At 66.1% G+C, this 56663-nt stretch carries 53 protein-coding genes (1 of these 53 cut by a window edge); 27 read left to right on the top strand and 26 right to left on the bottom strand.

Annotated elements, in window-relative coordinates:
* Positions 1-87: 87 nt before the first annotated feature.
* Complete coding sequence (metK, locus tag M9921_07865) at positions 88-1218, top strand: methionine adenosyltransferase (protein MCO5296758.1); 1131 nt, start codon at positions 88-90, stop codon at positions 1216-1218.
* Between the two features lie 156 nt (positions 1219-1374).
* Here the strand turns inward: metK and M9921_07860 are convergent, their stop codons facing one another.
* The 4 genes from M9921_07860 to cdaA all read right to left on the bottom strand — a co-directional run bounded on the left by M9921_07860 (position 1375) and on the right by cdaA (position 5150).
* Positions 1375-2457: a hypothetical protein gene (locus M9921_07860; protein ID MCO5296757.1), complete on the bottom strand. Its 1083-nt coding sequence runs from the start codon at positions 2455-2457 to the stop codon at positions 1375-1377.
* Between the two features lie 94 nt (positions 2458-2551).
* On the bottom strand, positions 2552-3322 hold the full coding sequence (locus M9921_07855; protein ID MCO5296756.1) for a GNAT family N-acetyltransferase: 771 nt from the start codon (positions 3320-3322) through the stop codon (positions 2552-2554).
* Positions 3319-4314 carry a CdaR family protein gene (locus tag M9921_07850; GenBank protein MCO5296755.1) on the bottom strand — a complete coding sequence of 332 codons (996 nt, stop codon included), beginning with the start codon at positions 4312-4314 and terminating at the stop codon, positions 3319-3321. The genes M9921_07855 and M9921_07850 overlap by 4 nt, the downstream gene beginning before the upstream one ends.
* Positions 4311-5150, bottom strand: a complete 840-nt coding sequence (gene cdaA / locus M9921_07845) for a diadenylate cyclase CdaA (protein MCO5296754.1) — start codon at positions 5148-5150, stop codon at positions 4311-4313. Before cdaA ends, M9921_07850 begins: the two co-directional genes overlap by 4 nt.
* Positions 5151-5230: 80 nt before the next feature.
* Between cdaA and pheA the strand changes: the two genes are divergently transcribed.
* The 9 genes from pheA (at position 5231) to arsA (ending at position 13783) form a co-directional block, all read left to right on the top strand.
* Positions 5231-6328 (top strand): prephenate dehydratase, encoded by a 1098-nt coding sequence (pheA, locus tag M9921_07840; protein MCO5296753.1) that lies wholly within the window; start codon positions 5231-5233, stop codon positions 6326-6328.
* 123 nt (positions 6329-6451) lie between these two features.
* The gene (locus tag M9921_07835) at positions 6452-6910 is read left to right on the top strand and encodes a DoxX family protein (GenBank protein MCO5296752.1); all 459 of its coding nucleotides are present in this window, start codon (positions 6452-6454) and stop codon (positions 6908-6910) included.
* A gap of 7 nt (positions 6911-6917) precedes the next feature.
* Positions 6918-8744, top strand: coding sequence for a M3 family oligoendopeptidase (locus M9921_07830; protein ID MCO5296751.1), 1827 nt, complete (start codon positions 6918-6920; stop codon positions 8742-8744).
* Positions 8745-8769: 25 nt separating this feature from the next.
* On the top strand, positions 8770-10179 hold the full coding sequence (gene pyk, locus M9921_07825; protein ID MCO5296750.1) for a pyruvate kinase: 1410 nt from the start codon (positions 8770-8772) through the stop codon (positions 10177-10179).
* Complete coding sequence (locus tag M9921_07820; protein ID MCO5296749.1) at positions 10176-10439, top strand: hypothetical protein; 264 nt, start codon at positions 10176-10178, stop codon at positions 10437-10439. Before pyk ends, M9921_07820 begins: the two co-directional genes overlap by 4 nt.
* Positions 10440-11144: a hypothetical protein gene (locus tag M9921_07815; GenBank protein MCO5296748.1), complete on the top strand. Its 705-nt coding sequence runs from the start codon at positions 10440-10442 to the stop codon at positions 11142-11144.
* A gap of 53 nt (positions 11145-11197) precedes the next feature.
* On the top strand, positions 11198-11569 hold the full coding sequence (locus M9921_07810) for a helix-turn-helix domain-containing protein (GenBank protein MCO5296747.1): 372 nt from the start codon (positions 11198-11200) through the stop codon (positions 11567-11569).
* The gene (arsD, locus tag M9921_07805) at positions 11566-12036 is read left to right on the top strand and encodes an arsenite efflux transporter metallochaperone ArsD (protein MCO5296746.1); all 471 of its coding nucleotides are present in this window, start codon (positions 11566-11568) and stop codon (positions 12034-12036) included. The genes M9921_07810 and arsD overlap by 4 nt, the downstream gene beginning before the upstream one ends.
* A 1-nt stretch (position 12037) precedes the next feature.
* Positions 12038-13783, top strand: coding sequence for an arsenical pump-driving ATPase (gene arsA, locus M9921_07800; protein ID MCO5296745.1), 1746 nt, complete (start codon positions 12038-12040; stop codon positions 13781-13783).
* On the opposite strand, the gene M9921_07795 is transcribed toward arsA, so the two are convergent.
* Entirely contained in the window at positions 13743-15257 is a 1515-nt protein-coding gene (locus tag M9921_07795; GenBank protein MCO5296744.1) for a YifB family Mg chelatase-like AAA ATPase, read from the bottom strand. The genes arsA and M9921_07795 overlap by 41 nt on opposite strands.
* 158 nt (positions 15258-15415) lie before the next feature.
* On the opposite strand from M9921_07795, the gene M9921_07790 reads away from it, so the two are divergent.
* The 5 genes from M9921_07790 (at position 15416) to M9921_07770 (ending at position 20926) form a co-directional block, all read left to right on the top strand.
* Positions 15416-17014, top strand: a complete 1599-nt coding sequence (locus M9921_07790) for a DUF4127 family protein (protein ID MCO5296743.1) — start codon at positions 15416-15418, stop codon at positions 17012-17014.
* Positions 17015-17121: 107 nt separating this feature from the next.
* Positions 17122-17583, top strand: a complete 462-nt coding sequence (locus M9921_07785) for a hypothetical protein (GenBank protein MCO5296742.1) — start codon at positions 17122-17124, stop codon at positions 17581-17583.
* An 822-nt stretch (positions 17584-18405) separates the two neighbouring features.
* Positions 18406-19011 carry a Holliday junction branch migration protein RuvA gene (gene ruvA, locus M9921_07780; GenBank protein ID MCO5296741.1) on the top strand — a complete coding sequence of 202 codons (606 nt, stop codon included), beginning with the start codon at positions 18406-18408 and terminating at the stop codon, positions 19009-19011.
* Entirely contained in the window at positions 19008-20042 is a 1035-nt protein-coding gene (ruvB, locus tag M9921_07775) for a Holliday junction branch migration DNA helicase RuvB (GenBank protein ID MCO5296740.1), read from the top strand. Before ruvA ends, ruvB begins: the two co-directional genes overlap by 4 nt.
* 44 nt (positions 20043-20086) lie before the next feature.
* Positions 20087-20926 carry a hypothetical protein gene (locus M9921_07770; GenBank protein MCO5296739.1) on the top strand — a complete coding sequence of 280 codons (840 nt, stop codon included), beginning with the start codon at positions 20087-20089 and terminating at the stop codon, positions 20924-20926.
* Positions 20927-20929: 3 nt separating this feature from the next.
* Here the strand turns inward: M9921_07770 and M9921_07765 are convergent, their stop codons facing one another.
* The 3 genes from M9921_07765 to hutH all read right to left on the bottom strand — a co-directional run bounded on the left by M9921_07765 (position 20930) and on the right by hutH (position 24232).
* Entirely contained in the window at positions 20930-21943 is a 1014-nt protein-coding gene (locus M9921_07765; protein MCO5296738.1) for a polyprenyl synthetase family protein, read from the bottom strand.
* A complete protein-coding gene (locus M9921_07760; protein ID MCO5296737.1) occupies positions 21940-22665 on the bottom strand; it encodes a ubiquinone/menaquinone biosynthesis methyltransferase in 726 nt (241 codons plus the stop codon). Before M9921_07760 ends, M9921_07765 begins: the two co-directional genes overlap by 4 nt.
* A 64-nt stretch (positions 22666-22729) precedes the next feature.
* Positions 22730-24232, bottom strand: coding sequence for a histidine ammonia-lyase (hutH, locus tag M9921_07755; GenBank protein ID MCO5296736.1), 1503 nt, complete (start codon positions 24230-24232; stop codon positions 22730-22732).
* A 90-nt stretch (positions 24233-24322) separates the two neighbouring features.
* Between hutH and M9921_07750 the strand changes: the two genes are divergently transcribed.
* Positions 24323-25618 carry a hypothetical protein gene (locus M9921_07750; protein MCO5296735.1) on the top strand — a complete coding sequence of 432 codons (1296 nt, stop codon included), beginning with the start codon at positions 24323-24325 and terminating at the stop codon, positions 25616-25618.
* 48 nt (positions 25619-25666) lie between these two features.
* Here M9921_07750 and M9921_07745 read toward each other — a convergent pair whose 3' ends face one another.
* Entirely contained in the window at positions 25667-26368 is a 702-nt protein-coding gene (locus M9921_07745) for a hypothetical protein (GenBank protein MCO5296734.1), read from the bottom strand.
* A gap of 119 nt (positions 26369-26487) precedes the next feature.
* On the opposite strand from M9921_07745, the gene M9921_07740 reads away from it, so the two are divergent.
* Positions 26488-26733 (top strand): carboxymuconolactone decarboxylase family protein, encoded by a 246-nt coding sequence (locus tag M9921_07740; GenBank protein MCO5296733.1) that lies wholly within the window; start codon positions 26488-26490, stop codon positions 26731-26733.
* A gap of 63 nt (positions 26734-26796) precedes the next feature.
* The gene (locus M9921_07735) at positions 26797-27039 is read left to right on the top strand and encodes a hypothetical protein (GenBank protein MCO5296732.1); all 243 of its coding nucleotides are present in this window, start codon (positions 26797-26799) and stop codon (positions 27037-27039) included.
* On the opposite strand, the gene M9921_07730 is transcribed toward M9921_07735, so the two are convergent.
* Positions 27036-27491: a gamma-glutamylcyclotransferase gene (locus M9921_07730; GenBank protein MCO5296731.1), complete on the bottom strand. Its 456-nt coding sequence runs from the start codon at positions 27489-27491 to the stop codon at positions 27036-27038. The genes M9921_07735 and M9921_07730 overlap by 4 nt on opposite strands.
* Positions 27492-27512: 21 nt before the next feature.
* Positions 27513-28328 (bottom strand): methyltransferase domain-containing protein, encoded by an 816-nt coding sequence (locus tag M9921_07725; protein ID MCO5296730.1) that lies wholly within the window; start codon positions 28326-28328, stop codon positions 27513-27515.
* Between the two features lie 68 nt (positions 28329-28396).
* Between M9921_07725 and M9921_07720 the strand changes: the two genes are divergently transcribed.
* From M9921_07720 to M9921_07700, 5 genes are all read left to right on the top strand, one after another.
* Entirely contained in the window at positions 28397-29509 is a 1113-nt protein-coding gene (locus M9921_07720) for a hypothetical protein (protein MCO5296729.1), read from the top strand.
* 23 nt (positions 29510-29532) lie between these two features.
* Positions 29533-31797: a PSD1 and planctomycete cytochrome C domain-containing protein gene (locus M9921_07715; GenBank protein ID MCO5296728.1), complete on the top strand. Its 2265-nt coding sequence runs from the start codon at positions 29533-29535 to the stop codon at positions 31795-31797.
* Between the two features lie 116 nt (positions 31798-31913).
* The gene (locus tag M9921_07710) at positions 31914-32360 is read left to right on the top strand and encodes a hypothetical protein (GenBank protein ID MCO5296727.1); all 447 of its coding nucleotides are present in this window, start codon (positions 31914-31916) and stop codon (positions 32358-32360) included.
* A 4-nt stretch (positions 32361-32364) separates the two neighbouring features.
* Positions 32365-33267: a hypothetical protein gene (locus tag M9921_07705; GenBank protein MCO5296726.1), complete on the top strand. Its 903-nt coding sequence runs from the start codon at positions 32365-32367 to the stop codon at positions 33265-33267.
* A gap of 17 nt (positions 33268-33284) precedes the next feature.
* Entirely contained in the window at positions 33285-34721 is a 1437-nt protein-coding gene (locus M9921_07700; GenBank protein ID MCO5296725.1) for a DUF1501 domain-containing protein, read from the top strand.
* Here M9921_07700 and M9921_07695 read toward each other — a convergent pair.
* Positions 34718-38185: a hypothetical protein gene (locus M9921_07695; GenBank protein MCO5296724.1), complete on the bottom strand. Its 3468-nt coding sequence runs from the start codon at positions 38183-38185 to the stop codon at positions 34718-34720. The genes M9921_07700 and M9921_07695 overlap by 4 nt on opposite strands.
* 88 nt (positions 38186-38273) lie before the next feature.
* Here M9921_07695 and M9921_07690 point away from each other — a divergent pair, with 88 nt between their 5' ends.
* Positions 38274-39098, top strand: coding sequence for a hypothetical protein (locus M9921_07690; protein ID MCO5296723.1), 825 nt, complete (start codon positions 38274-38276; stop codon positions 39096-39098).
* Here M9921_07690 and hutI read toward each other — a convergent pair.
* The 6 genes from hutI to M9921_07660 are packed head-to-tail and all read right to left on the bottom strand — an operon-like array spanning position 39095 to position 45934.
* Complete coding sequence (hutI, locus tag M9921_07685) at positions 39095-40351, bottom strand: imidazolonepropionase (protein MCO5296722.1); 1257 nt, start codon at positions 40349-40351, stop codon at positions 39095-39097. The genes M9921_07690 and hutI overlap by 4 nt on opposite strands.
* A 1-nt stretch (position 40352) precedes the next feature.
* The gene (hutU, locus tag M9921_07680) at positions 40353-42008 is read right to left on the bottom strand and encodes a urocanate hydratase (GenBank protein MCO5296721.1); all 1656 of its coding nucleotides are present in this window, start codon (positions 42006-42008) and stop codon (positions 40353-40355) included.
* 9 nt (positions 42009-42017) lie between these two features.
* Positions 42018-43100, bottom strand: coding sequence for a M42 family metallopeptidase (locus M9921_07675; GenBank protein MCO5296720.1), 1083 nt, complete (start codon positions 43098-43100; stop codon positions 42018-42020).
* 25 nt (positions 43101-43125) lie between these two features.
* Positions 43126-43995: a phosphate ABC transporter permease PstA gene (gene pstA / locus M9921_07670; protein MCO5296719.1), complete on the bottom strand. Its 870-nt coding sequence runs from the start codon at positions 43993-43995 to the stop codon at positions 43126-43128.
* Complete coding sequence (gene pstC / locus M9921_07665) at positions 43995-44930, bottom strand: phosphate ABC transporter permease subunit PstC (protein MCO5296718.1); 936 nt, start codon at positions 44928-44930, stop codon at positions 43995-43997. The genes pstA and pstC overlap by 1 nt, the downstream gene beginning before the upstream one ends.
* Before the next feature lie 2 nt (positions 44931-44932).
* Positions 44933-45934: a PstS family phosphate ABC transporter substrate-binding protein gene (locus M9921_07660; GenBank protein MCO5296717.1), complete on the bottom strand. Its 1002-nt coding sequence runs from the start codon at positions 45932-45934 to the stop codon at positions 44933-44935.
* An 81-nt stretch (positions 45935-46015) separates the two neighbouring features.
* Here M9921_07660 and M9921_07655 point away from each other — a divergent pair, with 81 nt between their 5' ends.
* On the top strand, positions 46016-47038 hold the full coding sequence (locus tag M9921_07655) for a hypothetical protein (protein ID MCO5296716.1): 1023 nt from the start codon (positions 46016-46018) through the stop codon (positions 47036-47038).
* On the opposite strand, the gene acpS is transcribed toward M9921_07655, so the two are convergent.
* From acpS to M9921_07640, 3 genes are read right to left on the bottom strand one after another with little or no spacing between them, the layout of a single operon-like run.
* Positions 47035-47367: a holo-ACP synthase gene (gene acpS, locus M9921_07650; GenBank protein MCO5296715.1), complete on the bottom strand. Its 333-nt coding sequence runs from the start codon at positions 47365-47367 to the stop codon at positions 47035-47037. The two genes, M9921_07655 and acpS, sit on opposite strands and share 4 nt — an antisense overlap.
* Positions 47364-49349 carry a heterodisulfide reductase-related iron-sulfur binding cluster gene (locus M9921_07645; GenBank protein MCO5296714.1) on the bottom strand — a complete coding sequence of 662 codons (1986 nt, stop codon included), beginning with the start codon at positions 49347-49349 and terminating at the stop codon, positions 47364-47366. Before M9921_07645 ends, acpS begins: the two co-directional genes overlap by 4 nt.
* Before the next feature lie 47 nt (positions 49350-49396).
* Entirely contained in the window at positions 49397-50131 is a 735-nt protein-coding gene (locus tag M9921_07640; protein ID MCO5296713.1) for a polysaccharide deacetylase family protein, read from the bottom strand.
* A gap of 132 nt (positions 50132-50263) precedes the next feature.
* On the opposite strand from M9921_07640, the gene mscL reads away from it, so the two are divergent.
* Positions 50264-50668 carry a large conductance mechanosensitive channel protein MscL gene (gene mscL, locus M9921_07635; GenBank protein ID MCO5296712.1) on the top strand — a complete coding sequence of 135 codons (405 nt, stop codon included), beginning with the start codon at positions 50264-50266 and terminating at the stop codon, positions 50666-50668.
* 166 nt (positions 50669-50834) lie between these two features.
* Positions 50835-52028, top strand: a complete 1194-nt coding sequence (locus tag M9921_07630; protein MCO5296711.1) for a dipeptidase — start codon at positions 50835-50837, stop codon at positions 52026-52028.
* A 49-nt stretch (positions 52029-52077) separates the two neighbouring features.
* Here the strand turns inward: M9921_07630 and M9921_07625 are convergent, their stop codons facing one another.
* The 5 genes from M9921_07625 to M9921_07605 all read right to left on the bottom strand — a co-directional run.
* A complete protein-coding gene (locus M9921_07625; GenBank protein ID MCO5296710.1) occupies positions 52078-54711 on the bottom strand; it encodes a M14 family metallopeptidase in 2634 nt (877 codons plus the stop codon).
* A gap of 189 nt (positions 54712-54900) precedes the next feature.
* On the bottom strand, positions 54901-55671 hold the full coding sequence (locus tag M9921_07620) for a TatD family hydrolase (protein ID MCO5296709.1): 771 nt from the start codon (positions 55669-55671) through the stop codon (positions 54901-54903).
* Positions 55665-56150 (bottom strand): MogA/MoaB family molybdenum cofactor biosynthesis protein, encoded by a 486-nt coding sequence (locus M9921_07615; GenBank protein ID MCO5296708.1) that lies wholly within the window; start codon positions 56148-56150, stop codon positions 55665-55667. Before M9921_07615 ends, M9921_07620 begins: the two co-directional genes overlap by 7 nt.
* Positions 56126-56596 (bottom strand): cyclic pyranopterin monophosphate synthase MoaC, encoded by a 471-nt coding sequence (moaC, locus tag M9921_07610; GenBank protein MCO5296707.1) that lies wholly within the window; start codon positions 56594-56596, stop codon positions 56126-56128. Before moaC ends, M9921_07615 begins: the two co-directional genes overlap by 25 nt.
* Positions 56597-56641: 45 nt before the next feature.
* Positions 56642-56663, bottom strand: partial view of a lysophospholipid acyltransferase family protein gene (locus M9921_07605; protein MCO5296706.1) — the 3' portion only. The gene runs 656 nt beyond the window's last position; 22 of the gene's 678 nt are visible here — the last part of the coding sequence; its start codon lies off the right edge, out of view; its stop codon occupies positions 56642-56644.

Below are 56663 nucleotides of genomic sequence, written 5' to 3'. Positions count from 1 at the left end.
CGGCGAGCGGGCGTGGCACCTCTAGAGGTGTTCTCCGCCGCGCCCCCAAGGGAGGCCGCATTCAAGGTACCCTTGCCGACTGGAAGCATGAAAGACTTGAGCATTTTCACCTCGGAGAGCGTCAGCGAAGGGCACCCGGACAAGCTTGCGGACCAGATATCGGACGCGCTGCTGGACGATTGCCTTCGCCAGGACCCCAACGCGCGGGTCGCGATCGAGACGCTCCTCACGCGAGGACTTGCCGTCGTCGCGGGCGAGGTGACCGTGGACGGGTATGTGGACGTCGCGAGGATCGTCCGCAACACTGTGCGCGAAGTGGGCTACACGGACACCGAACTCGGGTTCGACGGGGACACGTGCGGGGTAATGGTCGCCATCCAAGAGCAGTCGCCGGACATCGCGGTCGGCGTCGACACGGGCGGCGCGGGCGACCAAGGCATGATGTTCGGCATGGCGACCAACGAGACGCCGGACATGATGCCGCTGCCCATCTCGATCGCCCACGCCCTGACCCGCCGCGCCGCGAGCGTCCGGCGCAAACACCCGTCGCTCGGGCTTCGTCCCGACGTGAAGAGCCAGGTCTCCGTCGCGTACGACGGCACGGCGCCCAAGCACATCGAAACCGTCGTCGTTTCGGCGCAGCACTCGCCCTCGCTCTCCCACGACGCGGTGTGCCACATCGTGCGGGAGCACATCATCGACCCGGTGCTGGGCGAGTACCGCGACTACGTGCAGGGCGAGATCACGTTCCACATCAACCCCACGGGAATCTTCACGATCGGCGGGCCTCAGGCGGACACGGGTTTGACCGGACGCAAGATCATCGTCGACACCTATGGCGGCATGTGTCCCCACGGGGGAGGCGCGTTCAGCGGCAAGGATCCGACGAAGGTCGACCGAAGCGCCGCGTACATGGCGCGCCACATCGCCAAGTGCGTGGTGGCCGCGGGATTGGCGGACCGCGTCCAGATCGGTTTGGCGTACGCCATCGGCGTCGTGCAGCCGGTTTCGCTGAACATCGACACGTTCGGCACCGAGAAGGTCTCGCACGAGACGATCGCGTGCAAGGTCAAGGACACGTTCGACATGTCCCCCAAGGGGATCATCGAACACCTCGACCTCAGGCGGCCGATCTACCAGCCCACGGCAAGGAACGGCCACTTCGGCAACCCATCGTTCCCGTGGGAGCGCACGACCGACGCCGAAGCCCTGAAGTAGCTGTTTGGGAAGGCGCGGGGCGCCGAACAAGTTCGGCGGAGTCAGGGCGTCGCGCAAGCGCGCGCACTCCCATGCTGGAGTCAGGGCGTCGCGCAAGCGCGCGCACTCCCATGCTGGAGTCAGGGCGTCGCGCAAGCGCGCGCACTCCCATACGAACTAGAAGCCCTTGCTCAGGAGGCCGCCGCCGACGTCGGCGGTGATGTCGAACCACTTGCGCGTCTGGTATTTGTCGCACAGCGACTGCACCAGGGCGTCGGTCTCCCGCGCCGGGCGGTCGATTCTCGAACTGCTTCGGCCCTGCAGCGACATGAGCGCCTGCAACGCCCGTTGGCGATCGTTGGCCGCCTGGTTCACGGCGTTGGTGATCTCCGAGATCATGATCGCGGTCTCGCGGATCACCTGGTCGTAATAGGAACGGATCGCGGCGCACTCTGCGGGCGGTTGCACCGAGTTGAACGTCCGCACCAGCGACTCCCACGTGCCGCGCATGGCGCCTGCGCGGTCGGTCACCCGGCGCGTCGGCGGGGGCGTGTTCTCGACCTGCGGCCCGTCTTCGTCGAACAGCCCTTGGAGGTTTGCGCCGCTCTGGAGGTCGGTCAGCATGCCCACCGCTTCCGCCACCTGCGAGGCGGCCATCTGCATCCGCTGGTTCTCGCATCGACGCACGTGCTCCAGGTAGTTGCGGATCGTCTCGGGCATGCCCGGCTGGTCTTGCGAGAGCATGGGAGGGCCGCCCGAACCCTGGGCTTGAAGCATCGGGGGCCCCGAAGCGCCTTGTGCCTCGAAGACCGGAGGCACCGATCCTCCGCCCTCGGTTTGGAGCAGATCGCTCGGGTCCGTGCCCGCCGCGAGACGGAGCGGCCCGTCTGGGAGCGCGGCGCCCGCGGCACTCAGCGCATCGCCACCCGATGCGCCCGTCTGCGTCATCGAGGGGGCAACGGGCCGGTTCGCGGGCGCCACTCCCAGCCCGGCGTTGCCCAGCGGTTGCAGCAGCCCCGCCGACTGAAGACCCGCGCCCGCGGCGAAGACCAGAGCGAGCGCGCCGACGATCCAGATCGCCGCCACGGCCCCTCCCCGGCGTCCCGTTCGCACACCGACCGGACCGCCCACGTAGGGGGCGGGCATCGCCATGGCCGCGGAAGGGCCCATCGCGGTGCGGGGACCGCCCGCCATGGTGCCGCACTGCACGCAAAACGGCGCGCCGGCGTTCAGGTTCGATCCACATCGGGTGCACTTCATTCGCAAGACTCCTGCTTCAATGGTCGGCAAGGAGTGTCTCGCGGCCGGCGGACAGGAGGAAAACCCGGTGCCAATACGGGCACCCACGAACGAATCAGAACTGATCGGTAAGGAACATCTGTGGGCGCACGGGCACGTTGCGGGCCATCAGAAACAATTCGTGCTTGCCCTCCCCCTCGATGCCCAAGCCCTCGGCCATCGAACGCAACCCGAACCACTCGACCCCGCCAGAAAACGGCCAGACGTCGGGAGGGTTCTCGAAGACGGCCTCGCGCAGCGTGTTGCCCTCCAGGCACAGATACCCGTCGGCAAGGGCCGTGCACATCCGAAGCGTCCAGCGCCAATACCGCCAGCGACGCGCGTCGCGACGAAGGCGTGCGGGGTCGCGCTCGGCCCACGCGGAGTAGCGCGCCTCCACTTCCTCGAAGGTGAGCACGTCGGGATCCACCGCTTCGGTTCCAAGCGGCACAGGCAATCGAACGACCTCGTCCACGGTGCGAAATCCGGCTCGCTCGTACAGTTCGGGTAGGCGGGCGAACAGGAGGGCCGCACCCTCTCCCTCGCGCTCGGACCGCGCGAACACGGCGTCGAGCAGTTGGCCGGCATAGCCCTTTCCCCTGCGATCGGGCCGCGTGGCGACGCCGGCGATGCCGAACGCTCGGCCCCATCCGAATTGAAGCGGCACCGTCGTGAGGATCGAGATCGGAACACCCGCCTCGAACAGCGCCCATTTGCGGTCCAAGTCGAAGAAGGGCTCGCCGAAGAAGATTCCCTCCGCGCGGGAGGCATCGAGCTCGAAGACCTCGCACAGGAGCTCGAGAAAGGGCCTTGCCTCGTCGGAAACGATCGGTCGGATCTCGATCATGGACGTCCGGAAGGCGGTGGGCTCCCCGTGGCTGGCGGCAAGATGGGGCGGACTTCGACCCGCACGCGCACGGTCGGCCGCGCGACCACGGCCCCGCGGGTATCGATGACCTGCGCCCCGTTCGGCACGACGAGCGGCACGGTGAGCGTCTTCGTCTCGCTCATCGCCGAAAGATCGATCGGTGCGGTTCGGAGGGCTTGCATGTCCACGAGCACCTCTCGATCGCCCTCCACCTGAACCTGGTTAGGCGTCACCGAGTAGCTCACGAAGTCGATGCCGAAGGGGAGCTGCCCCGACCAGTTGGGCTCGATCAAGACGTTGCGGTTCGGCGGCGCGGAGGCGACCACGGGCCTCAAGGTGACGCTGCTCGGCTCACTGGTCACCAAGGGAAGCGGCCCCTGGTCCTTGCCGAAAATCTCGACTTTCGATTCGTAGGTCTCCCCGGGACGCACGTTCGCGACATCCAGCGTGGCGCGCACCTCGCCGACCTCGTTGATCTGGGACTCGGGCCCGTCCAGCATCACCATCGACGGGTCGAGCAGCACGTCGCCGACCTGGAGGCCGTCCGGCGCCAGGCCCTGCTTGGCGACCTTCACCTCGAAGGACCTTCGGATTCGGCGATCGAGATAGACGAGAACCTGGCCGTCGTCCTTCGGCCTCCACGTCAGCATCGAACCGGGGGGAGGGGTGATGGTGACCCGGTAAGTGCCGGGTCCGGCCGTCGCATTGGAAAAGTCGACAAGGGCGCTCGCCCGGCTCAGCACCTGTTCGTCGATCTGGCGCAGCTCCTGGTCCTTCCCCTCCACCTCCACGTTGATCGTCGCCGACATCCGTGTGACGATCAGGCTGGGATCGAGGTTGGCCGCCTGCAGTTTGATGGGGAAAGTCTGCTGCACCACCAAAGCGTTCTGCGCGCGCACGTAAAGCCACAGTCCGGTCGCGAGCAGGAAGGAAACGAGGAGGATGGGCAGCCGTCGGGCAAGGTCCCTCATGGTGCCGTCCCCTTGGCTTTGCGGCGCGGCAGTGGGTTCTTGGTTTCGTTGGGCGTGCCCCGCAGATGCTCGTTGAGGAACTCGCGCAAATCCGTGTGGGTGGCCATCTTCCTCAACTGGCCGTCGTGGGCCACGCGGATGGTGCCCCGCTCCTCGCTCACGATCACGACGACGCAGTCGTGCGCTTCGGTGACCCCCACGCCCGCGCGGTGCCGCATGTGCAGCGTGTTGTCGAGCTTCTGGCTTTCGCTGAGGGGGAGTCGACACGCCGCCGCGAGGATCTTGTCGCCCCGGATCACGACGGCGCCGTCGTGGAGGGGATTGCCTTCGTAAAAGATGGACCCCAGCAGCGGAGCGGTGACCTTGGCATCGACCTGGACCCCGTTGTGGACGACCTCCTCGAGCTTGGCCGCGCGCTCGATCACGATCAGGGCGCCGGTGTGGGCCGAGGACATCTCGACGACGGCCGCCACGAGCTCCTCGACCGTTTGCGCCTCGACCCGGCCTTCCGAACCCGACAGCGCCTGCGGCCAGAAGCCGAGCTTGCCGAAGCCCTCGAGCGCCTGCCTCAGCTCGGGCAGGAGCAGAATCACCAGGGCGACCGGCGCAAGCAGGGTCGCTTTGTCGAGGAGCCAATTCAGGGCGACCAGTTGCAGCCTGTCGCTGATGAACAGCATCACCACGAACGTCACCACGCCGCCAAGGATGCGCCACGCGCGGGACCCGCGGATGAGAAGTGCGAGTCGGTAGAACAGATACGTGACCAGGAAGATGTCGACAAAGTCGAGCACCCTCATGTCGCGGAGCCCTGAGAAGTAACGGAAAAACTCTTCCACGTGGTTGGAGTCCTCGTTCATTTTAGCCGTGCCGCGGCAAACCGTGCACTTGGGATCCCTTGGCATGGGGATAATCGGCTGTGGACGACTCCCCGCGCTCGATGGATACGGTCCGCGTCGATATCGACGCGGTGGACGAGGAGTTGGTGCTGCTGTTGAACCGCCGCGTCGAGCTTGCCCAGGAGATCGGGCGGCTCAAGGGGCGCGACGGCAAGCCCTTCTTCACCCCGGAGCGGGAGCGCGCCATCTTCGAACGGCTGGCCAAGCTCAATCAGGGCCCGATGCAGACGCGACACCTCACGGGGATCTTCCGCGAGGTGATCAGCGCGGCCCGAGCCGCCGAGACCCCGCTCGTCGCCGCATGTTGGGGTCCCGAGGGCACGTTCTCGCACTTGGCGGCGCTGCAGACGTTCGGGAGGTCGGCGGACGTCCGGTTCGAGGAGTCGATCACCGACGTCTTCCTGGCGGTCGAACACGGGCAGGCGAACTACGGCGTGGTTCCGATCGAGAATTCGATCGCGGGCGTGGTGCCCGAGACCCTAGACGCCTTTCCGCTCACCAACGTCAAGATCTGCGCCGAGGTGTACCTCCCGATCCACCACCACCTCGCGTGCATCGCCGATTCGCTGGACGCGATCCGGCGCGTCTACGCCGGACCGCAGCCTTCGGCGCAGTGCCGGCGATGGCTCCAACAGCACGTCCCGACGGCGGAGATCGTCGACGCGGTCCCCACCTCGCGCGCCGCGCAGCACGCGCTCAAAGATCCGGAGGGGGCCGCAATCGTGAACCGCATGGGCGCCGAGGCCGCGGGCCTCCCCATTCTGGTGGAGCACATCGAAGACAACCCACACAACCGCACGCGCTTCCTCGTCGTCGGATTCAACGAGCCGGCACGGACCGGTGCGGATAAGACCAGTCTGATGTTCAATCTACGAAACCGTCCCGGCGAGTTGTATCGCGCGCTCGGCGCGCTGGTGGCCCAAGAGGTCAACCTGCTCATGATCGAATCGCGCCCGGCGCCGCGCGCATCGTTCGAGTACCTCTTCTTCTGCGATTGCGAGGGCCATCGGACCGACGGGCACCTCGAGCGTGCGATTGCCGCGTTGAAGGGCTTCGCCCTGGAGACGATCGTGCTGGGCAGCTACCCGACCGCCGACGCCCTGGCACCGCCGAGCTAGCGGGTATCCGCACGCCCGTCCAGCGGGCGTGGCACACGGGAGCTAGAATGCCCCGCACGCCCGTCTAGCGGGCGTGGCACCCGGGAGGCACTCGGGAGGGGGTGGCGGGCGTACCTTGTTGCAATGAACGCCGCCAAAACAACGGACGCCGGGCTTCTTCTCCTGCGGATCGGACTCGGTCTCGTGATGCTCTACTTCGGATCGCAGAAGCTGCTGGGTGCGTTTGGCGGGCGGGGGTTGGAGGCGACGATCCAAGGGATGGTCGAAAAGCAGGGGATTCCCCAACTGTTCGCCTACTTCGCCGTGGCCGGCGAGTTCTTCGGCGGGCTGGGGCTCCTCGTCGGCCTGCTTTCACGGGTGGCGGCCTTCGGGGTCGGGTGCACGATGGCGGTGGCTTCCTTCATCAACCTGCGCCATCCCGACACGCTTCCGGCCTTCGCCGCCGGCAACGGCTCGCAAGTCGCCAAGTTCGGATTTCCGTTCGTGCTTTGCTGCATGGCCGTGGCGCTCCTGTTGATCGGGCCGGGCCGATGGTCCCTCGACGCGAGGTTCCTGGGGCAGAAGGGGCGGCGCAAAGCATAATCGAGGCATGAGTTCGACCACCCCACTCCGTCCGCCGCAAGTCCGGTGGGACCTCTCGGCGCTGTTTTCCGGCATGGACGACCCGAAGATCGTCGCCACGTGGGACGCGTTGGATCGGCGCGCGGAGGCGTTTGAAGCGACGTATCGGGGGCGCATCGACAGCGCCGAGCTCGACGCAGCCACGCTCCTGGCGGCGCTCACGGAGGTCGAGTCCATCTCCGCCGAATCGTCGAAGCCTCTGAACTACGCCTCGCTGCTGCATGCGTGCGATGCCGCCAGCCCCGAGATCGGGGCCTTCATGCAGAAGCAGATGGAACGGGGTTCGGCGCTGAGCGTCCAGACGATGTTCTTCCATCTGGAACTCCAGGCAGCTCCCGAAGAGGCCATTACACGCGCCCTCGAAGACCCACGGCTGGCGAACTACGTTCACTTTACCAAGCTCGTGCGGGCCTTGTCGCCCCACTCGCTCAGCGAGGCGGAAGAGATCATCCTCGAGGAGACCGCCAACACCGGGTGCCGCGCCTGGGTTCGCCTGTTCGAAGAGGTGACCAGCACCCACCCCTATCCCTACCGCAACCCGACGAGCGGGGAGCAAACCACGCTCTCGCAAGAAGAGATCCTCGACAAGTTGCGCGACGCCGACCGCGCCATCCGACAGGCCGCGGCCGACGGTTTCACCGAGGGCCTCGAGGATCTCCAGCGCGTCCTCGTCTTCACCTACAACAACCTGATCCAAGACAAGAAGGTCGAGGACCGGCTGCGCGACCACCCCTATCCCGAACACTCGCGACACCTTGCCAACGAGCTCGACAAACCCACCGTGGACCTGGTGATGCGGTTGTGTAAGGATCACTATAATCTGGTGGCCCGCTACTACAAGGTCAAACGGCAGATCTTGGGGCTCGACCAGCTCACCCATATTGATCGCTACGCCCCGCTTTTCGAAGCCGAGGGGGAGGTTCCGTGGGACGAGGCCGTCCACCTCGTCTCCCAATCCTTCGGCGAGTTCCACCCCCAGCTCGGAGCCAGCGCGAAGGAGTTCGCGGACAAGCAGTGGATCGACGCGGAGCCCCGACCCGGCAAGCGCGGCGGGGCCTTCTGCTCTTACAACACACCGGACACGCACCCTGTGGTGTTCTTGAGCTACCTCAACAAACTCGACGATGTGATGACGCTGGCGCACGAGTTGGGCCACGGCGTCCACGCCTCGCTCAGCCGCGAGCAATCGTACGTGAACTTCCACGGAACGCTGCCGCTGGCCGAACTGGCTTCGACGTTCGGAGAGATGCTCGTCTTCGAGAAGTTGGTCGCGAAGGCGACGCCACAGGACCGGCTGGCGCTTTACGCCGACAAGATCGAGGGCGTGTTTGCGACGGTGTTCCGCCAAGCCGCGATGTTCCGGTTCGAGCAACAGTGCCACGAGACCGTCCGGGCCGAAGGAGAACTCCCGGGAGAGCGGTTCGCCGAGCTGTGGCAGACCGAAATTCAGGCGATGTTCGGCGACAGCCTCACGCTTGGAGAACAGCACCGAACCTGGTGGAGCTACGTCAGCCACTTCGTCGCCGTGCCGTTCTACGTTTACGCGTACTCGTTCGGCGAACTGTTGGTGCTGGCGCTCTACCAACGAGGCAAGGAGGAGGGAGAGGCGTTTGCCAACCGTTACGTGGACCTGCTGCGGCTCGGCGGCTCCCGATCGCCCCAGGAGCTGATGGCGACGGTGGGGGTGGACCTCACGTCCGAAACGTTCTGGCAGGGCGGATTTGCAGCCATCGAACGGCTTGTCGAACAGTTTGAAGCGCTTTGGGCGGAGGTTGGGACGTCCCAACAGGTGTGACCGAACTCCACCGATGTGTGGCCTTGTGAAGCGTTGCACCAAGATCGTGTGCACGCTGGGTCCCGCCGTGGACAGCCGGCGCAAGATTGCTGCGCTGATCCGGGCGGGCATGAACGTCGCGCGGATCAACTGCAGCCACGGCAATTGGGATCAGCGGCGCCGATGGGTGGGCTGGATTCGGGAGCTGAGCCCGGACATCGCCCCGATCGCGATCCTCGTCGACCTCCAGGGCCCCAAATTCCGTATCGGCGCCATCCGGGACGGCGAAATGGCCGTCAAGTCGGGGCAGAGCCTCACGGTTGGACTTGGGGACGCCGCGATCCCGATCGTCCAGCCTGAAATCTTGGACAAGATGGCCCCGGGGGATCGCCTCCTCCTGGGAGACGGCGAGGTCGAGCTTCGACTCCAAAGGGGTGGTCAGGGACGCTTCGACGCGCGCGTCGCCAGCGGAGGCACCATCAAGAGCCGCCGGGGAGTGACGCTGGTGGGCAAGGTCTTTTCCGTGCCTCCCCTCACGTCGAAGGACCTCGAGGACATCCGCGAAGGGTGCGGCTGCGGGGCGGACTTCATCGCGCTTTCGTACGTCCACAGCGGCGACGATATGCGGCTGCTCCGCAAGGAGGTGGACCGTTACGATCCCGAGATCCGCCTTTGCGCGAAGATCGAAACGCGCGCGGCCCTTCAACATCTCGATGCGATACTCGATGCCAGCGACCTCGTCATGGTGGCGCGTGGCGATCTCGGCTTGCAGATGGATCTCGAAGACGTGCCGCTCGCGCAGAAGCAGATCATCGAGCAGAGCACGCGCGCCGGACGGCCCGTCATCACCGCAACCCAGATGCTCGAGAGCATGGTGCACGCCGCGCGCCCGACGCGCGCCGAAGCGACCGACGTGGCCAACGCCGTGCTCGATGGAACGGACGCCTTGATGCTCAGCGGAGAAACCGCCACCGGCGAGTACCCGCTTGAAGCGGTTCGCGTCATGGCGCGCATCGCGAAGAAGACCGAAGGCACGTGCAAAACACGGATGTTCCACGCGGGCTGGTACGACCCCAAGGAGAAAGCCGCCAGCACGGACGCCATCGCCCGAGCCGTCCGCGAACTCGCCGTGACGCTCAAGCCCCGCGCGATCCTGACCACGACCACAAGTGGGCAGACCGCGAGGCTCGTCTCTCGCTTCCGACCGCCGGTCCCGATCCTGTGCGCGACGTGGAACGCCAAGACGCTGACTCAGATGGCAGTGGTGTGGGGCGTCGAAGCCCTCGGCGTGCCGCTTCCCCAGTCCACCGACGAGATCATCGAGAAGTCCATCGACGCATTCGTGCTTCGGCGGCGTCTAAAATACGGGGACTTGGTGGTGATCACCGCCGGCGTTCCCGCAGGCATCCCCGGCCACACCAACCTGATTCTCACCCAAGTCGTCCAAGAACCATGAAACGCCGCACGATCTGGAACCTCGCCCTCGTGACCGTGGCCGTCGCTGCCGGCCTCGCCCTCAGCGCCAAGCCTTGGGAAGCCTATTTCAAGCAGCGGGAATCGACCAACCGCCAGATCACCGAAATGCGGCGGGCCGAAGCCTCGCGCGCGGAGCTTTCTCGCAGGAAGGCGCAGGTGGAGAGTCCGGTGGGTCGCGAGCGGCTCGCGCGCGAACAGGGTTACCGCAAGCCTGGCGAGCAGCCCGCGGACGGAAGCTAGATGGTGCTCCTCGCCGCCCTCGCGCTCGCGCAAGCACCCCAAACACTCGCGCTGCGGATGCGGGTCGGAGACTCGTGGACCACCGAGTTTCATGAACAGCTCCGCAACCTGGGCGAGGAGTTCGACGAATCCGACGTGTGGGTCGAGCAGTACCGGGTGATTCGCGTCGAAGCGGTGGGAGCGACGGTGTCTTTCACGCGCACCTTCCAGTACACGCAGATCGGGCAGGACAAGATTCCGCCCGCCAAGGGCACGACGCCCGAAACCGGCGAGATGCTCCTCCTTCCCGGGGGCGGGTTCACCCGGCCGAAGACCGAGGACGCTTCGCCCCAGGCCACACGCCTTCGCCGGCTCGATTCTCTGGGCGTTCGATTCCCCACCGGGCCCGTCCCGATCGGGCAGGAGTGGAGCTACGATCTGCCCCGGCTGGGCGCGGTGCCCGACGCCCGGACGACTTGGCGCCTCGATTCGCTCCTCGACCTTGCCGAACGGAAGGTCGCCGTCGTCTCGTTCCGCGTGGTCGAGAACCCGACGTTCGACTTTCCCATGGAGTCCTCGGGGACGCGCGACGTGGACCTGGTGTCGGGCGTCGTGCTTCAGGAGTCGGGCACGACCCGGAACTACCCCGTTCCGGGTGGAGACTTCCGCGTCGATCGCATCGTCACGCGCAAGCTGTTAAAGGTCCACATGCCTCGCGATCATTGAGGCGAATCCCGAACATATCGACATTCATCGAGATGTAGAGGTATAGTGTCGGCGTGGATGAAATCGACATCGTCGCGATGTTCAAGGCCCTTGGGGACCCGACCCGCAAGGCCATCGTGGAGTTCCTGTGCGAACGGTGCTGTCCCGTCGCCGTCGAAGACACGGGTGCCGTGCACCCGATCCAAGGCGCCACGGTCGGCGAGGTGTGCTGCCACGTCACCGGGTCCGAGGGGTTCAGCTCCACCGTGTCGTTCCACCTCAAGGAGCTGCGGATCGCCGGCCTGATCGACGCCGAGAAGGACGGCAAGTACATGGTCTGCAGCATCCGACGAGAAGCGCTCGACGTCCTTGCCTCCTACCTTGCGTCCCTGCCTCGCCCGAGCGTTGCCGCGTGCGCCCCCGCCGCCAAGGAAACCAACCGATGAAACACCTCCAAGTCTTCGACCCTGCCATGTGTTGCTCTACGGGCGTCTGTGGCCCGAGCGTCGACTCCAAACTGGTCAAGCTCGCCGCCGACCTGGCCTTCCTCAAGTCGCAGGGAGTCCGCGTGGAGCGGTTCAACCTCGCCCGCCAACCCGAGGCGTTCACAGCCAACCCGCTGGTCGTCTCGGAAATGGGACCGGGAGCCGAACATCTCCCTCTCTTCGTGGTCGACGGGACTCTGCGAGCCAAGGGCGTCTACCCCACCCGCCAAGAACTCGCGGCGTGGTTCGAGCTCGACACGGGCACTAGCCGCCACCGTCACGTGGGAGTGCGCGCGCTTGCGCGCCGCCCTGAACCCGAGCGGCTTGCCTCGAGTTCCGAGGCGCCGGGCGAGCCCGGCGGAGCCCGCACCGAGCTGAAGATGGCCGCTGCGCCCTGCTGCGAATCGGGAGAAGAGGGGTGTTGCTGACATGTGGACCTCCGGCTTGGACACCCGCTACCTGTTCTTCACGGGAAAGGGCGGCGTTGGGAAGACGTCCCTCGCGTGCGCCGCAGCCCTCCACCTGGCGGCGCAAGGCCGCCGGACGCTGATCGTCAGCACCGACCCCGCGAGCAACCTCGACGAGGTCTTTCGGGCGCGCCTCGGCACGACCCCGACTCCGATTCCCGAGGTTCCCTCGTTGTCCGGAGCGAACCTCGATCCCGAAGCCGCGGCCGCGCAGTACCGCGAGAAGATGGTGGCCCCCTATCGCGGCAAGCTCCCGGACGCCGTGATCCGCTCGATGGAGGAGCAGTTCTCGGGGGCTTGCACGACCGAGATCGCGGCGTTCGACGAGTTCGTCCGCCTCATGGCGGACCCCGACGCCACTTCGGCGTTCGACCACGTCGTCTTCGACACCGCCCCCACGGGACACACCCTCCGCCTGCTCAGCCTCCCCAGCGCGTGGAGCGGCTATCTGAACACGACGACGGCCGAATCGAGCTGCCTCGGCCCGTTGGCCGGTCTCCAGGGCCAGCGTGCCTTGTACGAGTCCGCGCTGCGCGGGTTGGCGGATCCCGAATCCACCACGGTCGTCCTCGTGGCCAGGCCCGAGCGATCCAGCCTCAAGGAGGCCGCCCGCACCGCAACGGAGCTGCACGAACTGGGCATCGGGAGCCTGCGTCTGGTGGTCAACGCCGTCTTCAGGGCGGATCCCACCCAGGACGCGGTCGCGCAGTCGTTCGCCGAAGGTGTGGAGGAGAGTCTCGCCTCGATGCCGCCCGCACTGGCCAGCCTCCCCCGATCGCTCGTGCCCATGATGCCGGGAAACGTGGTCGGGCTCGACGCCCTTCGCGCCCTGCTCGAGCCCAACCCTTCGGCACCGACGACGCGCGAGATCCGACCGATGGAAGCGGGCGAGTCGTTCGACACGTTCGTCGATGGGCTTTCCCAAATGGGCCACGGCGTGGTGATGACCATGGGCAAAGGCGGGGTCGGGAAGACCACGGTCGCCATCCGCATCGCACGGGAGCTGGGTCGCAGGGGGCACTCGGTGCTCCTGACGACCACGGACCCCGCCGGGAACGTCCTCGACGCCGCGGGCGGTACGTTGGGCACGCTCGAGGTCACCCAGATTTCGGCGGCCGCCGAGGTGGCCAGGTACACCAAGGCTGCCCTGGCGAAGGCCGCGCTCACCCTCGACGAGGAGGGGTTGGCCCTTCTGCGGGAGGACCTTCGCTCGCCGTGCACCGAGGAGATCGCCGTGTTCCGCGCATTTGCCGAGACCGTGGCCGAGGGCGAGAACCGGTTCGTCGTGATCGACACGGCCCCGACGGGCCACACGATCCTCCTGATGGACGCGACCGAGGCGTACCATCGCGAGGTCGCGCGCACCCAAAGCGATGCTCCCGAATCGGTGAAGCGCCTCCTGCCGCGCCTGCGGGACCCGGCCTTTACCCGCGTGGTCTTGGTGGCCCTTCCCGAGCCGACACCGGTCCACGAGGCGATGAAGTTGAAGGCCGATCTCCGGCGCGCCGGTATCGAGCCTTACGGTTGGGTGGTCAACCGCTCGCTCGCCCTCGCGGGCACGCACGACCCCGTCCTTTCGGGCAAAGCGTCCCAGGAGGCGGGTCCGGTCCGAGAGATCGTCGACTCCGGGGATCGTGTGACCGTTTTGCCTTGGGAGGCGGCACCCGCTAGCCCCCGTCTCGGCTGCGATACTGCACCGCTTCGCTGAGGTGGCGTTGGGTCACCACGGGGTCTCCCGCCAGATCCGCCACCGTCCGCCCGACTTTGAGGATCCGGTCGAAGACCCTGGCCGAAAGGTTCATCTTCGCCATCACCGCCCGCATGAAGTCCTCGCAGTCGGGCGTGAGCGCGATCAGCTCGCGCAGCTCCTTGGGCGTCATCTTGGAGTTGAGGCGGCTGCCGCCAAGACGTGCGTGTTGCCGCTCCCGAGCCGCTGCCACTCGTTCGCGTATCTCGGCGCTCGGCTCGCCGCGCGGTGCCCCCAGCAGCTCCTCTGGCTTGAGGCGCGGCACCTCGAGGTGGAGGTCGATGCGGTCGGCCAGGGGGCCGCTGATCTTGCTGGCGTAGCGGCCACATACCGCCGGTGAACTGACGCACTTCTCTTCCGGAAGGCCCTTGAAACCGCAAGGACACGGGTTCATCGCTCCGACAAGGATGCACTCGGCGGGAAACGTGATCGTGCTGGACACCCGCGAGACCGTCACCACGGAGTCCTCGAGGGGCTGCCGCAGCGCTTCCAGCACGGGGCGGTCGAACTCCGGCATCTCGTCCATGAAGAGCACCCCCTTGTGGGCCATGCTCACCTCCCCGGGCTTGGGGATTCCACCTCCTCCCACGATGGCCGCATGGCTTGCACTGTGGTGCGGCGAGCGGAACGGTCGCTCCCAGAGGAGGCCCTGGCGTCCCCCTTTGCGGCCCGAAGCGCTGTAGATGCGCGTGACATCGATGCTCTCTTCGAGGTTAAGCGGGGGGAGGATGGTGGGAAGGCGGCGCGCCAGCATCGTTTTGCCGGAGCCCGGTGGCCCGGTCATCAAGACGTTGTGTCCGCCGGCCGCCACGATCTCCAGTGCCCGCACCGCATGCCGTTGGCCCTTGACCTCGGCAAAGTCCACCCCATACTCGGGTGTCTCCGTGTCCAGCTCGCGGACGAAGTGCACGGGTTGGTAGTGCGTGGCCCCGTGAAGCAGCTCGATCACTTCGACGAGATTGGAAAGCCCGAAGACGTCGATGTTGGGCGCGACCGCGGCCTCGAGCGCGTTGGGTTTGGGGAGGATCAAGCGGCGGAAGCCCCGCTCGGCGGCCATCAAAGCGACGCTCACCGCGCCGTCGATGGGGCGCAGGTTGCCGTCGAGGCTCAGTTCGCCCAACAGCATCGTCTCCTCCAGCACCTGTTTGGGCAACTGGTCGCTCGCGGCCAAAAGGGCAGCGGCGATGGGGAGGTCCAGCCACGGCCCCTCCTTGCGCACGTCCCCTGGGGCCAGGTTGCACACGATGCGCCGGAACGGGAAGGTGTACCCGCTGTTGTGCACGGCCATCTTCACGCGTTCGCGGCTCTCCTCCACGGCCTTGTCGGGAAGGCCGACGATCACGAACTCGGACTTGACCCCCATGAAATCCAGCTCGACGACCACGGGAAGTGCGTCGATGCCGACCAGCGTCGCGGCGTGCGCCTGAGCGACCATGCTCTAAGTATGCAACAGGACCAAAGCGAATTACCGGGAATGCAGAGATGTTGGTGAAAAGGTGTTGAGAAACTCGTATCCTATCAGGAGGAGGGTGTGTGGTCTGCCGGGTATCTTGCCATGTGATGCGCGCGTTGTTGGCATCTTGGGTGCTTCTTATGGCGGTCGTGGCGCGCGCCGACCGGGTGCTTCTCGTCCCGTTGGACAGCCGTCCCGCGGCGGGCCAGTTTGCGCAGATGATCGCCGCGATGGCCGACGTGGAAGTGAGGGAACCCCCTTACGAGACGCTGGGCCGTTTCACGAATCCTGGGTCCCCCGAGAAGATCCTCTCCTGGCTCGAGGAGCAGCCGCTGGGCAACGTCGACGCCCTGGTGGTCAGCACCGACATGATCGCGTACGGCGGGTTGATCGAGTCCCGCGTACACTCCGTGGATTACGATCAGGCCCTGAAGCGGCTCCAGCGCCTCGTGCTCCTGATCAAAAAGTGGCCGCACCTCAAGGTGTACGGGTTCTCGGCGATCATGCGGCTCTCGCCCACGTCGTTCCGAAACAACGCGTCCTGGCGCGTCGAGTTGGCCAAGCTCGAGGAGCTGCGCGACCGCTACACCCGCACGCGGGACCGCTCCCTGCTCCCCAGCATCGCGAACTTGAAAACGCGCGTTCCGGCAAGCGCTTACTCGGACTATCGGTCCGCGCGCAAGCGCGACCTCGAGATCCAGCGCATGCTGCTGAAGATGACCGCCGGCGGGGCTTTCGAGTACCTGATCCTCGGCCAGGACGACGCGCGCCCGTACGGCCCGCACGTCGCCGAGACGGCCAACCTCCGCGCGCTGACCGCCAAGCTCCACATCGGCGGCAAGGTCTACTTCTGCGAAGGCATCGACCAGCACGCCAACGTGCTCGTAAGCCGCGCGCTCCTCAAGAAAGCGGATTGGACTCCACGCGTCCGGCTCGTCTACTCCGATCCCGACGGAATGACCAAGTACGCGAACTACGAGTCCAAGCCCATCTACAAAAGCCTGCAGGACCAGCTTCTGGCAAGCGGCGCGCGGCCGGTTCTGCCCGGCCAGGTTTACGACTACACGCTTTACCTCAACACACCCAAACCCAGGCCGGATCGGTTCCACGCGTTCCTTCGCGATCTCACGCAGGACATCGACCAGGGATTGCCCGTGTGCGTGGCGGACATCAACCTGGGAGTGGACGGAACGGCGGATCCGGAGCTGTTCGCCGCCCTGTGGTCCCAAGCGCGCATGATGCGCGTTTTGGGCTTCGCAGGGTGGAACACCGCCGGCAACTCGATGGGCACGGCCATCCCGGCCTCGAACGTCTACCTCTTGGCCCGCAGGCTGCGGGTCGACTCGCTCACGCGCGAGGTGGCCCAGCGCGAGTTCCTGCTGCACCGATACGTCAACGACTTCGCCTACCACAAGTTCGTGCGGCCCCTCGCGTACCAGCTCATCGACTCGAGCCGCGACGCTTCGCGAGACGAGACCTATGGCGAGGAGTTCAACGAGGTGGATCAGTTCGTCCGCCACGATCTGGAGAAGTACCTCGACCAGTATTTCACCGACCAGTTCCTGGGGCAGCGCTTCTTCGCCGGCACCAAGCAGTACGCGGTGTCCGGCCTGTCCGACGTCAAGATCTTCCTACCCTGGCCGCGCGCCTACGAGGTGCGGCTGGAGTTTCGGCTGCTGACCCAAGAAGTCACGCCGGAGCACCCGTTCCCCCCAGCCGCCTCGATCGGCGGCCGCTGACGTCGTACCAACGCAGAGTCCTCAACGGCCAGGAAATCGGCGGCCTGCTCTCTCCACGGCAGACTCCAAGCAACGAAAGGGTATTCAAAAATGGGTTAGGATCAACCATGAAACTGTCGACCATCATCTTGGCTGCGACAACCGTGGGAATGGTGGGGGCCGTCATCTGGTACTTCAACAAACCCGTCGATCCATTCCGCAAGAGCGATGAGGTGGCGCGCAACGCTGGCTTCTCGTCGGGAGACCGGTACAGCGAAGGCCTCAAACTGTCGGCCAAGGCACGGAAAAAAGAGGCCCTTACTGCCTCGGATTTTGCGTTTCTGAGAGAGATGGTATTGAACGAAGGGGATAGCGGCCAACTCATGGCCCTTACCATCATCTTGCCGTTGGAACAACCGGATCAAATGCAACAAGGTCTTGATGCTTGTCGTGAAGCGGTGACGAACGAGAAGATTCCGGTCATGCCAGAGCGCGTGCTATCGAGTTTTCGAAGCCGCAACAAGGCTGTGGTAGACGAGTTTGTGGCCAGATATCCGGATGCACAGGCGGTGCTGGACAAAGACCGATGAAGCGAGCCTTCACGCTGGTGGAGGTGATGGTCGTGTTCGCGATCATGGGCGTGCTCATGGCCTTGCTATTGCCGGTTCTGGCTTCGGCAAGGCATTACTCGAAGCGAGCGACGTGCCTCGGCAATCTGCGTCAAGTGGGAATAGGAACACGTCTCTACACTGACGACTGCGACGACCGGCTACCGGCAGCACTCGATCCCTGGAGTCGGTACTTGGTGGGATACTATCCCTATCCTCCAGAGATTCCTAGCGTGGTTAGCTTGCTCGTTCCCTACACGCGATCTAGGTCCGTGTTCGCGTGCCCGGTCGACCAAGGATCGCACCTGAGTTCCGACTTTGACGTGGAGTCGTTTTTTGTTCTGTTGGGCAGCAGCTTTCAATTCCCGAATCTTCCCAGTGGAAGGCTCCTCGCGTCCATCGAATCGCACGCCAGTACCCGGTATGCCAATGACTACTCGGGCTTCTGGCATGTGCCTGTATCACCCGACTTCAACGCACAACGTTGGAGTCTTCTGTTCCTCGATGGCCATGTCCGATTTGGCCCGCATCCGGGTGCTGGCACAAGTGTTTCGGAGATTCAATGAAACACGCCACCCTTGACCGCATCGTTTGCACTCTTTGCCTCCTGGTGCTGGTGGTCACGCTTTCGTGGACGGGTACGCGCTTGTGGTGGGCTCATCAGCCCGGCCCCCGCGGCGGGTGCTGCTCGAAGTAGTGCATGAACGATCAAGTGGCACGCCGCAGGCGAGCTAAATTGAATCGGTGGAACGTTCTGGCTAAGCTCACCGCAGGAGAGGTCGGGCCCGGTGGTAACCTCCGCTTATGATCGGGCGGCTTCGAGGCGAGGTGCTTGAGTCGAGCGGCGGCATGGTGCTCGTCGACGTCGGCGGCGTCGGCTACGAGGTCCTGGTTCCGGACTCCGTTTTGGCTCAGATTCCCCCGCCCGGAGAAACAGTGGACCTGCGCATCCGCCAGATCTTCCGCGAGGATGGCGTGTCGCTCTACGGGTTCCTCGACGCGTTTCAAAGAAGACTCTTCGACCTCCTTCGCGAGGTCAAGGGGTGCGGACCCCGTATCGGCCTCGCGCTGTTGGGGCAGTTGGGCGAACACGAGGTGATGAACGCGATCCTCGTCCAGGACGCCCGGATTCTCGCACGGGCAACCGGTGTCGGCCCCAAACTCGCCGAGCGCATCCTGCTCGAACTCCGCACCAAGATCCAGGAGGAGGCGATGCTCCAAAAGGTCGGCGGGCAGGCCGCCGTCCGCGCGGGTGGAGGCCGGGCCGTGGTCGAAGACGAGTTGATCGACGCGCTCCTTGCGCTGGGCTACCGACGTCCTGAAGCCGAGGCCGCCGCAGAGAAGGCCCGAGACGAGGCCGAGACCGTCGAGGAGCAGATCCGCGCGGCCCTGAGGACCTTGAGACGATGATCCGCGACAACGAACTGGACCCCGAAGCGCAGGCAGGCGAGCTGTCCGTCGAACTGTCCTTGCGCCCGCGGCGTCTCGATGAGTTCATCGGCCAGGAGAAGCTCAAGCGCAACCTCGCCGTGTTCCTCGAGGCCGCGCGCATGCGCAGCGAGCCGCTCGACCATCTGTTGCTTTACGGCCCCCCAGGGCTCGGCAAGACCACGATCGCGCACATCGTCGCCACGGAGATGGGCGCCCCGATCCACATCACCAGCGGCCCGGCGGTGGAACGGCCCGGCGACCTGGTCGGCATCCTCACGAACCTCGAATCGGGCGCCGTGCTGTTCATCGACGAGATCCACCGCCTGAGCCGGCCCGTCGAGGAGATCCTCTATCCGGCGATGGAGGATTCCAAGGTGGACATCATGATCGGCAAGGGGCCTGCCGCACGCTCGATCCGGCTGGACCTGCCACGGTTCACCGTGATCGGCGCCACCACCCGCCAAGGCTTGTTGACGGGACCGCTCCGCGACCGATTCGGCATCGTGAGCCACTTCCAGTTCTACGAGGCCACTGCCCTGTTCGAGATCATCCGCCGCTCGTCCCGCATCTTGGGCTATGCGATCGAGACCGAGGGCGCCGAAGCCATCGCCCGGCGGGCGCGGGGCACGCCGAGGATCGCCAACCGCCTTCTGCGAAGGGTGCGCGACTTCGCCCAGGTGGACGGACTTGAGAGCATCACCCCCGCCGCCGCGGACAAGGCGCTGGACGCCTTGGAGGTCGATCACCTCGGACTGGACCGCATCGACCGGACCTTGCTGCGGGCGATGATCGAGAAGTACGGAGGGGGACCGGTCGGGCTGGAGACCCTCGCCGCCTCGACCGGAGAGGATGCCGGCACGGTCGAGGACGTGTACGAGCCTTACCTGCTCCAACAAGGATTGCTGCAGCGGACCCCCCGCGGACGCGCCGCCACGGCCCTCGCCTACAAGCATCTGGGCATCGCTCCGCCCAAGAACGCCGCAGCAGCCCCGAACCTCTTCGAGGGGTGACGCGCTCAACCTTCCGACCTCAAACGCGTATTCTATTTGCGCCGATGCTTTTCACTGGCCGCTCGAAGCCCCTGCCCCACCTCGCGGAGTATTTGGACCATGCGATCCGCGACCGTCCGTCCAACTTCTCGGACGTCCCCTGGGCCCTCGCGGGACTGGGGTTCGCCGCCGGCGGTGTGACGTGGGCGGTCGCGACGCTGTTTGGAGGCGAAGCCGCGACGTGGCAGGTGTTTGCCTCCGCGGTCGGGCTCTGGTGGATTGGGGCGGGCGGCTTCTGGGTGTGGAAGCGCTCGAACACGCCCATGACCGAGGAGGCGACGGCCCAGCAGCGGCTACGCCTCGAGGCGTATCAGATCGTCCGCCGCTTGCACGCGTCGAAAGAGAAGAGGCGCCTTCACCGCGATCTCAGCGACTCCGTCTCGTCGCTCCTCGAGGAGTGTGCGCGCAGTTGGGCGCGCGCCCACGAAGCGTTGGAGAGCGCGTTCTGGCGCAACCCGAACCTTCCCCTCCACTGGCAGTCGCTTCGCGACCACGCCGGGGTCGCCGTTGACCAAGCGATGCGCGAGGTGCTCGTCATTCTCAGCAACGCCGTGCCGGAGGAACCTGGAAAATGGCGGATCGACGAGGTCGTCGAGGAGTTCCTCGGGAAGAAGGTCTTCGCCGGGCAGGCGGGCGAGGACCGGATGCCGATGACGTTCGACCCCGCGCGCCAACTCGCCGAAAAGCTGAAGATGCTCGCATCCGAGGTGGAGAGCGCGACCCGCGACGTGGCCAAGGACGAGGCGATCGCGTCCCAGTTCTCCAGCGGGCCGGCGCTCGACCTGTGCCTGGGGGAGCTTCGGCAGATCCAGCAAGCCGAGGAAGAGTTGCGCCAGAACCAGTAGGGTTTAGGCGTCGCGTGCGACGACGAACTCGGCCACCCCTTCCAAGAGGCGCCTGGATTCGCCTTCGGGAAGGGTGGCAAGCGCGTGTTGGGCAGCTTCCACGTGGTGTCGGGCCGCCTTCTCGGCCACCGCAAACGCATCGCGCTGGTCCATCAGCGCGCAGACGCGGGCGATTCCGGTCTCATCGACGCCGTTGCCGAAGAACGCGCGCACCTCGTCGCTCTCGCCCGGGGAAAGCAGGGGGCGCAGGGCGATGAGCGGCAGGGTCGCGCAACCCTCTCGGAAGTCCGTCGCCCTGGGCTTCCCCGTCGCGGCGTGCTCGCCGCGGTAATCGAGAAGGTCGTCCACGATCTGGAAGGCCATGCCGACGTGATGCCCGTAGCGACCGACGGCCGCGACCGTTTCCTGCGGGGCGCCCGCCGCGAGCGCGCCGATCTCGCAGCACGACTGGATAAACACCGCGGTCTTCATCCGCAGGATCTCGAGGTGCTCCTCCTCGGTCAGATCGAACACGCCGCGGGTTTCAAGCTCGCGCACTTCGCCCTCGGCCAGTTCGACCACGGCGGACGAGACGTTGCGGATGATCGCGAGATCGCCGTCCTGGGCGAGGACGGCCATGGCCCTGCTAAGCAGGGCGTCTCCGGTCAGGATGGCGGGCGTGTTGCCGAAGATCGACGCGGCCGTCGGCCGTCCGCGACGGGTCGCCGCGTGGTCGATCACATCGTCGTGCATGAGCGTGGCCATGTGGATCATTTCCATGCACGCACCCAGCTTCCGCGTTCTCGCCGCGTCGAACGGGAGTCCGGTGGCGTGGGCCGCCAGCGTCACGAACGCGGGGCGCAGGCGCTTGCCGCCCGCCTCGAGCGTGTGGAGCCCGACCCGCTCGACGAGTTGGACCTGCGATCGCATCTGCCGCGCCAACTCCTGTTCGACGGCGCGGATCTCCTCCGCCACAAACTGGAGCGTTTCCGCGGACACCCGCTCCCCACACCATTCGACCAACCGTCCGGTCGTCATCCTTTCACCCCCCAGTGAACGCAGATGTTGCCAAAGAAGAGATCCCTGTGCCGAACGCCCACGAACCCGGCGCGGCGCATCGACTCGGCCAGCTCTTCTCGCGAGAGAAACCGTTGCGTCGATTCGGGAAGGTACGTGTAGGCCTGGGACTTCCCAAACAGCCTCCCCATCAAGGGAACGCCCTTGCGAAAGAGCACGTCGGACAGCGCGCGCAGGAACGCGCCGCGCGGTTTGGCCATGTCGAGGGACACAAAGCGACCCCCCGGTTTGAGAACGCGGGCGAGCTCACGGTGCGCCGCATCGATGTCGGGCACGTTGCGGATGCCCCACCCGACGCTGGCCCCGTCGAGCACGCCCGTCGCGATCGGCAGTCGGCACGCATCTCCCAGCCCGAGGGGACCGGGCGCTTGTTTGGCTCGCGCGCGCTCCAACATCGGCAGGCAAAAATCGAGTCCGGCGACCAGGCCCTCCGGGCCGACGGCCCGACGCAGCGGCTCCATGAAGTCGCCGGTGCCGCAGCAAACGTCGAGGACCCGCTGGCCCGGCTCCAAGGCGAGGGCATCCACCGCGACGCGTCGCCACCGGTGGTGCAACCGGAGGCTCATCACAGAGTTGAGGAGATCGTACGTCGGAGCGATTTCGGCAAACATTTGCCGCACCGCGGTCCGCTTTTGCTCCCCCTCTGCCTTCCACGGCGAGTCGACTTGAGGCGTGGCCATCATGCCTTCCCTCTATTGTACTTCCGGCTAGCACGAACTTTCAGAAGAAGTTGAAAACTCCCACGGGCTAGGACCGCGCGATCTCGCCGTCGCGCAGCGCGTCGGCGATGCGCTGCAACTCCTCCGAAAGCGAGCGGTCCGCGTCCACCCTGGGAACCAGCTTGCGGACCGATTCGAAGGCCGCGCGCACTCCGAGTCCAGGCTGCAGCGGTTTGCGGTACTCCAACCCCTCGGCGCCTGCCAGCAGCTCGATGGCCAGCACCTGTTCGGCGATCTCGACGATCCGCCGAAACTTGAGGGCGCCGGTCATGCCCATCGAGACGTGATCCTCCTTGCCCCCCGAGGTGGGGACGTTGTCGACGGAGGAGGGGTGGGCCAGCACCTTGGCTTCGCTGAGCAGCGCCGCGGCCACCACGTGCGGGATCATGAACCCGGAGCGCATCCCCGGATCCGCGCTGAGAAAGGCGGGCAGGTGCTCGTTGAGGTCGGGGTTGACCATGCGGTCGATGCGCCGCTCGCTGATGCTGATCAGATCGGTGACCGCGATCGCGGCGTAGTCGAGCGCCAAGGCCAGCGGGGCACCGTGGAAATTGCCGCCGGAGAGCACGTCCCCCTCTTCGGCAAAGACGAGGGGGTTGTCCGTAGCCGCTCCGGACTCGCACTCCAGGACCTCGCGCACGTGGTCGAGGGCTTGCCGCGCCGCGCCGTGGACCTGGGGCATGCATCGCAGGCTGTAGGCGTCTTGGACGCGGGGATCGTTGTCGAGATGGGAATCGCGGATTTCGCTGCCCTCCAGCAGTTCGCGGAGTCTCTGGGCGGACGCCATCTGCCCCTGGTGGGGGCGCGCGGCGTGGATGCGTTCGTCGAACGCGACGGGCGTCCCGAGCAGCGCCTCCAAGGTCATCGCGCCGGCGACGTCGGCGTAGTCGGCGACCCGCAGGGCGCGCCGAAGCGCGAGCCCTCCCACGGCCAACATCGCCTGCGTGCCGTTGAGGAGCGCCAGTCCCTCCTTCGCCTCCAAAACGAGAGGAGTCAGGCGCGCATCTTTGAGCGCCGTGCCTCCGGGGAGGCGTTCGCCGCGAACCAAAGCCTCTCCCTCGCCGATCACGACCAGGGCGAGGTGGGCCAAGGGGGCGAGATCGCCCGACGCGCCCACCGATCCCCGCGACGGGATCACCGGGGAAACGCCCTGGTTCAACATGCCCAGAAGCAGCTCCGCGACCTCGGGCCGCGCGCCGCTGCGCCCCATCGCCAAGACGTTCGCGCGCAGCAGGAGCATGGCGCGCACCTCCGGCTCGGGGAGAGGCTCCCCCAACCCGCAGGCATGACTGCGGACGAGATTGAGCTGCAGCTCCCGCAATTGCGACCCGGGCACGTGCACGTCGGAGAGCTTGCCGAATCCGGTGCTCACCCCATAGACCGCCTTGCCCTCCATGACGATGCGGTCGACGACGTGACGGGCATCGGTCATCCTTGCCCGAGCCGACCAGGCCAGGGTCACCGGCTCCCGGTCGAGCGCAACCTGGGCGATCTGCTCCAGGGTAAGGGCGTTGCCATCGATCTCGAGCATGTCGGGTGAAGTGTACCGACCGGTCGGGCGGCACGGAAAATGCTACCATTGAGTCTGAGGAGCGGCACTGTGGCCCTCCCCAAAACAACGATGTTACAAACGAAAAGTCTCGCCGCCGATCTCGACAAACTCTCCACCTACGAAGCGGTCAACCACCACGTTCTCACGGCCTCCGACCAGGCGGGTCTCACCGACTACGAGAAGAAGATCATCACCACCCTTCACCGGGAGGTCCGGGTCGAACTTCCAATCTTGATGGACACCGGGAAGTGGGAAGTGTTCACCGGCTTTCGATGCCAGCACGACAACACGCGGGGCCCGTTCAAGGGCGGCATCCGTTACCATCCCACGGTCAACCAGGACGAGGTCCGGGCGCTCGCCGCGTTGATGACGTGGAAAACCTCGCTGGTGGATATTCCTTTCGGGGGAGGCAAGGGAGGCATCGAATGCGACCCGACCCAGATGTCCGACGGCGAGATCCAGCGGATGACCCGACAGTTCGTGCGCCGTTTGGGTAGCGTCATCGGCCCCCACACCGACATTCCCGCCCCCGATGTCAACACCGACGCGCGCGTCATGGCCTGGTTCCTCGACGAGTACGCGATTCTGAACGGACACGAGCCCGGCATCGTGACCGGCAAGCCTGTGGCGTTGGGCGGCTCGGTGGGACGCGAAGACGCGACGGGACGCGGCGTCATGATCGCCACGTTGGCTGCGATGGCCAAGCTCGACATGTTGCCCGAAGGCACCACGTGCGCCGTGCAAGGTTTCGGGAACGTGGGCTCTTTCGCCGCGCTGCTGCTCCACGAGAGGGGCTTGCGGATCGTCGCCGCCAGCGATGCGTTCGGGGCGGTCTACGACCCCCGCGGACTGGACATTCCCAAGCTCATCGAGCACCGGAAGAACACGCGCAGCGTGATCGAGTTCCCGCAGTCGGAGCCGCTTTCCAACGCCGAGCTGCTCGAGCTGGAAGTGGACGTCCTGCTGCCTTGCGCCCTCGACAACGTGATCACGGTTGAGAACGCGCCGCGCGTGAAAGCCAAGCTGATCGCCGAGGGGGCCAACAGCCCCATCACGGCAGGCGGCGATCTCGTGCTGTGGGAGAAGGGCGTGACCGTCGTGCCCGACATCCTCGCGAACGCCGGAGGGGTGATCGTGTCCTACTTCGAGTGGGTCCAGAACCTGGGCAGCTTCTACTGGCGCCGCTCGCGCGTGGAGGCCGAGCTGGGCGAACTGATGAGCCGGGCCTTCGAGCAGACGTGGGAGCTGGCCCGAGTCCACAAGACGTCGCTCCGCCAAGCCGCATTCCGGATCGCCGTGGAGCGCGTGGTCGAAGCCAAGCGGCTGCGCTGGATGCAGTACTTCGAACCTGCGAAGCGACACTGAGCCCTGAGGGGAGTGCGCGGATGAAGTCCGCGTACTCCCCCACAAGGTTTACTGGCGGGCGACGACGACCTTACCGGTGATCGGAGCGGGGGCGCCAGGCACCGGGACGTCTTTCCAGACGCCCTCGACCTTGACCATCTCGCCATCGCTGGGATCGATCCAGATCTTGCCGCTCGAACTCGCCGGCGTGCTGCCCGAAACTTCCTTCACCTCGTACGAGATGCGGACGGTCTTCCACTGCCCGACCTGCTCTTCGGCCTCGACGGTGTACGTCGCCTTCGACTCCACGGTCCCAAGCTTCTCGTCGGCCTTGAGGTCCACGGTCCAGGAATCCCCGATCTTGACGGCCTTGCTCGGCTTGTAGAACGTGGACATCGCGGCCGTCCGGTAGGCGCCGGCATCGACCATGTCCCCTTGGATGTCCAACACGCGGCCGGCGGCATCGAAGGTGGTCATGTTGGGAGACCCTGCGGGGGCTTCCATCTCTTGACCCCCGAAGCTGACCTTGGCGTCCGTCTGGGCTTCCTCCATCGTGTAGCTGCCGTCGGGATTGACCTTCGTCACCTTGTTCGTCACGTTCGCAGTGAACATGATCTCCTGGCCCTCGAAGTCGAAGTTGCCGGTCATCTTGTACTTGGTGACCGTACCGACCTTCGGTGTGTAGTTCAGGGTGTAGTCGGCCGTCAACGCGCTGGCGAGCACCGCGGCGGCCAACGTGGCGACACCGATCGCAATTCGTGTTTTCGTCATTGAAAGATTCCTCCTTTCGCCGAGCGGCTGCCGCTGGCGTGTACCGTCCAGTATGGCATCGCGCGTCGCGACGGTGGGACCAACCGCCCAAGGGGGTCGGTACACTTCACGATTGCTGAATGGCCTACCTTGATCTTGTAGACGAATCGCGGGCCGAGGGGTTCCTGGCAAGACTGTACGAACGGGCGCGGGCTCGCGCCGGGAAGGTCTATCGGATCGTCGTGGCCGGAAGCCTCGGGCCGAAGCAGCTCAACGCCTCGCTCGGATTGTACGGCGAGATCATGCACGGCGATTCGCCCCTGACCCGGACGCAGAGGGAGATGATCGCCGTCGTGGTCTCGACGGTCAATCACTGCCACTACTGAATCGAGGCCCACGCCGAGGACCTCCGGTCGGAGGGCGTCGACGACACCGCGATCGATCAGCTGATCGAGAACTACAGGGCTGCTTCCCTTTCGGAACCCGAAGTGGCGTTGCTCGCTTACGCCGAGAAGCTCACGGCCGCCCCGGCCTCGGTGGGACAGCGGGACGTGGACGCGCTGCGCGCGGCGGGATGGAGCGACCGCGCCATCTCGGACACGATCCAGGTGGTCGCCTACTTCAACTACATCAACCGTGTGGCCGAGGGGGTCGGAGTCGACCTCGAACCCGAGATGAGACCACGCCCCTAATCCACGGTGGGAAGCGCGCGGAGCATCGCGACATACGACTCCGGCAGTCCGTGCGCCACGGCTCCGTCGATCAAATGGGCGAGGTACGCGCGGTTGGGCAATCCCGGATCGGGTTCCGCCTTCGCGAGATAGACGGCGGCGAGACGGGGTCCCTCGTCGGTCTCCACCTCGACGCGTCTTCGTTCGTAGGCGTTGCGCTCCCGGCCCGCCCGATACCCTTCGATGCGGTCGAGGGAATTGACATGGTCGGCTGGCACGTCCCAAAGCACCCCCCAGGCGGTCGAGCCCGGGTCCTTCACCAGATCCGCAACGGCGCAACCGCGCGCCTTCGAAAATCGGGTGAAGGAGAGCCGCCGTCCCGGCCATCGCGCAATACCGAGGAACACCGATCCGGGGCAGCGCTCATGCATTTGGACGGGGTCCATGTTCGAGCCATACGCGAAGTACACCACGATGCCACCAGCGTATCACTCCTAGGGCTTCCGTGCCCACAAGCGCGCCGTATGGCGTCCGTCGGCGCGCCACCCTTCGCTGAATCGAAGCACCTCGAGACCCGGCAAAAGGGTCGGCAGCTCGCCCTTGGCGAGCACGAACGCCTCGGTGCGAGGCTTTCCAAACCGCTTTCGATGCTCCTCGGTGAACGTCTCCACCACCACGCTGCCGCCAGGTCGAATCTGAGCCGCAGCCCATCTCAACAACGGTCGGTGAAGGTAGGAGAAGCTCGTGATCAGATCTGCCGCGAGATCCATCTCGAAAGCCGGGCTCTCGAGATCGACGCACACCCAGTCGATTCCCTGCACCCCGAGCGTTCGACGCTCCAGATCCCGCCCCTTGGCAAGGGCGTCCTCCAGGCGGTCGAGCGCCGTCACCCGCCATCCCGCAGCCGCGAGCGCGACCGCTTCGCGCCCCGACCCGCAGCCGAGGTCGAAAGCAAGTCCCGGCGCACCAAGTTCGGGCAACACCTCCTCGAGGAACGCGTTGGGGCTCCACAGTCGACCCGACTCCGCAGGCCCGTGGGAGAACTCGTGCTCCAAAAACGCTCGGCGGCCCCCTCTTTGCAGCCATGCGACGGCCTCGTGCGCAGGGGTTCCGACAGTGGCCACCCGGATCTCGTCGCCCCGCGCGGGCAGTTCGTGGAGGCGGACCTCCAGTTCACCGGCAGGGATGTTCACGGCGCCGACGATGGGGTTCGCTTCGGCCAAGCCGGAGGGGCGAGGATCTAGCAAGCTGCGGAGCGGCGGCAGGCCCGTCACTTGGCGCATCTCGCTCGTCGGCGCCGGTGCGCCCATAATCGGTTGGGTGCCATGAGTTCTCGGTGGCGTCGATCCGACTTGCCGCGTTCTAGACACACGGTGCGATGAAACATCCGGTTGCGATCTTGGCAGGTTGTCTTCTGCTCGCGGGTGGGGCGGTGGTCTCACAGCGCTGGCCGGGCGAGGCTTCCGGCGGGCGCGGACTGGAAGTCTTGGAACTCCGCCGGGGCCAGGCGGCGGTCGCATGGACGGGCAGGGCTCGACTCCCGGAGGCGTTCGATTTCTACGGCGAGGGATCTCCCACGCTTCGAGTGGTTGACGAGGCGGGCCAAAAATACGTCGTCCACGGGGCGCAAATCCACCCGGGGGAAGTGCGGTTTCGGGTTTCCTCCGGCTACCCGCCTCCTTCCGGGCGCGCGAAACTGCAACTCGTCCAATTTGGCAAGATCGTTGCTTCGACGGACCTAGGGACTTTGCCCGACATGCGCGAGTCGTTCGCCGTGGTGCCGACCGCGGGCATTCGAGCGGTGGCCGAAGCAAGCTACATCGTGATCGAGTTCGACTCCGAGAAGGGTCCCAGCGATTCGATCTCGCTGCGCCCGATCCGGACCGAACACCGGCGATTTGGGACCGCGGATGGGTCCGAGATGACAAAGGTCCGTCCCGGCACCCTCCGAGCCGCGATCGCCACGCCCTATGCCGGCGATGCCAACCAGATCGAGGTCGAGATCCAAATCTTCCGGAACGACCCCGACGAGTTCACTTTCGACGGTGGGGTCTTGAGCGTGACGGGTGGCGTCGGCGCTTTGGGAGTGGTCCGGAGTTCCGAAGTGAGAAGCCGCCAGGGTCGGCTCGTGCGGATTCCACCGCAGTACAACACCGTTTCCTCGATTGGCTCGGTGGTTCTATCTCTCGAGGTTTTGGAAACAGCCATGGAGTGGAACTCCCCTCCCAGCACGGCGGCGGTGGTTTCGCCGAAGCCGACCGACCTGGGGCTGAGGCGGCTCTCGGCGGTGGTCCACTGGCCCTCGGATGCCGGCCCCATCCGGCCAAGGGGCGGTGGGGCCGGATTGCCGGGGCCGCAGTTCGAAACGCCGTTTGATCCAAATTCGATTCGGATTGGCCCCACGGGCCCGATACGCGTCGAGCTACCTCCGAATCGGCCCGACCGGAAAGAGACCAAGCGGTTTGCGATTCCCATCGAGCACCGAGACTGATCGAAGCCTTGTATCCTAGAAACATGGTCGTTGGAAACCGGTGGCTGGCGGGCGTTTGCCTCCTTCCGTTGCTCGGAGCCGTTTTGGCTCCCGAGCCGCAACAGAAGGTGGAGTTCGCCAAGGAGATCTTGCCGATCTTCAAGGCAAGCTGCTTCCAGTGCCACGGGCCCGATGCGCAGATGGGAGGCCTGAGACTCGACACTCCCGAGGGGCTCGCCAAGGGTGGCGCGAGCGGCCCCGTCGTGGTGCCGAAGAGTGCGGCGAAGAGTCTCCTCCTCCAACGCCTGCGCGGAGAGGGGGGCAAGACGCGGATGCCCATGGGGTTTGCCCCGCTCAAGGCGGAGCAGATCGCCCGCATCGCCCAGTGGATCGAAGAGGGCGCCGTGTGGAGCGGCGAAATCGCGAAGCACTGGGCTTTCGTGCCGCCGGTTCGCCCGGAGCCGCCTGCGTTGTCCAACCTTTGGATCCGCGGACCGATCGACCGATTCGTCCTCGCGAAGATGAACGAACACGGACTTCGGCCCGCACCCCCGGCGGACCCCGAGACCCTGCTGCGCCGCGTAAGCCTCGACCTCACCGGCCTTCCGCCGACGCTCGAGGAGATGGACGCGTTCCTCGCGGACCCCAGCGACCAAGCCTACGAGGCCGCGGTGGATCGGCTGCTTGCCTCCCCGCACTTCGGCGAACGGATGGCCATCGGCTGGCTGGACCTGGCGCGCTACGCCGACTCGAACGGCTACGAAAAGGACGCCCGTCGCTCCATGTGGCCCTACCGCGACTGGGTCATCGACGCGTTCAACCGCGACCTACCCTACGACGAGTTCACGATCGAGCAGCTGGCGGGCGATCTTCTGCCCAACGCCACCCTCGAAACCCGCATCGCAACCGGATTCCACCGCAACACGATGCTGAACGAGGAGGGGGGCGTCGACAAGGAGGAGCAGCGTTGGCTCACGCTCGTGGACCGCGTCGGCACCACCGGCAGCGTGTGGCTGGGCACCACCATCGGATGCGCCCAGTGCCACGACCACAAGTACGACCCGATCACGCAGAAGGAGTTCTATTCGATCCTCGCCTACTTCGACCGCGCGGACGAGCCCACGCTGGAGCTTCCGGACGCCGCCGTGGAGGCCAAACGCGCCGAATTGCGCCATGCCATTGCGGAGCTGGAGGCGACGAATCCAACCGAGGAGGCGGTGAAGAAGAAGCTTGAGGATCTGAAGAAACAACTCGCCGGCATCCATGGCCCGACGACCCTGGTGATGGCCGAAAAGGCCGCGCCGGTGCAGACGTTCATGCGGGTTCGAGGGCAGTTCCTTAGCAAGGGCGCGGAAGTGGAGCCCGGGGTCTTGGCCGTCCTGCAGCCGATACCCGCAACCGCGCCGCCGAACCGGCTCGGCCTGGCGGAGTGGATCGCCTCCGACAAGAACCCACTGACCGCCCGCGTCGAAGTCAACCGCCTGTGGGAGATGGTCTTCGGGCGAGGCATCGTCGAAACGAGCGAGAATTTTGGCACCCAGGGGACGCCGCCCACGCACCCCGAACTCCTGGACTGGCTCGCAACCGAGTTCATGCAGAGGGGGTGGTCGATCAAGGGTTTGCTCCGCGAGATCGTGACCTCGGCCACCTACCGCCAGGCGTCGGGCGTCTCCGCCCAAGACCACGAGAAGGACCCGGACAACCGATGGCTCGCGCGCGGCGCGCGATTCCGCGTCGATGCCGAGCTGGTGCGCGACATCGCCCTTTCCGCGTCGGGCCTGCTGAATCCCAAGATCGGAGGACCGAGCGTGTTCCCCGACCAGCCCGACGGCATCTGGGACAGCCCCTACAGCGGCGACCAGTGGAAAACCAGCGAGGGGCCTGACCGCTATCGGCGAGGCGTCTACACGTTTCTGAAGCGCACCGCGCCCTTCCCCATGTTTCTTGCGTTCGACTCGACGAGCCGCGAATCGTGCACGGTCCGGCGCATCCGCACCAACACGCCGCTTCAGGCCCTCGCGACGCTCAACGACCCGTTCTTCATCGACGCCTCGAAGGCGCTCGCCAAGCGGATGTTGGCGGTTCCGGGGCTCCGGGAGAGGGTGGGGCTCGGTTTTCGCCTCGGCACCTCGCGCCGGCCTTCGGAGGCCGAGGTGGCGCGCCTGGTGCAGGTCGCGAGGGATCAAACCCAGTACTTCCAAAACCACCCGGACGAGGCGGCGAAGCTCGCCGATTCGCCCGAGCTGGCGGCTTGGACGATCGTGGGCAACGTGCTGCTCAACCTCGACGAGACGATGACCCGGAGCTAACCCCAAATCCTCCCTACGTTGGGAAGGAGTACTTCACTGTGGCGACGAAGTGAAAGGCTGGAGGTGCGGTCGTGTTTCAATGCCCGCAGTGTCGCAACACGTTGTCAGACAATATCGTGCGGTGCCAGTTCTGTGGAGCCGACGTCGCAAAGGTCGCGCGCCCTCCCGGCCCGGTCAAGGTTTCCAAGCCCTACCCCGGACCTGCCAAGTGGATCTGGCCTGCCTACTATGTTGTCTCGACCTACTGGGTTCTGAGCGGTGCGTTCGACGTTGTTCGCGCCCTTGGCGTTTTCGGTGCCCTGAAGGAGGTGGACGGGTTCATGGTCGTGATCGGCGGGCTCAACGTCGCAATCGGGTTGGGGCTCCTTTTCCGTATCGAGTTGGTACGGGGCATCATCAATGTCCTGTGTTGGCTGCAGATTGCCGTGGGAGTCTTAAGCGGCATCGGTGCACTCATCTCTGTCGCGATCTTCGGTCCGATCGGATTCCTGTACGTCGCTTTGAGCATCCTCGATATCGCCGCGGCAGGGCTGATGATCTACCTGGTTGGAGAAACGGACTAGCAGGGTGCCGGAACTCCCGGATATCCTCGCGTACAGGCACGCGCTGGCCTCCCGGATCGTGGGCCAGCCGATCGAACGGGCCCGCGCGTACAGCCCGTTCGTCGTCCGCTCGGTCGTGCCCCCTCTGGCCGCGGCTGAGAACCGGCGCGTGGAGGAGGTCGGCAGGCTCGGCAAGCGCTTGGTGCTGCACCTTGAGGGGGACCTCCACCTCGTCATCCATCTCATGATCGCGGGACGTCTGCGCTGGGGCCCCCGCAAAGAGGGTGCGCGGCCCATGGGGAAGATCGCGTTGGCGGCGTTCGACTTTCCCAACGGGACCCTCACACTCACCGAAGCCTCGCCCAAGAAGCGCGCGTCGATCCATCTCGTCGCGGGGAGAGAGGCGTTGCTCGAACACGACCGGGGAGGCTTGGACGTGCGGTCGGCCCCCTTGGACGCGTTCCGAGAAGCGCTGACCGCCGAGAACCGCACGCTGAAGCGCGCCTTGGCCAACCCTGCTCGCTTCGATGGCATCGGCAACGCCTACTCCGACGAGATCCTCCACGCGGCCCGGCTCTCGCCCGTGCGGCTGACCCGATCGCTCAAGCCGGAGGAGGTGGCTCGGCTCCACGCTGCGGCGCGGAGCGTGCTCGAACTGTGGATCGAACGCCTGTGCGCGAGGTTCGACACGAAGTTCCCCGGGCCCGGGGAGATCACGGCCTTTCGGCCCGAATTCGCAACTCACGGGAAGTTCGGGGAACCGTGTCCCGTGTGCGGCAAGCCGATCCAGCGCATCCGCTACGCGGAGAACGAGACCAACTACTGTGCGGTCTGCCAGAACGAGGGCCGCCTCCTGGCGGATCGCGCCCTGTCGCGTCTGCTCAAGGAGGATTGGCCGCGCACACTCGAAGAGTTGGAGGGCGAGTAGCACCGTATACTGTCCCTATGGATCGGGACGCCCTGCGCGAGATCACCCGCCGGCAGTTCTTTGGCAAGGTCGGTTACGGGGTCGGCACGTTCGCGCTTGCCAACCTGCTCGCGGAGTCCGGCTACGCCCAGGGCCCCGACAATCCGCTGGCGCCCCGCGCTCCCCATTTCGCTCCGAAAGCCAAGCACATCATCTTCCTGTTCATGGCGGGCGCCCCGTCGCAGATCGACCTGTTCGATCCCAAGCCGATGCTCGTGCAGCACAACGGAGAATCGGTTCCCGACGAGCTGATCCACGGCGAACGGTTCGCGTTCATCAAGGGCACGCCCAAACTCCTCGGCTCGCCCTACAAGTTCGAACCCCGCGGCCAGTCGGGCCAGATGATCTCCGAACTCCTGCCCCACCTCCACACGATCGCCGACGAGATCGCGATCGTCAGGTCGATGCAGACGGACCAGTTCAACCACGCTCCCGCGCAGCTGTTCATGAACACGGGCTTCCAACTTCCCGGGCGCCCGAGCATGGGTTCATGGCTCACCTACGGCCTCGGCAGCGAGAATCGGGACCTGCCTGGTTTTGTCGTTCTGATCTCGGGGCCCAACAACCCCGACGGCGGGAAGTCGTGCTGGGGAAGCGGCTTCCTCCCCACCACGTACCAGGGCGTCGAGTTTCGCTCGAAGGGCGACCCGGTGCTCTACGTGTCGAACCCGCCGGGCATCGACCCGATCACGCGGCGCCAGTCGCTGGACGCCCTGCGCGATCTCAACAAGCTGCGCCTCGACGCGGTCGGCGATCCCGAGATCGCCACGCGGATCGCCCAGTACGAGCTGGCGTACCGGATGCAGTCGAGCGTGCCGGAGCTGATGGACATCTCGAAGGAGAGTCCGGAGACGCACGCGGCCTACGGCACCGAGCCCGGCGCCGCTTCGTTCGCCAACAACTGCCTGCTGGCAAGGCGCCTGGTGGAGCGCGGGACGCGATTCGTGCAGCTCTATCACTGGGGCTGGGACAGCCACGGCACGAGCGAAGGCGACGACATCATGCACTCGCTGCCCCTGCGCTGCAAGCAGACCGACCAGGCGGCGGTCGCGCTGGTGAAGGACCTCAAACAGCGGGGACTGCTGGACGAGACGCTCGTGATCTGGAGCGGCGAGTTCGGGCGGACGCCCATGAACGAGGAGCGGGACGGCTCCAAGTTCCTCGGCCGCGACCATCACCCTCAGGCGTACTCGCTCTGGATGGCGGGAGGCGGCGTGAAGCCAGGCTTCACCCTGGGTTCGACCGACGAGCTGGGCTACAACGTTGTCGAGGATGCCGTGCACGTGCACGACCTGAACGCGACGATCCTCCACCTCATGGGGATCGACCACACGCGCCTGACGTACAAGTTCCAGGGCCGCGATTTCCGCCTCACGGACGTGCACGGCAACGTGGTGACGAAGCTTCTCGCCTAGCGGGTCGGGGCGCCGGCCGGGCCGACCCCCACGAACTCCACCCCGCTCTCCCCGCCGCGGAACACGATGAGCTGGTTGCCCACACGGAAGTAGAAGAAGCTCTCGGAGCCGCGGCCGGTCACACCTCCCTCGCCGACCTCTCCACACTTCTCCCGCGAACCCAGGAGCAACCCTGCGATCCGGGCGAGCCGGATCTTCGATCCCAAGGGGCCGAGGGCACGGGCGATCTCGGACTGCGCGTACGCGTAGAACAGTCCGGCACCCAGCGAGAGAAACCCGCTCGCCAGGGCGTTCAGGCCGACGGCGGCGTTGCCCGCGCCCGACGCCAAGGCTTTGGCGCCGCCGGCGATCGCGTCGCCGACCGCGACTCCCGGCACCTGCGCCGACTCCGCGGCCCCCTTCATCATCTCTTTGAGCTTGTCCAGTTGGGACTGCGACATCTTGTCCTGGTACTTGGCAAGCCACTGGGCAAACTTCTTCATGCACGGGTTTTCGACGGGTGCCGTGGGCTGCGGCGGTTGGGTCCCGGCGGCGGCCGCCTCCTGCTTCTGGCGCTCGGCCTCCTGCTGCAGCGCTCCCGCCTCGGCCGTGGCGGTGCTCCCGTCCCGCGCCGCGTCGTCCGCGTCGTCCTGGGCTTGGTCGCGCGCGTCGCGCGCGGCGCGTCCCCGCTGCTGCTCGTCCCGAATCTTCCGCTCAAGCTCGGCCTCGAGCCGCTTCTTTCGCTCCACCAGACCGCGCAACTGTTCCCAGAAGCGGTCCCAACCAGCCTGGTCGGTCGGCATCGAGCCGCGCAGCCGGTTTGCGTCGCCGGACAGGCCCGATCCTCCCTCCACCCCGTCCAGCAGATCTCCGACACCTTCGAGCTTGCCGGCGATGTCGTCCCACGCCTTCCCGATTTGCGCGTCGTTCGCGGCGGCCTCGTCCTTGTTGGCCTTGGCCTGCTGAGCCTCCTCGTTGCGCTTCTTGAGCTTGGCGCACTCCTCTTCCTTCGCTTTGATCTTCGCGTCAAGGTCCGCGATCCGTTTGTTGGCCGCGCGCATCTGGCGGTTCGCGGCGCGCATCTGCTGCTGAAGGTTGGTCACCTGCTGTTCCTGGGGGCGCGGCAGGCCTGCACCTTCGTTCACCCATCCGAACCAAGCGGTACCGTCGCTGTGGAATCCGCTTCCGCCCGTGAACCCGGCGGCTTGATAGATCGCATTGATCTGGTTGAGAAGCTGATTGAGCTTGTTCCGCAGGTCGTCGCGTTGCTTCTCGGCGTCGGCCTTCTGCTGACGCAGCTCGGCCAACTCCTTGTCGCAATCGTCGGCCGCCTTCTTGGCGTCCTCGGCCGCCTTGTCCACGTTGCCGGCAACCACCGGACTCCCGCCCGTAAGCGCTTGATTGCGTTTGATCAGGTCCTCGATCGGTTGCCGATACTTGGCCTCCAAGCCGTCCAGCAGGTCCCGGTCGGCGGCTTGCAGTGCCTGCAACTCGGCCCAGTGCTCGCGCACCGAGCTCACGATCCGCTCGTACTCCTGCCGCTTCCGTTCGGCCTCGGCCCGCGCGCGATCCTCTCTGGCCTTCGCCTCCCGTGCCCGCCTGAGCGCGTCGGCGATCTCGGAACGCACGTTGGCGGCGATCGTCGGGCGCACGTGGACCGGGACCGTGGTCCGAGCGATCTGCCCCTCGGTCGAAACGACCTCGGCGGTGAGCTGCACGACCGCCGGCGCCTGCACGTCTGCGGTCCAGGAGTGCTCGAACGCGCCCTTTCCGTTGGCGATGTTCCGGACCGCCTCGCCGGGCCCGGTGCGGACTCCGTAGGAGACCGCGAGCGGCGAACCTTCTTGCGTGGCGATGGACAGGGTGACCGAGTCCCCCGGCGCCACGGATTCCGGCACCTTCTGGAAGGAGGCCGAAAAGGCGGGCTCGGCGGGCTCCTCCGGCACGCGGGTGGCTCGAACGGCGCGATCCACGATCTCTTCGGCCATGTTGAGACAGGTCACCCATCCGAAAAGGCTGGAGGGCGGAGGCGGTTCCACGGTGCCCCAGGCGAGCTTCCGAATCGAATCGTCCGGCGAACATCGCGCGAACTCGAGGGTCGCCTGGGCTTCCGAGGGCAGATTGTCTCGCAGGAACTCCCGAATGATGCGTAGGCTGATCGTTTGGAGGTCCACGTCGCCGCTCTGGTTGAGGCTCTCGACCGTCTTGGCGAGCGAGGCTCGCTGCGCGGGCGTGAACGTCACGCCGCCGAACTGCGAGAACAGTTGCTGCGCGCCCTGTTTCAGCGCCGCCGCACCTTCCATCGAGCCCAGGCTCGCGGCGAACACGCTGGTCTGGCCGGCGGCATCCTGCATGCCCGTCAGGATCGAGCGCGGATCCCCCAAGGATTGCCAGACCTGCGAGAACCGCCCGTCCAAGGGATCGAGCCCCCCGTGCATCGCCACCTGCGCCGCCGCCTGCTGGTATTGGAGGGGCGAAATGCCGCGTCCCAGGTGCTCGTTGATCTGCTCCAGGCTTGCGGCATCGGTGTGGATCCAGAAGGCCGCCTGGTTCCAGGGTCCAATGATGGCCGCGTCCTGAGTGAGGTTCACGAGGTTCGCCAGCACGGCGTCGTTGTTGGGTACGGCGCGGAAGACCGTTTCGGCGTTCGGTTGCTTCTTGCCCATGTCGAGGCAGGCAACCGGTATCTGGAGTTGGACCTCGCCGCTGCCTGGGACCGTGAAGTCGGTACCTCTGGTGGTGACCATCCGCTGGGTTTGGGGATCGCTCGGCACCAACACCTGGCCGGGCAACACCGTTCCCGAAACCGGGTCGTCGGTGTTGTTTCGGATGCGAAAGGAGACGTCGTTGAGATCGATCCCCGTCCGATCGACGGAGAGCGCGGGGGGTGTGGACTCGGTTTCGAAGGTCCCGTCCGGCGTCTCCAAACGCCAGCCCCCACCCCGGTAAGACCAGTTGCGCATGCTCCCGTCGGGCAGCCGGTAACCCGAGCCGTACACCGGCGTCTCGGCCAGCGGCTGCCGTTCGGGGAACCAGTAACGGGCGACCACGATGGGCCCACCCAACCCTTCGACGTTGAGGTCGAACGCCCGAAGGCCGTAGTCGCGCTCCTGGAAGGTGCCGGGAGGAAGCGACCGGCCCGGCACGGAGTAGCGCACGGGGTCGTTTGCGGCGCGGGCCGCGAGGTTCATCGCATGCGCCAGGCCGATCTTCGCCGTCGTGTTGTCGCCCAGCATTTGGCTGGCCTCGCTCCATCCCTGCGGCTGCACCTCGGAGACTCCGCGGAGCACGAAGTCGTGCAAGGAGCGCCCCATCTGCGGCAACGATTCGATCGTCTGTCTGTCGATGGCACTGGCGGCCGAAGAGCCGCGATCGCGGACCGTGAAGGTCACCCGGGTGCTTTCGGTCCGTTCAAGCCTCATGGAAACGCCGGGCGCGAGGTTTCCCGGATGGAACGTCGCGAGGATGAGAGCAAGCGCGAGCATGGGGCCAGTATAGGGAAGCCTCGCGCCGGTTGCAACATGGCGGCAAGTGCGCGCCCGCCGGGACGATGGGCCCATGTAAACTCGCGTCATGGCGCACTTGGAGTTCCCGATTCGCGGCGATCGGCTGTCCTTCTCCGTGAAGCTCCGGGAACGCGTGTTCGAACGCACCACCGAGTTCCAGAAGATCGAGATCGTGGACACCGAAGTGTTCGGACGCGTGCTTCTGCTGGACGGGCACATCCAGCTCACGGAGTTTGACGAGCGCGCCTACCACGAGGCGTTGGTGCAGGTGCCGCTGCTCTCACTCGCCGATCCCCGCTCCGCGCTGGTGATCGGTGGCGGGGACGGGGGCGTGGTGCGGGAGATCTGCCGACACGGCTCGATCGAGCGTGTGGACATGGTCGAGATCGACGAAGGAGTGATCGAGGCGTGCCGCGAGCACCTACCGTCGCTCCATGCCGGCGCGTTCGACGACCCTCGGGTCCACGTCCACATCGCAGACGCGTTCGAGTACGTGAAGCGTTGCGGACGGCGTTACGATCTCATCGTCGCAGACTCCACAGACGTCTACGAAGGCGAGGACGGGGCGTTGAGCGAGCGGCTCTTCACCGACACTTTCTTCGAAGATTGCCGGGAGGCCCTCGCCGAGGGAGGGCTGTTGGTGACCCAGGCGGACAACGTCGTGTTCTGCCCCTACTCCCTCGAGGAGATTCTCGCGATCTTCGGGCGCGTCTTCGCCAACTCCGGGTCGTACCTGGGCTTGGTTCCCTCGTTCGGCGGTTACTCCGGATTCGCGTGGGCGAGTGGAGGGGCATCGCCGTCTCCGACTTGGCCTGGAGGCCGGGGTTTGGATCTGAGGTACCTCGCGCCCGAGACGTGGGGGCTCGCCTTCGCCGGCGCCCGGTTCTCCTAGACGGGCGCGCTTCGACCCTGTACCCAGACCGAGTGGAGCGCGGGCGCCCCCAGATAGTAGGGAATCTCCTCGACGGCATCGAGATCCCAAACCACGGCGTCGGCCCGCTTGCCCGGATCCAGCGAGCCCACTTCCTTTGAAAGGCCCAACGCGTGGGCGGGGTTGATCGTGGCTGCGACGAGCGCCTCCCGGGCGGTGAGGCCCATGAACCGGCAAGCCAAACCCATGGAAAAGGGCATCGACGGACTGGGCGCCGAACCTGGGTTGAAGTCGGTCGCGAGCACGATGGGCAGTCCCGCGTCGGCCATCGCGCGCGCGTTGGGGTAGCGGTCGAGGCGCAACCCGAACACCGAAGCGGGAAGGAGCACCGGGAAGACGTGGGCGGCCGCCAGTGCCCGGATCCCCGAATCTCCCGTGTGCTCGAGGTGGTCCGCGGTACGCGCCCCCAATCGTGCCGCGAGCGCGGCCCCGCCGCCGTCTCGAAGCTGGTCGACGTGGAGCCGCAGGCTCATCCCATGGTGCCTGCAGGCCTCGGCCAAGCGCTCCGCATCCCGGGCGTCGAAATACCCCTCCTCGACGAACATGTCGGCCGCCTCCGCCAGGCCCTGGGTGCGCACCGCGGGGAGCATCTCCTCCAACACGTGGTCGAGGTAGGCCGTCCGGCGGCCCTCGAACTCTGGCGGAACCGCGTGGGCTCCCAGGAACGTTCGGCGAAGCCGCAACCCGGTGTGCTCCGCCAAGCGGCCCGCAACGCGCAGCATCTTAAACTCGCACTCCAAGTCGAGCCCGTACCCGGATTTGATCTCCGCGCACGTCGTGCCGGAGGCCATCATCCACCGGACGTGCCGGGCGCTCTGGCGGATGAGCTCCTCTTCGGATGCGTTCCTCACCGCCCGCATGGTCGAGCGGATGCCGCCTCCCTTCGCGGCGATCTCGGCATAGGTCGACCCGGTGCAAAGGGCCTCGAACTCGTGCGCGCGGTTGCCCGCGAACACGGCATGCGTGTGGGCGTCCACAAAGCCGGGCGTCACGAGGCGCCCCTCGAGTTCGACCGTGGCGTCTGCCGGCTCCAAGAGCGCTTCGATCTGATCGCGGGACCCCACCGCGGCGATGCGCCCTTCCCGGAAGAGCACCCCGCCGTCAGGGATCACCTCGACTTCGCCAAGCTCCGGGCCCGTCCGCGCTCGGGCGGGACCGCTCAATGTCGCGAGGGTGCCGCCCAGCAGCGCGGTCCGCGTCAGAGGCGTTTCCATGTCACTGCATCATCGGCACGCGCACTCCGTGTTCGCGCGCGAACTGCTGGGCCGATTCGTAGCCGGCATCGGCATGGCGCAAGATCCCCATTCCGGGATCGGTGGTCAGCACGCGTTCGAGCCGACGGTCCATGGCTTCGGTGCCGTCGGCGACGACCACCATGCCCGCGTGCTGCGAGTAGCCGATGCCCACCCCGCCGCCGTTGTGGATCGACACCCACGACGCGCCCGCCGCGGTGTTCACCAACGCGTTCAGCAGCGCCCAATCCGCAATGGCGTCGGAGCCGTCCTTCATCGCCTCCGTCTCGCGGTTGGGCGACGCGACGCTGCCGGTGTCGAGGTGATCGCGCCCGATCACGATCGGCGCCTTCAGCTCGCCTTTGCGCACCAGCTCGTTGATGGCCAAGCCGAACTTCGCACGCGCGCCGTACCCCAACCAGCAGATCCGGCACGGCAGACCCTGGAACCGAATCCGATCCCTGGCCAACTCGATCCAGCGCCGCAGCACCTGATCCTCGGGGAACAGCTCGAGCGCCAAGGCGTCGGTCCGTGCGATGTCCTCCGGATCGCCCGACAACGCAGCCCACCGAAACGGCCCTTTGCCGACGCAGAAGAGCGGCCGGATGTACTCGGGAACGAACCCCTTGATCTCGAACGCGTCCGATACGCCCACCTCCTGGGCGAACGCGCGGATGTTGTTTCCGTAATCGAAGGTGACCGCTCCGCGGCGTTTGAGCTCGAGCATCGCTTGGACGTGAACGCCCATCGACGCCTTCGCCCTCCGAATGTACGCCGCCGGGTCGGTGCGCCTCAGCTCCAGTGCTTCCGCCAGAGGCATTCCGTGCGGCACGTACCCCTCCAGGGGATCGTGCGCGCTCGTCTGGTCCGTCAGCACGTCTGGAACGACCCCGCGCCGCACCAGTTCGGGAAGGACGTCGGCGCAGTTGCCCACCAGCCCCACCGAGAGCGCCTCGCCCTTGGCCTGGGCTTCGGCCAGCACTTCGAGCGCCTCGTCGAGATCGCTTGCGACACGATCGCAGTAGCCGCTCTTCAAGCGCTTCTCGATGCGCAAAGCGTCCACGTCGATCCCCAGAAAGCATGCGCCGGCCATGGTGGCGGCCAAAGGCTGGGCGCCACCCATGCCTCCCATGCCGCCGCTCACGACGAGCTTGCCCTTCAGCGAACCGCCAAAGTGGGTGTTCGCGGCGGCCATGAAGGTCTCATAGGTGCCCTGCACGATGCCCTGGCTGCCGATGTAGATCCAAGAGCCGGCGGTCATCTGCCCGTACATGGTCAGACCGAGCTGTTCGAGCCGGTGGAACTCCTCGTAGTTGGACCACTTGCCCACGAGATTCGAATTGGCGATCAGGACTCGGGGCGCGTAAGGGTGCGTTTGGAAGACGCCCACGGGTTTGCCCGACTGGACGATGAGGGTCTCGTCGTCCTCGAGGGCGCGCAGGGACGCCACGATCGCGTCGAACGCTTCCCAGCTTCGAGCGGCACGGCCCGTTCCTCCGTACACGATCAGCTCCTCCGGCTTCTCCGCGACCTCGGGATCGAGGTTGTTCATCAGCATGCGGAGCGCCGCCTCTTGTTGCCAACCCTTGCACGAGAGTTCGGTTCCACGCGGCGCCCGGATCGCGGTGCGTGTGCTCATGGAGCGAGTTTACTGGTTGCCGGAAAGGTTGGGCGTGAAGTCCGTGTTTGGAGTCACCGCCCGGCAGTAAGCCGCCATCAGCCGCGCACAATCCTCCACGTCCGTCAGCGACAACAGTTCGCAGGGCGTGTGCATGTACCGCAAAGGCACGCCGAGGATGCCCACGGCCATGCCGCCCTGGTTGATCTGCATCGCGTTGCCGTCGGTGCCGGTGCCCCCGGGCGCCACGTCGACCTGGTAGGGGATCTTCTCGCGCGCGGCCGCATCCGCGACCATGCGGAAGACGACGGGGTTCGCGTTCGCTCCCCGCATCACCGAAGGCCCCTTGCCCAGATCGAGCGCCCCATAGCGCGTCTTGGTTACTCCGGGGTAGTCCACCGCGTGATTGACATCGACCGCGAGCCCCGATTGGGCCCCGATCTGGAACGCGGAGGTTCTCGCACCCCGCAACCCGATCTCCTCCTGCACGGTCGCGACGGCATAGACACCGACGCCCGGGTCCAAGCCGCCGTCCTCTTTCAGCAGCCGCAGGGCCTCCGCCACGATGAACGAGCCCATTTTGTTGTCGAAGCCCCGAGCGGTGGCGCGGTCTCCCAGCAGCGTCTGGAACTCATACTGGAACGTCGCCACGTCGCCAAGGGACACCAGCGACTCTGCCTCCTCGCGATCGGCCGCGCCGATGTCGATCCATAGGTCGAAGAGCTCGGGCTTCTTCTTGCGCTCCTCGGGATCCATGAGGTGGATCGCCTTGCGCCCGATGACGCCCGGCACCCGCTTCTTGCCGTGCACCCACACGCGCTGCCCGACGGGAATGACGCTGTCATGCCCCCCGATGCCCTGGAAGAAGAGGAACCCCTCGTCGCTGATGTAGTGCACGATGAAGCCGATCTCGTCCATGTGCCCGGCCAGCATGACCCTCATCTTCGCGTCGGGGTTCAGCACGGCGTGCACGCTTCCGTGCACATCGGTCGTCACCGAGTCGGCGAAGGGTCGCGTGTAGGTGCGGTAGACCTCCGCGGCCCGCTCTTCGTAGCCGGACGGCGAAGGGGTGTCGACGAGGGTCTTCAGAAACTCAAGGGATTCGGCACGCATACTCTAAGGTTGGCAGATTCCCGCCTCAGCGCCGGGCGCGGCCGCGGAGGTAGATCGCGACGGAGTTCAGCAGCAGGAGCGCCACCAGCAGCACGATGATCGCCGCAGCCGCGTTCTGGTGGAACGCCTCTTGCGGATAGCGCGACCAGGAGAAAACCTGGAGGGGCAGCACCACGTAGCTGTCCATCAGGTTGCGCGGAATGAAGTTCGCCGAAGCGGCGGCACCGACGACGATCAACGGGGCGGTCTCGCCGATCGCCCTGGAAATGGCTAGGATGACCCCCGTAAAAATACCGGGGGCGGCAGCGGGCAGCACTTGGCGCCGGATCGTCTGCCAGCGCGTCGCGCCCAGCGCGTAGGATCCCTCGCGATAGGCGCTGGGAACGGCACGCAGCGCCTCCTGGCTCACGATGATCACCATGGGGAGGATCAGCAGCGCCATGGTGAGCGCACCGGCGAGGATGCTGCGGCCCAGCATCATCCAGCGGACGAAGACGGCAAGCCCAAGCAAACCGTAGACGATCGAAGGCACACCCGCCAGGTTCGAGATGTTGACCTGGATGAACTCGGTAAGCCGCGTCTTCCGATCCTGGAACTCCTCCAAATAGACGGCGGCCGCGACCCCAATCGGAATCCCGATAAGGGCAGTGAGTCCCACGACCAGCGCGGTCCCGATCAGCGGGGACTTGATTCCGGCCCGCTCCGGTTTGTAGGAGGGGAAGCTCGTCAGGAACTCGGCGCTCAACCGTCCCGCACCGTCCCGCACGACTTTGACCAAGAGCGCCACGAGCGCGATGATCGCGATCAAGGTCGCCGTGAAGCACAGCGCGACAAACAGTTTCTCCTTGATGCGCCGCCGTTGGTTGAACCGGCGTTCGTGGAGTTCGACCATCATCAGTACGCGCTCCTGAATCGCCGCACGAGCCGGATGGCGAGGAGGTTCATCACCATGGTCATGGCAAAGAGGGTGATGCCGACCGCGAACACGGAGTTGTAGGCCGTGGAGCCTTGTCGGACATCGCCGCTCGTCACGCCGACGATGTAGGCGGTCATCGTCTGGACGCTGTCCGCGGGATTGAACGTCAACTGCGGTCGCGCGCCCGCGGCCAGGGTCACGGCCATCGTCTCGCCCACGGCGCGCGACAACGCGAGGATGAAGGACGCCATGATGCCCGAGAGGGCCGACGGCACCACGATCCGAAGGGTCGCTTCCAACTTCGTGGCGCCCAATCCGTGGGCGGCTTCTCGCAGCGCTTTCGGCACCGCCCCCAGCGCATCCTCGCACAAGGAGGTCACCAGCGGGAGCACCATGATGCCCACGACGATCGCGCCCGACGCGGCGTTGTAGACCTGCACCGAGGGGAACGCCTCACGCAAGAGCGGGGTGATAAAGAACAGCGCGAAGTACCCGTACACCACCGTGGGGATGCCCGCGAGGATTTCGAGAATGGGTTTGAGCACCCCCCTCACCCTTGGGTGTGCGTACTCGCTCAGGTAGATACCCACCATCAACCCCAAAGGGATGGCGATCGCCCCCGCCCCCACGGTGATCAGCAGGGTGCCCGTGATCAGGGGCAGCACCCCGAAGCTGCGGGGCTCGATCAGCGGGTTCCACTGGCTGCCGAAGAAGAACTCCGAAGGCGGCACCTCGCGAAAGAAGGTGATCGCCTGGCTGGCCAGCACGTAGAGGATGCCCAGCGTCGTGAGCACCGACACGGCGGCGCAAAGGAAGGCAACGAGCTTGATGCCCGCCTCTTTGGCGTGCTGAGGCCGGAACTTTCGAACGAAAGCTCCGGCCTGGGCGCCCGTTGCTTCGGGAGCCGTCGCCACGGTTAACCCGACAGTTTGGTCAGCTCGGGGACACGCCCGGTCGTCCCGGCGTCGACGTGCTCTTTCACCTTCGTGTAGAGAGCGTCAGGGAACGGGACGTAACCTGTCTGGCCGATGATGCCGCGTCCATCTCCGATCAGGTAGTCGACAAAGGCCTTGACCTCGGATCGCGCCAACGCGCTCTTCTTCACGTAGACGAACAGCGGACGCGAGAGGGGCGAGTACGTGCCGTCCGCGATCGTTGCCTCGGACGGGGCGACCGGGCCGCTTCCCGAGTCGACGGGGACCAGCTTGAGTCTGGCCTTGTTCTGCTCGTAGTACGCGTAGCCCACATAGCCCAGAGCGTTCTCATCGGTGGCCACGCCTTCGACGAGCTGGTTGTACTCGGGGCACTGCTGGAAATCGGGCCGCTGCTTCTTCTTCTGCTCCACGATCGCCTCGGTGAAGTACTCGAACGTGCCGTGTGCGGTCGACGGGCCGAAGAGGTGGATCGGCTTGTCGGGGAAGCCCGGCCGCACGTCGCTCCATTTCATAACCTTGCTGCCCGGTTCCCAAATGCGCTTGAGCTCCTCGGTCGTCAGCTTGTCGACCCACGTGTTCGCGGGATTGACGATGATCGAGAGCCCGTCGTAGGCGATCGGGACCTCGATGAACTCGATGCCGGCCTTGGCCGCGTCGGCGACCTCCTCATCCTCGATGGGCCGCGAGGCGTCGCAAATGTCCGTTTCGCCGCTGAGAAACTTCTTCATGCCGGCGCCCGTTCCCGAATCGCCCACGGTGATCCGAACGCCCGGGTGCTTGCCCATGAACTCCTCGGTCGCGGCGTTGGTGATGGGAAACACGGTCCCGCTGCCGTCGATGGCGATGCTGCCGCTCAAGGAAGCATTCGCGTTGGCGCCCGACACGGTGTCGGTGCCCGATTCGGTCTTGTCGCCGCCGCATCCGGCTGCGCCGAGGGCCAACAGGGCGCCCACCACCCAACCCATCCAAATTCGATTTCGCATACGAACTCCTCACACCTTGGGGGTGCAGAGCGAGACTACCGACCAATTGTTAACGGGTCGTTAATCTCCGCATAATGTCCCATGCGTCGCGAATGGAGTGCGTGGATCAAGAACCGCGATTGGGGTGCGTTCGAAGCCGAAGCGAAGCGGGATCCGAGCCAGATCCTCGCCGATACGGTCGCCGAGCTGGAGCGCGGTTTCGACACGAAGCCGGACCGGCGGGCGCTTCGCAAGGTGCTCTATCTGCTCTTGCAGGCCGGGATCGAGCCCTCTCCGATCGACCCGGTCGACGAAGAGGAGTCCCGCGACGCGTCGGACACGTTTGCGGCCGGCCTCTTGGCCAGCGCCGACGGCGAGGGTTGCTCGTGGGTGGTCTACGGCGAGCAGAGCGGCGACAAGGTCCTTTGGCTCGAAACGGTCCTCCACGCGACCGACGGCATCGTGGACGCGGCCGAACGGACGACGCCGGTCGAGGAGGCGGAGACGACCCTCGAGCGATACCGTCACACCCCGCGTCCTCCCATCGTCTGCGGTCCGGTGCCGCCCGAGTACGCGCTGAGCCGCATTGCCGGCGCCCTGGGGCGCCAGAAGGGACGGGCCCCCTCCGTGGTGGCGTACTGGGGCAAGATCCTGTCCCGTGCCGAGGAGGCCCCCCACCCGGCGGATTCGCTGGCCGCCGCAGACGCGACGGAGAAGCAACGGTTCCAACTGGCCCTGGAGGTGCTGCCCGCGCTCCCGTGGCGGCTCGAACTGGGGTCCGCGTCGCCGCTCTTGGTCCAGCTCTACGAGGACCGCGAAGCCAACAAGGACCGCGGCGAGAAGGAGACGCAAGCCGCGCGGGACGCGCTGGTCGCGGGCAGGAGGGCGGCGCTCTTCACCCAAGAGGTGGTCGCGGACCACGCCTTGCGGCTGCGCGATCTGGCTTGGATCACGCACACGCGCGCGCCCGAGGACGCTGCCGTCGTGCTGGCGACGGCGCTCGATCTCGAGGCCCGGGGGGCCGAGAGCGACTACGCCCGCGCCGTGATGGAGAAGACGCTCTACATGCTCTTCGAGTCCATCCGCGAGGCCCGCGAGCGGGAGCGGGCGGAAGCCAACGCCTAGTACGCGGTTTCCACGACCACCACGGCCGCGGCAAGGCCCCGCTCGTGGCTGATGCTGAGGTGGACGCGCGTGCCGTGCAGCGGGGTTGCGAACTTCAACAAGGGTCGCCCCGAGGCGTCGTGGATCACTTCGACGTCCTGCCACGTCAGGGAGAGGGCGATCGCCTTGGCCGCGGCCTCCTTGGCGGCCCATCGCCCGGCCACGCGGGCCGGCGTCAGCTCCGTCTCGCGCTCGCCGGGGGTGAGGATGCGCTCGAGGAACCTCGGGCGGCGCATCGCCCTCTCGATGCGCGCGACCTCCACGACATCGATGCCGAGCCCCTGGATCACGCGTTGGCCTGCTCGACCAGTTCGGCCAGGTCCACCAGGCGAAGGGTCTCCGATCCCACCTGTTTGAGGCTCGCGTCCAGCATGATCCTGCAGAACGGACATGCGACCGCGACCGTCTTCGCCCCGGTGGCCGCAAGTTCGCGCGCCCGTCGGTCGCCCGGCCTTCGTTCGACAGGCTCTTCCATCCACATGCGCCCTCCCCCCGCCCCGCAACACAGGGTTTTCCGGCCAAACCGGGCCGGCTCCAGAAGATGGCCGCGCCGGACGTCCCGCTGGACCGCGTCCTCCAAGAGGCCGGGCTGGTCGAGGTGGGTCTTCTGGCCGACGAGCGCCCGCGGCGCGTCCGCGTGGCCGTTCACCCGCGCCAGGTAGCAGGGATCGTGGTAGGTCACTCCCCCCTCGTCGGGGGTCGCCGCCTTCAACTTGCCTTCGGCGATCGCCTCGGCCAACACCTGGGTGTGGTGGAGCACTTCGTAGGCGCCTCCAAACGGTCCGTACTCGTTCCGCAGCGTGTTCATGCAGTGGGGACACGTTGTCACGATCTTCTTCACGCCGTAGCGGTCGAGCATCGCCACGTTCTGCTGGATCATCTCCTGGGCGAGGAACTCCTCACCCACCCGCCGCGCTGGGTCTCCGGTGCACTTCTCTTCCCTGCCCAGGCATGCGAAGCGGATGCCCGCCTTTTTGAGCAGTTTCGCCACGGCGCGTGTCGTCTTGACCGCCCCCGGGTCGGTGGCACCCGCGCACCCCACCCAAAACAGGACGTCGAAGGGCTCCCCGTCCCGCGCCAGGGGCACGTCCAGCCCCTTCATCCACTCCTCGCGCGTCTCGGCGCCCTGCCCCCACGCGTTGGAGGTGGAGCCCACCTGGCGCAGCATCGTGGCGGCCGAACCCGCGAGCTGGCCCTCGGCCACGAGGCTGCGCCTTGCATCGACGATCAGATCCACGTGGCGGATGCCGACCGGGCACGCCTCGACACAGGCAAAGCAGGTCGTGCAGTCCCACAGGGCCTCGGCGCCGACCGCCTCGACCACTCCCGTTCCGGAGGCCATCGCGCCGCGCAGATCCTGCACGACGCGCTTGGGGTTGAGGACCTTGCCGACCCCGTTCGCGGGGCACACGTCCGTACAACGACCGCACTCCATGCAGGCGTCGAGAGCCATCAGGTGCCACCGCGAGTAGTCCGCGGGCTCCGAAACGCCGATCTTCCCCGTCTTCTCGACCTCTTCCAGCGAGATGGGTTCGAGCCGGCCCCAAGGCCTCTGCGGCTGCCCGCCGAGGCTGAAGATCGCCATCACGATGTGCCGGATCCGCATCCTGGGAAGCACCGCGAAGAACACGAACACCCAGACCATGTGGAACCACCACACGCCCCGGTAGACGTCGGGAGAGACCAGGCTCAGCGGCAGGGAGAGCGCCCAGCCGATGGGTGCGGAGACGTCGAACGGCTGGGGGTTCGCGGCCATGCGGGCTGCCTCGAGCACGTAGCCGGTCGCTCCGACGACGAACAGGAGCGCCAGGGCCCAGAGGTCCGCGGGTTCGCACGTGATGGACGCGGGTTTGAAGCGCACGCGGCGCAGGAACGCCCACGCCACCCCGACGAGGAAGCCCAAACCCAGCACGTCGAGCGTGGCCTCGTAAACCAAGTAGTAGAGGCCCTGGTGGAACTTCCACGGCGAGTAGGTGTTGATGCCCAGCAACGTGGTTCCGATGAAGAGCGCCAGGAATCCGTAAAAGATCAGCAGGTGCATCGGCGCGCCGCTGGAGCGCCTCTGCTGGCGCACCTTGCGCTGTCCGAGCACGTACGTCCAGATCGAGGCGATCGGAGTGGGCTTCCAGCCGATGGGCCGCCCCGCCCGCCACAGCTTCGCCCTTTGCCAAATCTGGGCGAACATCACCGCGACGGAGAGCGCCGCCAACACGTAGAACAGCGCCTTCTCGGTACCGGAGAGAAACAGAAACTCTTGTCGCGTGGGGGTCACGAGGATTCCTTTTCGCCGATGCGGCGCCTCCATCCTACCAAGACCGGCTACCCAAACCGCGCGGCGACCTCAACCAGGGGGGCAACAAGCAACGCCTCCCGTTGGTCCGCGAGGAATCGGCACAGGCCCTCGTGCGCATCGGGGTCGAACTCGCTGTCCCGGAGCCCACCGAACACGAGCACCAGCCACGCGCGCTCTGTCCTCGCCATCTTGGCGAGGAGGATCAACGCCTCGGCATCCATCCCGTCGGCAAGCATCGAGCGGACGGCGTTCGGCGCCGTGTCGCCGACCGGGTTCAGCCCGTCGTGCGCACTTCGCGAGGCGGGAAAGCGATCGGTTGCGAGGGCGCACACCTGGTCGTTGAGTCGGAGAATCGACCGGCGCAAGATGGGAGGAACGACGGGGTTCAAGGTCTCCGTGAACCCGCGAACGGCCGGTTGCGCAAAGCTGTGGTTCGCTTCGGGAAACAGCTCTTCGAGCAACCGCTCCCCCTCCAGCACGTCCTCGAGCGCAAGCTCAGGCGACAGGTCCGGAAGCATCCCGTCGCGATCGGTCAGCCCCATCAAGCTGTGGTTTCCCACCTCGTGCCCGTTCTCCACGACCTTCATCCAGTCCAAAGGAAGCTTGACGAGGTTGGGCGGATACGCGTAGAACGTGCCCCGCAGCCCGTGCGCGTCCAACACCGGAACGACGTCGGAAAGGTGCTCCTCGAGGGTGCCGTCGTAGGTGAGGCTCACTCCTCCGCGCACCTTGCCCGGCCACACCCGTCCCGACCCCGACATGGCCCATTATAGTGGGCGCAATCAAGACACCACGTGTTTGCCGTCTGCGGTCCAACCGTTGCAAATGGGGACGCTGGATCGTCCCCAGATTGGAGGAGATCAGATTTGCTAAAAGAGTTTAAGGAATTCGCCATGAAGGGCAACGTCCTCGACATGGCGATCGGTATCGTCATCGGCGCGGCGTTCGGAACGATCGTGTCTTCGTTCGTCGCAGACCTTCTGATGCCGTTGATCGGACTGCTGACCGGGGGCCTTGACTTTTCGAACCAGTTCGTCGTGCTCAAGGAGGGGGCCACACCGGGCCCCTATCTGTCGCCGGCGGCAGCCACCGAAGCGGGCGCCGTCACCTTGAACTACGGCACGTTCATCACCCACGTGGTGAGCTTCGTGATCGTCGCCTTCGCGATCTTCTTGATGGTGAAAGCGATGAACCGCGTGAAGAAGAAGGAAGAGGCCGCGCCCGCCGCGCCCCCCGAACCCTCCAAGACCGAGGTGCTCCTCGCGGAGATCCGCGACGCGCTGAGGGCGAAGGGGTAGGGGACGGGAATCGGGAATCGGGAATCGGGAATCGGGAATCGGGAATCGGGAGTCGGGAATCGGGAGTCGGTCGGGAGTCGGCGGGAGTCGGGAGTCGGTCGGGAGTCGGGAGTCGAGCCGCCTGCGGCAAGAGGGGTTCTGCATGTGTGCGCAGAACCCTTCTTCTATGATCCGCATCGTATGCATCGCGGCGCTGCTCTTGGCGACGGGGGCGGCCCCGTCGCGCCAGGACGTCCTGGCGCGGGCCCGGGCGCTTCAGCGCGAGGTGCCGCTCATCGACGGACACAACGACCTGCCGTGGGCGTCGCGGTCTCGCAATCCCGACCTCGCGGGGCTTGACAAAGGCCTGCCCACGGGTCAAACGGACATCCCGCGGTTGCGGCAGGGCGAGGTGGGCGGGCAGTTCTGGTCGGTCTACATCCCCGCCACCGTGACCGGGCCGGCTGCGGTCAAGATGGTGACCGAACAGATCGACACCGTGCACCGACTTGCAGCCCGCTATCCGGATACCTTCGAAGTCGCGCGCACCGCTGCGGATGTCGAACGGATCTTCCACGAAGGCAAGATCGCGAGCCTCATCGGCATGGAAGGCGGGCATTCCATCGACTCGTCGCTCGCCGTCCTTCGCATGACGTATGCCATGGGTGCGCGGTACATGACGCTCACGCATTCGCTCAACACCCCGTGGGCGGACTCGGCCACCGACAAGCCCGAACATGGGGGCCTCACCCCGTTCGGCGAGGAAGTGGTGCGCGAGATGAACCGGATCGGCATGTTGGTGGACCTCTCCCATGTTTCACCGGACACCATGCGCGATGCCCTGAGGGTCACCGAGGCACCGGTCATCTTCTCGCACTCGGGAGCGCGGGCGGTGTGCGACCACCCGCGCAACGTCCCCGACGACGTGCTGCGGCTCGTCAAGAAGAACGGCGGCGTGGTCATGGCGGTCGTCCTCGGAGCCTACGTCGCCGACTCCTCCGCCTGGCGCGCAGATCGCTCGGCGGCGCAAGCCAGGTTCCAGAATCAAGCCGATGCGGCCGCCATGCTGCAGCAGTGGGAACGCGATCATCCGCGGCCCAAAGCGAACCTGAAGGGCGTGGCGGATCACATCGACCATATCGTCCAAGTCGCGGGCATCGACCACGTCGGAATTGGTGGCGACTTCGACGGGGGCGGTGGAGTCGAGGGGCTGGAGGACGTGTCGAAGTATCCGCTTCTCACCGCCGAGTTGCTGCGCCGCGGCTACTCGGAAGAAGAAGTCAAGAAGTTCCTCGGCCTCAACGTTCTTCGCGTGATGCGCGAGGCAGAGGAGGTGGCGAGGCGATTGCAGAACTCCTCTCGCGCGCCCCGACACGGGTGAGCCCCGTCAGCCCACCGGCGATGTTCGCCCGTCCCCAAACAGGCGACCCTCAGGGTTGCTCCTGGCCAAGGAGCAGCGCGTTGAAGAGGAGCTTGAACGTCCCGTGGGGTTGGCCCCGGAAGAGGATCTCGGGCCCGTACAGCACGACCCGCCCCTTTCCCAGCTTCGTTGCGACGGCCGCGACCGTGTTCTCCAGACGCTCCTGGCCCCACGCCCAACCGCTGCGCAACGGATGGTCGGTGTCGTACCAGGCGATCCGATCGGCGTCTCCGGTCAGCCGGAAGCTGGGGCTGGCGTCGAACATCACATCCACTTGCTCGGGCATGCCGAACGCCAGCGGGTGCGAGGGGTCCAGCCGCACACGCAACACCGAGCCTGGGACATAGAACTTCTCGCGCGAGACCGGCCGCTCCAAGCCGTTCTGGGTTTCCACCAGGGCGTTGGCGACGGGCAGGCCAAGCTGCTGGGCAATCCCCGTCGCGCTTCCGATCGCGACCACCGTCCCTCCGCGCTCGACGAACTCGCGCACTCTTGGGAGGGACTCGTCGACGGAAAGGGAGCCCTGCCGCACCCGCCACTCGTCGGGGACCCCTTCCAGCGTTTCGCCGCCGCCGCCCCGCCCGCGGCCACCGATCGTCATGCCGTCCACCATCACCAACACGTCGAACTTGGAGAGGTCTCCCCGGTCGATCTCGGGCGGATACACCACAGTGAACGGAAACTCAAACTGTTCGAGAACCCAACGGGTCCAGCCCGACGGCATCGAACCGCCATAGCGATCCAGCAAGGCGATCCGAGGCTGACGGAGTCGGACCAGGCCGCTCGAAGGCTTCGAACCGGCATTGGACGCTCGCACCCCCTTCTCCCTCGCCAGACCCTCGAGGAGCTGCCGTGTCCGTTCGGTTGCGGGCACCCAGAACGCGCCGAGGGGAACCGGGGCCTCGGCCGAAACCTGCGTGCCGGCCATGCGGTACACGTCCACGCCATCGTTCATCATTCGGTTCATGGCCAGGAACGCATCGTTCACCCGTGGGTCGATGACGTAGCCCGCCGAATCGGACCGCAGATCGCAGGGCACCGTCGGCTTGGCGGGAGTCCGCAGCAGGTCGAGGGGCTGGTCGAAGGCGTCCAACGTGCGGTCGAACTGCACCCCCATCGTGTACGCCAGCGTCCAGCCCGCGTTGTCGTAGGGCGCCGTCGGTGGCGCGCCCGGGTATTCGAAATCGTCGGGGTGCACTTGCGGCTCGAACATGCTGAGCACGTGCGGGCGGAACGCTTGGTCGGCGCGGACCACGAAAGTCCCCGCGGGGTAGGTCTTGCCCTTGTAGGAGAACGATCCGGCGCTTCGGCGAACTTCGAGACCCGTCTCCATGAGCGTATTCACGAACTTGACGGCGGTCGCGTAGTCCGCTTGGTCCCCCGGAATGAGAAACGCGCGAGGATCGCGGTCGGCGGGCTTGCGAAGATCGGCGAAGCTTCGGGCTTCCTCGATTCTCCGCGGATTCGGCGTCCACGTGTCCGTTCGACCCTTCTCGATGGAGTTGCGGCCCATCTTCCAGAAATTGAGCAGCAGCTCCTCTCGGTAGCGGGACGCGTAATCGAGAATCGCGTAGTTGGCGGTGATCGAGTAGTCCACCGACTGGCGGAAGTGCCACTCCTGCGGTTCGATGGGAGCGGGAAGGTCTTGGCTCGGCAACAGCTTCGATTTGACGAACGGAATCCGGGTCGGCGTCGGGCTGCCGATCGTCTCGGTCAGGATGCCGATCATGTTGTGGAAGTAGGCCATGGTCCTCAGGCCCCCGTTCCACCAGCCCGAGTACGTGGCGCCGCTCCGCATCGTGACGCCCGGTTTGTCCTCGGCGAGGAACCGGTCGTGCATCGCGGAGCTCACGAAGTCCAGTCCCGTTCGCACCAGCGGGTCGCACTCGTAGGCGAAGGGGTCGCGAAACGGCGGCGAGAACATCACGGTTCCCGCAGGGCCCGTCTGGTGATGGTTGTAGACGATCTCGGGATACCACTCGCTGTACATGACCCGGTTCATGTTCTTCGTCTCGCTCTGCGTGGAGGCGAAGAAGTCGCGGTTGTTGTCGTGTCCGATGTACTTTTGGTAGAGCCTGGGAAGTCCGCTGAGCGAGCGCTTGCTGGGGTCCGGATTCCGCATGTACCAGTCCGCCACCAGATCGTGTCCGTCGGGGTTCGCGTGAACGAGCAGGATGATGCAATCCCTCAACACCCGCCGCGTCTCCTCGTCGTCGCGGCTCACGAGCTGCCACCCCATCTCCATGAGGGCCTGTGCGCAGAGCACCTCGCTCGCGTGAAGCCCGCCGTCGATCCAGACGACGGCCTTCCCCTCCGCGGCCAGGGCCTTCGCCTCCGACTCGTCGACGCCTTCGGCGCGCGCCAGCTTGCGCGCGATCTCCTTGTACCGTGCCAGCCGGGACATGTTGGAGGGGTCGGTGACGATGGCCATGTACTGCTCGCGGCCCTCTTCGGTCTTGCCGATCGACTCGAGTTTGAACCTGGGCGACTCGCGATCCAGCTTCTTCCAGTAGCGTTCAAGCTGCTGGTAGTTGGCGAGGAAGTAGTCGTCCCCGAGCGCGTGGCCGAACTCGGCTTTCGGCGACGTCTGGGCTTGGGCCAAGGACGCAAGGACGACGAGCAGGAGGAGAGCAGACCGTTTCATGCGATTCGAATAGGGTACTCGGAACGGGAATCGGGAGTCGGGAATCGGGAGACGGGAATCGGGAGTCGGGAGACGGGAATCGGGAGACGGGAATCGGGAGTCGGGAGACGGGAATCGGGAGACGGGAATCGGGAGTCGGAATCGGGAATCGGGAGTCGGGAGTCGGGAGACGGGCATCGGGAGTCGGGGTCAGGCGGGGGGAGTGAGCCGGAAGAACCTTATGGCGTTGGCCGTCGTCATTTCTGCACACGCCTCTGCGCTGATCCCGCGCGCCGCCGCGAGGGCGGCGTTGACGAACTTGACGTTCGCCGGGCGGTTGGGCTTTCCGCGGAACGGCTCGGGCGACAGGTAGGGGCTGTCCGTCTCCAACACGATGCGGTCCGCGGGAGTGTCCCTGGCGATGGCGCGGAGCGCGTCGTTCTTCTTGTAGGTGATCGGCCCGTCAAACCCGAGCACTCCTCCCAACGCCAGCGCCCGGGCGGCTTGGGCGGCGTCGCCCGAGAAGCAGTGAAAGAGATAGGGTTGCGGCGCATCGGCCTCCAACACGTCCAGGAGTGGGTTCCAAGCCTCGCGACAGTGGAAGACCACGGGCATGGCGTGCGCCCGGGCGAGATCGAGCTGGTCCCGCAGACAACGATGCTGCTGCTCGGGGGTGGAGAAGTCCCAGTAGAAATCGAGCCCGATCTCGCCGACAGCCACCACCTTGGGATGCGCGAGCATCGCTTCGATCGCCAGGAGGCCGGCGGAGTTGAAGCTCGCGGCGGAGGTCGGATGCCACCCAACCACCGCGTAGACCCCCTCGTGCGCGTCCGCCAACTCGACCGCCGCCAGGCTCGTCTCCTCGTCGCATCCCACGACGACAAGTCGTCCCACGCCCTCGCGCGCGGCAAGGGCGATCTCGGCCGCCGGGTCTGGAAACTTGTCGGCGAAGTTCAGGTGGCAGTGCGTGTCGATCAGCATCCGTGGCCGCATCCGTCGCCTTGAAGGGCGCTGAGAAGGTCCGGCAGCAAGGGCGCCAACGCGTCCAACCCTTGGCGCACCGCTTTCGGAGAGCCTGGGAGGTTGACGACGAGCGTCGCCCCGCGGACCCCGGCGATGCCTCGGCTCAGGTGGCTCATCGGCGTGTGCTCCAGCCCCCTCAGGCGCATGAGCTCCACCAGGTTGTCGGCCCGCCGATCGAGCAAGGTCGAGGTGGCTTCCGGGGTGACGTCGCGCGGCGAAAAGCCCGTTCCTCCCGTGGTGAACACGGCCGCACAGGTCTCGCAGAGTTCTGCGATCGCCCTTTGGATCGCCGAGATCTCGTCGGGAACGAGCCGCGTCTCGCACTCGCAAAAGCCTTGTGCGCGCAGGGCTTCCACGGCTGCGGGGCCGCTCTGGTCCTCCTGCCGTCCGGCCGAGCGGGAATCGCTGACCGTTACGACTCCGACTCGCGCTTCCATGGCGTCTTGCCTCCTGTCTTCTCGAGCAGCCGCACGTCCTCAAGCACCAGGTCCGGGCTGACCCCCTTGAGCATGTCGATCAGCGTGATGCCCGCGACCACCACGGCGGTGTACGCCTCCATCTCCACGCCCGTCGGCCCATCGGTCCTCGCCTCCGCCTCGATACGGACGCCGCTCTCCTCCACCTGCAGCCGCACGTCGAGCAGCGAAAGGGGTAGCGGGTGGCAAAGCGGAATCAGTTCCGAACACCGCTTCCCGCCTTGGATGCCCGCCACCTGCGCGATGGTCAGCGCATCCCCCTTGGGCAACGATCCAACGGCCTCGCGATGGGCTGGGGTCCAACGGAGGAATCCCGCGGCCACCGCCCTTCGCGAGCTGGAAGCCTTGCCCCCGACGTCGACCATCTGTACCGTTCCATCCGCCTTCACGTGCGAAAGCTCCGCCATGGATGGAGTTTAGCCCGGGCGCCGAGAATCGGGCGGGAAGCGGCTCTACGACTCGCCGGCAACCTCG

Source organism: Fimbriimonadaceae bacterium (assembly GCA_023957775.1).
In the GTDB taxonomy this organism is placed as follows: domain Bacteria; phylum Armatimonadota; class Fimbriimonadia; order Fimbriimonadales; family Fimbriimonadaceae; genus JAMLGR01.
This window is presented reverse-complemented; position numbering and strand designations above follow the sequence as displayed.

Bases quoted from the DNA above. Each gene is read 5' to 3' on its own strand.
- metK (MCO5296758.1), top strand. From the start codon at position 88: ATGAAAGACTTGAGCATTTTCACCTCGGAGAGCGTCAGCGAAGGGCAC.
- M9921_07860 (MCO5296757.1), bottom strand. From the start codon at position 2,457: ATGAAGTGCACCCGATGTGGATCGAACCTGAACGCCGGCGCGCCGTTT.
- M9921_07855 (MCO5296756.1), bottom strand. From the start codon at position 3,322: ATGATCGAGATCCGACCGATCGTTTCCGACGAGGCAAGGCCCTTTCTC.
- M9921_07850 (MCO5296755.1), bottom strand. From the start codon at position 4,314: ATGAGGGACCTTGCCCGACGGCTGCCCATCCTCCTCGTTTCCTTCCTG.
- M9921_07835 (MCO5296752.1), top strand. From the start codon at position 6,452: ATGAACGCCGCCAAAACAACGGACGCCGGGCTTCTTCTCCTGCGGATC.
- M9921_07830 (MCO5296751.1), top strand. From the start codon at position 6,918: ATGAGTTCGACCACCCCACTCCGTCCGCCGCAAGTCCGGTGGGACCTC.
- M9921_07820 (MCO5296749.1), top strand. From the start codon at position 10,176: ATGAAACGCCGCACGATCTGGAACCTCGCCCTCGTGACCGTGGCCGTC.
- M9921_07815 (MCO5296748.1), top strand. From the start codon at position 10,440: ATGGTGCTCCTCGCCGCCCTCGCGCTCGCGCAAGCACCCCAAACACTC.
- arsD (MCO5296746.1), top strand. From the start codon at position 11,566: ATGAAACACCTCCAAGTCTTCGACCCTGCCATGTGTTGCTCTACGGGC.
- arsA (MCO5296745.1), top strand. From the start codon at position 12,038: ATGTGGACCTCCGGCTTGGACACCCGCTACCTGTTCTTCACGGGAAAG.
- M9921_07795 (MCO5296744.1), bottom strand. From the start codon at position 15,257: ATGGTCGCTCAGGCGCACGCCGCGACGCTGGTCGGCATCGACGCACTT.
- M9921_07790 (MCO5296743.1), top strand. From the start codon at position 15,416: ATGGCGGTCGTGGCGCGCGCCGACCGGGTGCTTCTCGTCCCGTTGGAC.
- M9921_07785 (MCO5296742.1), top strand. From the start codon at position 17,122: ATGAAACTGTCGACCATCATCTTGGCTGCGACAACCGTGGGAATGGTG.
- ruvA (MCO5296741.1), top strand. From the start codon at position 18,406: ATGATCGGGCGGCTTCGAGGCGAGGTGCTTGAGTCGAGCGGCGGCATG.
- ruvB (MCO5296740.1), top strand. From the start codon at position 19,008: ATGATCCGCGACAACGAACTGGACCCCGAAGCGCAGGCAGGCGAGCTG.
- M9921_07770 (MCO5296739.1), top strand. From the start codon at position 20,087: ATGCTTTTCACTGGCCGCTCGAAGCCCCTGCCCCACCTCGCGGAGTAT.
- M9921_07765 (MCO5296738.1), bottom strand. From the start codon at position 21,943: ATGACGACCGGACGGTTGGTCGAATGGTGTGGGGAGCGGGTGTCCGCG.
- M9921_07760 (MCO5296737.1), bottom strand. From the start codon at position 22,665: ATGATGGCCACGCCTCAAGTCGACTCGCCGTGGAAGGCAGAGGGGGAG.
- hutH (MCO5296736.1), bottom strand. From the start codon at position 24,232: ATGCTCGAGATCGATGGCAACGCCCTTACCCTGGAGCAGATCGCCCAG.
- M9921_07750 (MCO5296735.1), top strand. From the start codon at position 24,323: ATGTTACAAACGAAAAGTCTCGCCGCCGATCTCGACAAACTCTCCACC.
- M9921_07745 (MCO5296734.1), bottom strand. From the start codon at position 26,368: ATGACGAAAACACGAATTGCGATCGGTGTCGCCACGTTGGCCGCCGCG.
- M9921_07740 (MCO5296733.1), top strand. From the start codon at position 26,488: ATGGCCTACCTTGATCTTGTAGACGAATCGCGGGCCGAGGGGTTCCTG.
- M9921_07725 (MCO5296730.1), bottom strand. From the start codon at position 28,328: ATGGGCGCACCGGCGCCGACGAGCGAGATGCGCCAAGTGACGGGCCTG.
- M9921_07720 (MCO5296729.1), top strand. From the start codon at position 28,397: ATGAAACATCCGGTTGCGATCTTGGCAGGTTGTCTTCTGCTCGCGGGT.
- M9921_07715 (MCO5296728.1), top strand. From the start codon at position 29,533: ATGGTCGTTGGAAACCGGTGGCTGGCGGGCGTTTGCCTCCTTCCGTTG.
- M9921_07700 (MCO5296725.1), top strand. From the start codon at position 33,285: ATGGATCGGGACGCCCTGCGCGAGATCACCCGCCGGCAGTTCTTTGGC.
- M9921_07695 (MCO5296724.1), bottom strand. From the start codon at position 38,185: ATGCTCGCGCTTGCTCTCATCCTCGCGACGTTCCATCCGGGAAACCTC.
- M9921_07690 (MCO5296723.1), top strand. From the start codon at position 38,274: ATGGCGCACTTGGAGTTCCCGATTCGCGGCGATCGGCTGTCCTTCTCC.
- hutI (MCO5296722.1), bottom strand. From the start codon at position 40,351: ATGGAAACGCCTCTGACGCGGACCGCGCTGCTGGGCGGCACCCTCGCG.
- hutU (MCO5296721.1), bottom strand. From the start codon at position 42,008: ATGAGCACACGCACCGCGATCCGGGCGCCGCGTGGAACCGAACTCTCG.
- M9921_07675 (MCO5296720.1), bottom strand. From the start codon at position 43,100: ATGCGTGCCGAATCCCTTGAGTTTCTGAAGACCCTCGTCGACACCCCT.
- pstA (MCO5296719.1), bottom strand. From the start codon at position 43,995: ATGATGGTCGAACTCCACGAACGCCGGTTCAACCAACGGCGGCGCATC.
- M9921_07660 (MCO5296717.1), bottom strand. From the start codon at position 45,934: ATGCGAAATCGAATTTGGATGGGTTGGGTGGTGGGCGCCCTGTTGGCC.
- M9921_07655 (MCO5296716.1), top strand. From the start codon at position 46,016: ATGCGTCGCGAATGGAGTGCGTGGATCAAGAACCGCGATTGGGGTGCG.
- M9921_07640 (MCO5296713.1), bottom strand. From the start codon at position 50,131: ATGTCGGGGTCGGGACGGGTGTGGCCGGGCAAGGTGCGCGGAGGAGTG.
- mscL (MCO5296712.1), top strand. From the start codon at position 50,264: ATGAAGGGCAACGTCCTCGACATGGCGATCGGTATCGTCATCGGCGCG.
- M9921_07630 (MCO5296711.1), top strand. From the start codon at position 50,835: ATGATCCGCATCGTATGCATCGCGGCGCTGCTCTTGGCGACGGGGGCG.
- M9921_07625 (MCO5296710.1), bottom strand. From the start codon at position 54,711: ATGAAACGGTCTGCTCTCCTCCTGCTCGTCGTCCTTGCGTCCTTGGCC.
- M9921_07620 (MCO5296709.1), bottom strand. From the start codon at position 55,671: ATGCTGATCGACACGCACTGCCACCTGAACTTCGCCGACAAGTTTCCA.
- M9921_07615 (MCO5296708.1), bottom strand. From the start codon at position 56,150: ATGGAAGCGCGAGTCGGAGTCGTAACGGTCAGCGATTCCCGCTCGGCC.
- moaC (MCO5296707.1), bottom strand. From the start codon at position 56,596: ATGGCGGAGCTTTCGCACGTGAAGGCGGATGGAACGGTACAGATGGTC.